The organism is Edaphocola flava (assembly GCF_004118155.1).
GTDB classification, from domain to species: domain Bacteria; phylum Bacteroidota; class Bacteroidia; order Chitinophagales; family Chitinophagaceae; genus Edaphocola; species Edaphocola flava.
Map to the genome: position 1 here is coordinate 287,586 of NZ_SAIQ01000001.1, position 57,671 is coordinate 345,256.

Sequence of the window (57,671 nt, forward strand, 5' to 3'; positions counted from 1 at the left end):
GATAGAGAAAGAACGGCTACCGAATGCATGGATTTCATCAAAGTCACCATCACCATCTGTATCTCCGGAAGCAGTAGTCACATTCAAGCGACCAAGGTTTGCTTTCAGGAAGGCAGCATTAGGGAATACTACAGGATCCAGTGTATAAGTAGCTGCACCTAAACGTACCACTTCTGCGTAAGCATTGTACTCACGGGCATCACCTTCATTGGCCGTAACCAGGTATGTTTGTCCGTTAACGGAATAAGAGGCAATCGCATCCGGCATATACAAACCTTTGATCGGCCAGTTAGCCAGGGCAATACTGTCGCTCTGGTCATTCACATCCAGTGCATTCTTGACCAAGCTATGGTCTTTCGTTCCTAAAGGCAATACATCGGTAATCGTGCTGGTAGCCAGGTCTATTACCGCAATAGCATTATTTTCCTGGCAGGTAACCCATGCCTTAGAATTGTCGGCCGCAATGGTAATGTACTCCGGCTCCATATCCTGTGCTACAGTAGCATTAGGTCCGAAGATGCGCACTCCGGAAGCTTTCAGTGTGGCCGCCTGTGCATTGAAGGCCTGGAAGTCAGCTGTAGATACATTGCTCTGTGTCAGATTCGCTACACCACCGCTGATATCAATGATCGATACAGAACCCTCCGGATCGATAGTATAGTCAGACTTAGGTTGTCCCTCATTTGCCGTCAGTACTTTATTACCATCGTGTGTGAAAGTAATCATATCCGGCATAGCGCCTACAGTTACCGATTTAATGAATACCCCGTTAGTATCGAAGAATACAGCCTTACCCGGATTTTCCGGTACCAGGTCTTCTACTGCCGCTACTACAATACCATTCTTTGTGGCTACAGAATTGATGTTGCCATAAGTCGGGTTGATCACGATAGAATTAACCGCTACAGGGTTTGCCGGATTATGAAAATCTACGATATCAATTTTACCACCGATAGAGTTTGCAATGAACAGGCGTTTAGATTGCTTGTCATAGGCAACGATCTCAGCAGAGTTATTGCCTGCTGTATGATTCTGATAAGAAGTAACATGGTTCAGGAAGTCAGATTTTGTCGCTATCGGTGCCTGCTTATCATCATCCAGGATAAAGGCAGTGAAGAGATTGGCACTTGCAACCGGTAAGGTTACATTTACCGGGTTGGCAAAACGCACAGCAAAGTATTCAGCATTTTCAGGAATATTATCATTGGCAATGGTGACCGTAATAGTATCATTTACATTATTGGCACCAGCCGGCCAGTTAAAGGTCAGGTTAGCAGGCATCGTAAAGTCTGTGCCGCTGGTAGCGGTACCACCAGGAACCAGTTCGATATCTACCGAAGCAGGATTGGCAATGCCCCCTACTATATTCGCTACAATTTTCAGTTCCAGTTGCTGTTCATTTACCGCAACGGCGCTACCTGCAAAACTGATGATACCGCTTACAGGTGTAACTGCAGGAGCAGGATATACACCTGGTGTGGCTCTTACAGTTCCACCAGCCGGAGCCGGATTCACTTCATTTACCGGAACGATCCAGTTTGCACCCACATTATTGTCAAGCGTAGCAGCAGTCAGTTCGTAAGAGAAACCGTACAGACCAGCAGGACTCGCAGGCCAGCCGTTTGTACCGGCATAATAGTGTACAGAGTCTACTGTCTGGTTCAATGAATTGCGGATCACAAGGATATCGTCAGAAGAGCTTAAACCCGCGCCCAGCATATAGATAACCGGTACATTCAGGATTGTATCTGCGGTATTAGGACTGGTAGAGAAAACTACATTAGCCCCCGCAGGCAGGTTCATTACCGGGAAGTTACCACTGGTACCCTCGGCCCATTTCAGGCCACCCAATGCAGCTGTTGTAGTACCGGCATTATATACCTCTATCATCTCCATATTATTCGGAGAGTGGATGATTTCTGTAATCACAAGGTTAGGCGAAGACTGGTTCCATATAAGGTCTGCAGTATCAGCCACATTCGCAATACCATTGGCGTTCACTACACCATTAATAGCCAGGGTATAAGCCGTACCATCTACCAGCGGAGCATGGGTCAGCACTACAGAATCGGTACCCGACAGTGTAGCCGCTGTTACCGCCAGGGCTGGGTTCAGTACATAATGACTGGTATTGGTTGCAGAAGCTGCAGTCACCGCCTGGTTGAACTTTACAGAGGTACTGGTTGCACTGTTTTGTCTGAATGAGGTTACAACAGGTGCCGGATTTGGTGCCGGTGGCGGGTATACACCCGGCGTAGCCCAGATAGGACCGGAAGCAGAGGAAACAATATTTTGTGTGGTTGCGGTCCAGTTGGTCCCTACATTATTATCCAGAGATGCATTATTCAGCTCTATAGAATAGCCGTAATAAGTACCGGCCGGTGCGGCAGGCCAGCCTGCTGTACCCACCTGATAGGCAACGGAATCGATAATAGCACCGCTGGCATTTTTGATCACCAGGATGTCGGAGGAAGAACCTAAACCCGCACCCAGCAGGCTATACGTACCACCGCCCAAAAGGCTGGCCGCTGAAGTTGTATTGGTTGCAAACATTACCTTACCTCCTGCCGGCAGCATCTGCGCGGGGAAGTTGCCGGTTGTACCATTGGTAAAGTACAGCCCTGTAAGGTCTGCTGCGGTTGTACCTGCATTATAGACTTCGATCATCTCAATATCATTCGGAGAGTGAATGATCTCGGTGATCACCAGGTTTGGTAATGGGCTGGTCGTAACCGGGTCACCTTTAACAGTAACCATATCAAAACGCCAGGTACCGCCTGTACCATAGGTACCGGTTGAGGAGCTGGCATTATATGCAGTGGAAGAAGGTGCAAAAGCCGCTACTACCCTGAATCCTGCAGTAGCATTATTATTCAGGCCGGTGATGGCTGAAAGGTTAAAAGAACGGCTGTTCCATACATCGCCCGATTGTGCAGAAGCCGTATCCACATCTACCCATACCGGATTGGCTACGCTGGCATTCAGTGTATACTGCAGCTGCATATGTGCCGGACCGGTATTGCTGTGTCGCTGATCGAACGTAAGGCGTATATTCTGATAACCTGCGGTAGAGGCAGAAAATGCGATACCGGCAGTTTTATTGGCTGTGCCCTGTGTCGGGAAGGTGGTCAGGCCCAAACCAGAATTATCGGCAGTAGCCGGATCTGATGAGCCTCCGTTAGACGCTCCGCTGGCAAAGGAGGCTGCAGTGCCCCCTGTGGCGGCCATTGTGCCTGTACCCAGCGAAGGACTCATGGTTCCCGTACTGGTATTATTGTCCGGCGTCGGAGAGTTAAAGTTCCATTGGGTAATGTTGGTCTGTGCAAACAGTGATACTCCGCTCATACAGCTCACTGCCGCCAGCACTACTGATCTGGTCAAAATCTTATTCATGGTTACAAAATTGATAATCCGCAAATATGCCAGTGCAGTGTTACATCAATATGTACTCAGAATTATGTTATTATGAATATTCTGAAAACAAATTGGAATGAAAGGAAGGAGAACAAAAAAATCCCCGGAAATGATCCGGGGATTTTTTATTGTATGTTTAAGATAAAGATTACAGGTTACCTCTTTTCGCCTGCTCTCTTTCGATGCTTTCAAATAATGCTTTGAAGTTACCAGCACCGAAGCTTTGCGCTCCGTGACGCTCGATAATTTCGAAGAACAGTGTAGGACGGTCTTCTACCGGTTTGGTGAAGATCTGCAACAGGTAACCTTCTTCATCGCGGTCTACCAGGATGCCTAAAGACTGTAATTTTTTGATATCCTCGTCGATTGATCCTACGCGCTCAGGCAGCATTTCATAATATGCTTCCGGCGGTGCACTCAGGAATTCTACACCTCTTGCTTTCAGATCTGTAACCGTTTTTACGATGTCTTTAGTTGCAACAGCAATGTGTTGTACACCTTCTCCTTCGTAATAATCCAGGTACTCTTCGATCTGAGATTTTTTCTTACCTTCTGCAGGCTCGTTGATCGGGAATTTTGCAAAACCGTTACCATTGCTCATTACTTTACTCATCAGCGCAGAGTATTCGGTATTGATTTGCTTATCATCAAAAGACAGGATGTTTACAAATCCCATTACTTCTTCATACCATTTTACGGTAGGCAGCATTCTGTTCCAGTCTACATTACCTACGCAGTGGTCTACGTATAATAAACCAGCATCTTCCGGTTTATAAGCGCTTTCCCATGCTTCGTAACCCGGCATGAATGTACCTTTATAATTTTTACGCTCGATGAACATGTGTACGGTCTCACCATAAGTATAGATACCGCTCATGCGTACTTCGCCATGCTCATCGGTCAGTGTAATCGGCTCCTGATAAGGGCGAGCACCTCTTTTTGTAGTTTCTTCAAATGCACTGTATGCATCATCTACCCACAGGGCCAGCACTTTTACACCATCTCCGTGTTTTTTTACATGCTCAGAGATCGGGTGATCCGATTTCAGGGCAGTAGTCAGCACCAGGCGTATTTTACCCTGCTGTAATACATAAGAAGCTCTGTCGCGTACACCGGTTTCAGGACCAGCATAGGCTACGGACTGAAAACCGAAAGCTGTTTTATAATAGTGGGCAGCCTGCTTGGCATTACCTACATAAAACTCGATATAATCTGTACCGTTGATCGGTAAGAAATCCTGCGCTTTGGCAATTTTCTGTGCAAATGTTTCTGTGGACATGATATATGTATATAATTTATTATCTAATCTGATTTTATGCTCCAAATGTAGCATTTTTTTACAAATGCTTAGGCAAGAAGCTGCTGCATCTTCTGTATTTCCGGCATCAGTTGTGGTTGTACTTTAAGGCCTTTCATCCGTTGCAGGTAACTACGGGCCTGCTCTTTATTACCATTGATCACTGCCATATCTGCCAGGGCCAGTAAGGATACAGCCTTATCATGCTCTACACTTAAGCCCAGGTCCAGCGCCATTTCGAATAGATTTCTGGCTGTGCCGAAATCATCCTTCTCTCTTGCCAGGTAGGCTTGTATATAATAATAGTATGCCTTTCTGCTTTTCAGGAGGCGTTCCGGCTTTTTGGTCATGGCCAGGATCTGTTCTGCCTCTTCCAGCTGTCCCTTACGCATACGGTTCAGTGCGAGGAATACGGTACCCATCATATAATACCCCCAAAGTAAGGCAAGGGAAATTAACGTGGCCAGCACCAGCAGGAGCTTGATATTAAAAACAGACGCTATGATGGCAACAATCACGCAAAGCAGCAGCAATGCAAACCGGACAACGGGTGTAAACACAGTAAAATAAAATTTGGGCTACAAAGATAATGATATTTATAAAGTTTGTCATTAAAATGACAACAGTCTAAGGTTCGTAATCCAGCGGTAATTGTTTATCCAGTTTTTCGTAAGACCAGTACCCTTCCAGAAATAAGGCATAAGGCGGGTAATAGTTGCCATTGTCCTGAACCAGCACCTCATCGGTATCGCGCAGGGTAATGATACTCTTCTGCTCTTTCGGAATAGGGGAAGCAAAAGGAGACTTCCGTTTCAGGTATGGCCACTCCTCTTTTTCCAGCAGGTAAGTCACCTGCAAGTATTTTTTGAAAGCTAGTGCTACCTCCGGGCTATCTGTGGCCACACGGAAAGAATCTGTAGGCAAGGGTGCGCTATATACAATATCAATCAGGTTAGGTGGGCTTTTAACCAGCGGTTTTTTAGGCCCCAGCTCGCCGCTGACCAGCTGTATCTCTGCCATTGTCGCCTGCCTCATACTATCCTGTGGAGACAAGCGGCTATAATCATAGTACTTAACCATATACAGTTCTCGCTGGGCGGTTCGCTCTATAAAATAATGATGGTTTGTTGCCTTCACTGTATCTTTCAGGGGCAGGGGAAAATGTATGGCGTTTTGCTGTGTATCCTTATCCATCCATTCTTTTAAGGCCATGAAGAATGGTACAATGCGCTGTGTATCTACCCCGGGGTGAGACAGCATTTTGGTAGCCAGCTTCTTAATGTCATTAGCATTTCGGGTATTGAGGCTATCTGACCACAGGGAAACGTAACGCCCGTAATCTTTTCCGTCTATCCGCTCCATTACATTCACCACAAAACCCTCTTCTGTACATTTGTTACGGTACACAGCACGCATAAAATGATTAATCGATCCACGATAGGCATCCTGACGGTTTTGAGCCACTCTGGCCTGTCGTTTTTTGCTCTTTATATCCATTGGGGTGTAGCGGGCCGATCCAGAAAAGAATACCGTGCGGTCTTTATAACTCCTGGAGAAATCCATCAGGTCATAATTAATAATATAGCCCAGCTGCTTGTGTTTAATGATCAGGGGTGCAGAGGCCTGTACATACAAGGTCTGTAGTTCTTTGTCGTAGCGAAATGTAAGCACCTCTTTATTGACCAGCACACATTGTTCACTCCATTCTGAATAACCGAGAAATGCATCAAGAAAGTCTTCCCCGAAACGGGCCCATCCTTTTTCTATAGGGGCCAGCACTTTTACCTCCTGCAGTTCATTATCCCTGACTGCCAAAGAAATATTGATCTCCTCCGGACCGGTGGAGGTAATATTTACTATCCTGGATTCGTAACCTACAGACTGAAAAGCCAGATCTGCGGGCAAGGTCCCGTTATATTGAAGTGTAAAGCGCCCGTCTTTACCGGTTGTAGTGCCGATAGTGGAGTAATTGATGTAGACGGCACAGCCGGCAACCGGTGCCCCATCCTTCGCATCCACCACTCTGCCGTATAATTGTTTGGCCCAGATATGATTACTAAATAGAAAACATAAAATAATGATTGGTAAAAACTTAAATTGTTTTTTCATAAAGAAAAGCATCTTTTTTCAGGCAAATTCAAATATACAATATTATATCACTAATTAATGAGTACGTCTTCCGGATTAGTTAGCAAAAAGTAGGATCAATTTAATTACCTTTGGCATTCTTATTACACACACGATCTATTGAGTATAATGAAAAAAAACATTGCCCTTGTAGCCGGCGGCTATAGTGAAGAACATATCATTTCTATCGGCTCTGCCGCAACAATTGAAAAACACCTGAATGCAGATAAATACGCTGTATACAAAATAATCATTACCAAAGAAAGCTGGTATCATGAATATAATGGTCAGCAGGTTTCTGTAGACAAGAACGATTTTTCACTGAACCTGGATGGTCAGAAGATCAACTTTGATGCGGTTTTTATCGCTATTCACGGTACGCCTGGTGAGGATGGTAAGCTGCAGGGCTACTTCGATATGATCGGCCTGCCTTATACAACCTGCAATGCGATTGTGTCTGCGGTAACCTTTAATAAGAGCTTCTGTAATAAGGTAGTTAATGATTTCGATGTCGTAAAGATTGCCAAATCGGTACACTTATTTAAAGAAGATTCTTATTCGCTCGGTTCTATCCTGGAGAAGGTACAATTACCGGTATTCGTAAAACCTAATGAAGGTGGTTCCAGCATTGCCACGACCAAAGTGTCTAAAGTGGAAGACTTACAAGGTGCTATAGAAGCCGTATTTAAAGTAGACACACAGGCACTGATCGAAGAATATATTGAAGGTCGTGAGCTGACTATGGGTGTATACCGCATAGGCAACGATATCTATACCCTGCCTCCTACCGAGATCATTTCCAAAAACGAGTTCTTTGACTATGCGGCAAAGTATAATAATGAAAGTGATGAGATCACACCGGCACAGATTACGGATGATATACTGACTACACTGCAGGATAAGGCTAAAGTGATTTTCCTGCGACTGAACTGTAAAGGTTTTGTACGCATGGACTTTATCCTGAACAAGCACAACCAGGAATTATATTTCCTGGAGGTTAATACTATGCCGGGACAAAGTGAGCGCAGCCTGATTCCGCAACAGGTGCGTGCTGCCGGAATGGAGCTCAGCGACTTCTATGAACAAATGCTGGAGGAGTGCCTGCGCAATAAAAAATAATTTACCTTAGCACTCGCATTATAAGATCAAAAATATAATTGATGAAAAAACTGTTTCGTTCGTTCTGGTTCAATCTGCTGGTGATCATCGGTATCTGCTTCGCGCTGTACTTTGCATTTTTTGCATCGCTCAGCCTGATGACCAAACACGGAGACGCCACTACTGTACCGAACCTGAAAGGAAAAAATGCTGCAGAGGCAATAAAAGTGCTGGAACAGCAGGGCTTTAAAATAAATATTGACTCTATCTTCGATCCTACAAAAAAAGCACTGGAGATACTGGATGTGCAACCGGTGCAGGGCTCTACTGTAAAACCGGGCCGTACTATATTCCTGCTGGTGAATAAAACGTATGCACCGGAAGTGGAGATGCCTAACCTGGTCAACCTTTCTTTCCGTAGTGCGGTGCTGATCCTGGAAAGCAATAAACTGGTGCTGGGTGATACACTCTTTAAACCGGATATGGCTAAGGATGCCGTATTACAGCAACTGATCAATGGTGTTGCCATCAAACCAGGGCAAAAAGTGCGCCAGGGTTCCCGTATTGACCTGGTGGTAGGCTCGGGCCTCAGCAATGTCAGTGTCAATGTACCGAACCTGATCAATGTTCCGTACCGCGATGCAATCAAAATACTGCAGGAAAATAATATTTTCATTACTGAAGTATGGGATGGTGCCATTTCCGATTCCAATACAGCTGTTGTATACTTCCAGATGCCTACTGCACGCAACGAGCAGGGCTACCCTAACACGATCCTGGAAGGAGAAAATATGGATATACGTATCCGTCAGCAACCACTGGAAATAGAGGCGCAAAACGAAAATCCTGAATAAGTTAGGATTGCTCAGAATTATCATTATATTTACACTGTTAATTATTTTTTTAAGAGATATGAAAAAGATTTTACTTGCTACAATAGGTGCAGCTTTGTTTCTGACTTCCTGTGAAGATGAGCCAAAGATTAACATTTCTTACGAAAAGGCATTGATGGACAAGCACTGGATCCTTACTGACGTCAAAGTAAACTCTAATGTAAAAGTTCCTACTAATACCTGGACCAGCACTTTCGGCAGTATTCCTCCATGTGTAAAGGATAATAAGTGGTATTTCCCTTCTACATCAGATCTCTCTGTTTTCGAGCACTGGACCAAATGTTCTCCTTCAGATCCGGACCTGAGAAGCCTGTTCTATAACATTCAGAATGAGAATTATATCAAGATATATTCCAACAAAGCTAATGTAGATGGTTCTATCGTAGTAAAGGGAGATTTCAAACTGGTTGATATCAAAACCTTCACTATTGATGAGCGTAAAGACGTAAGCTCTACAGTTACAACAAGTACGATCTACACTTATTCTAAAGAAGAGTAAGCTGGTAATGGTTTAAAATATTTATATTTGAATAAGGGTTTGTCTGTAATAAGATAAACCCTTATTCAATAGTGCGAATTCCAAGATTTCCAGACATGCAACAGAGCTCTGCCAGGTTTTACCCCTACACCGTACACTACTGCCCTATCCTGTTCAATTCAGTTACCATTGCCTATTGCGATGAAGGTCCTGCAGATGCCCCTGTACTCCTGTTCATTCACGGACTGGGACATAATTTTTCAGCATGGCAGCGCAATATTTCTTATCTGAAACAGTATTATCGCTGTATCGCGATAGACCTTCCCGGCAACGGAAGCTCATCCCGCGCGATGGACTACCCTTACAGTATGCACTTTTTTGCCTCCTGTATCAAAGAGCTCATCCATGAACTGGGACTGGAGCGGGTATACCTTTGCGGCCATTCTATGGGCGGACAGATCGCTTTTACGCTGGCCGCACAGAACATGCCACAGGTCAAAGGCCTGGTGCAATGTGCACCGGCCGGTATAGAAACCTTTAATGACTGGGAACGGTCTTTGTACAAAAGCACTATGGCGCTGGTAGATATGCTGAGCTCGGAAGAGAATAGCTTACGCAAGGCGATTCAGAATAGTTTTTACATTCTTTCTACAGATATTCAACCGTTTATTCATAACCTCCTGGAGCAGTTGCAACTGCATCCGAAAGAGCATTACCGTAAAATGATGGAAGCCTGTATAGGCGCTATGCTGGACGAACCGGTCAGTGATCGGTTTGCTGATATAGCAGTACCGGTATATATTTTATTCGGAGAGAAAGACGGGCTCATTCCCAACCGGTTTATTCATCCGGTCTCGGTACGGCAGCTGGTGTTGTCGGCACAGCCTTCTTTCCGTGCTTTGCAGTATGAAATTATACCCCGCTGCGGGCATTTCGTTCAATGGGAGAAAGCCGCAGATGTCAATCATTATATCCACAGCTTTATTAAAGAACAGGAGCAGAAAAACTAAATAAACTATATTTGCCCATTCTAAATTGCTATCAATACCCGCCCCCCGAAGGTTTATGGAGTACGCTATAAATATTGCAGACCTGTTTAAAAGATATCCGCATGCAGAGTTTAACTCTCTGGATGGCTTAACCCTGCGTTTTCCCAAAGGCAAAATATCAGGTTTACTCGGTCCGAACGGTGCCGGTAAAACCACTACTATATCTATTATGTGCGGTTTGGTGATGCCGGATGCCGGTACTGTAGAAGTTATGGGCCTCAATGCCCGTACCCAGATGCACCAGATCCTACAGAAAACGGGTATTGTTACACAACAAATTGCACTATATCCCCTGCTTACTGCATGGGAAAACCTCTCCTACATAGGCGGACTATACAACATTCCCCAGCCGCAGTTGCAGGATAAGATTGCCTTCCTGCTGGAGCGCTTCGGTCTGCAAAACAGTGCCCATAAGAAAGTAAAGCATTACAGTGGCGGTATGAAAAGACGCTGCAATATTATTGCTTCCCTGCTGCATGACCCGGAGCTGCTGATCCTGGACGAACCTACAGCCGGGGTAGATATCCACTCCCGGGCTATGATCCTGGATTTCCTGCAGGCCTATAATGAAGAAGGACATACCATACTCTATACCTCCCATCTGCTGGAAGAAGCAGAAAGACTCTGCCACGAAATTGCCATCGTAGACAATGGCCGATTAGTCGTACAGGGTACTATCGATGAGCTGAAGCACCAGGTAGCCGATGTGCATACGCTGGAAGAATTATTCCTTCACTACACCGGCCGTTCCTTAAGAGAATAAATGACGATCCGCGAATCCATACTGCATATTTATCCCTTACCGGAAGCCAGCCTCCGGCTCCTGATGGAGCTGCTCGAACCCGTACAGCTGCGTAAAGGATATATACTCCTGCAGGCCGATAAGGTAGAAAAAGAAGTGTACTTTATAGAAAAAGGTATTGTACGCGCCTATGCCGAAAGGGAGGATAGTGATATTACTTTCTGGTTCGGACAGGAAGGCGATATTGTGATCTCTATGCGCAGCTATGTAGATCAGCAGGCCGGCTATGAATCTATCGAACTGCTGGAAGACTGCAACCTGTACCGGGTACACAGTCATACATTGCAACAATTATTCGAAACCGATATTGCTATAGCAAACTGGGGACGCCGCTTTGCAGAAAAAGAACTGATCAAAACAGAAGAACGCCTGATCTCCCGCCAGTTTCGCACCGCTACAGAACGATACCAGGAACTGATGCAGCACCAACCGGGTTTGCTGCAACGTGTATCTCTGGGGCATATTGCTTCCTATTTAGGCATTACCCAGGTAAGCCTAAGCCGTATCCGGGCCGACATCCGCTAACCGCATTTTTTATCATTTGTAAAATGATATCTCGCAGTGCTTCACGAACTTTGCCGCAAACAATCAAGATAAAATGAACTGGATCATATTGATTATTGCCGGATTTTTTGAAGTTGCCTTTACCTCCTGCCTGGGCAAAGCACAGCAGAGCACAGGTACCACTGCCTACCTCTGGTATACTGCATTTGTCATCACCTGCTCTATCAGCATGCTATTGCTGATCAAAGCCACACAGACCCTTCCATTAGGTACCGCTTATGCTGTATGGACCGGAATCGGTGCCGTAGGTACGGTGCTGATCGGGATATTTGTATTTAAAGATCCTACTAATTTCTGGCGCTTATTTTTCATCTTTACCCTGATCGGTTCTATTGTGGGACTGAAAATGGTCAGCCATTAAGCTGAAAGGGAAAGCCCATTAACCGTAATGAAACGATTAATGGGCCGGTTTGATGGTGATAGAAGTATGAAACGTATAGGGGTTTACAGGGCTTGGTTTCCGCTGAAAAAGTTGCCCAACCTGATAGATGTATCAGGAAGGTTCCTCTTTCCTGCTTGGTATAATAATAGACGAGGTATTGTTGGAAAAGGTTGGGACAAACCAGAGAAAAAATTTATTATAAGGTATTATACTTCAAAAGGCAGCGCAGGCATAATGTCAAAAATGTCCTATTTTTGATCCCTTAACCTGATTGGACAGACCTATATGCAGCGACCGAAAACGAAACTACCTTCTATGACTTTATCTGAAAAACCGGCTGGTAAATGGAAAACCTTTACGCTGCCCGGCTTCGAAGGCTTTCCGGTATCGCTGATCATTAATGATATTATTAAGAGTAACCGGGATCTCCGCCTGTTTGAGCGGGCCGCCGCCATCTCCTTCAATATGTTGATGGCGATACCCCCGACACTGATATTCCTGGCCTCGCTGGTGCCTTTTCTGCCGCTGAACGATGCTGAGCCAGGCATACTGGAAGCGCTCAAATTACTATCTCCCAATCAGGGTATTTATGATAATGTATCGGGTATTGTGCTCGACTTCCTGCATACCAAACGCAGGGATTTATTGTCTATAGGTATCTTATTTACCATATTTTATTCTTCCAACGGGCTTATGGGACTGATGCGGGCATTTGACCGCGTATCGGAAGCGACCAAGTTCAGGACCGGCATCAACCGCCGGCTGAATGCCATATGGCTCACCGTCATACTGATGATCTTATCGCTCCTGATCGGTGCTTTTCTGATCTTTCAGAGTAATATGCTTAGTTATTTTCTGCAGTCTTTTGAGAATGACTGGGGGCTGATCCGTATGACCAGCCGGGTAAGTATGCTCTTAATTATGTTCCTGATGATGTGCCTGATCTATAAATTCTGCCCTTCGTTACATGAACGCAGCAAATTTTTCTCTCCGGGTGCCTGGTTTGCAACCATCATGACTACCCTGGTATCCTATGTATTTGTATTTATTGCCACCAATATTATCCATTACAGCAAGGTATACGGTTCATTAGGCTCCCTGCTCATGTTCCTGGCCTGGCTGTCGATCAGCAGTGTTATCATTATCCTGGGCTTTGAGCTTAATATTGCCATCTATCTGCGCAAAAAACAGCTGGTTAAGCAGCCGTAACTTCCTGCTTATCCCATACCGCTTCATTCATTTTCTTATCATCCAGCTCGCCTTCCCAGCGGGCTACTACCGCGCTGGCCAGGCAATTTCCGATCACATTTACGGAAGTACGGGCCATATCCATCAATTCATCTATTCCTAAAATCGCCATAACCGGCAGCATAGGCAGGTCAAATGAGGTGACAACACCCATAAGGATCACCAGTGAGGCACGTGGCACGCCAGCCACCCCTTTACTCGTTAGCATCAGCGTCAGACCGATCAGTAATTGCTCGCCAATAGGCAGATCCTTACCGGCTACCTGGGCTACAAATATGCTCGCCAGCGAGAGATACAGTGTGGTTCCATCCAGGTTAAAAGTATAACCCGTAGGCAGAACAAAAGCCACTACTTTACGTGGCACTCCAATTTTCTCCATGTTCTCCATAGCCAGCGGAAGAGCTGATTCTGAGCTCGTCGTCGCAAAGGCAATCGATACCGGCTCGGCTACTGCACGTATAAACTGGCGGATGTTGATGCGGGCAATAAGCGCGATCGGTACCAATACCACCAGTATAAATATCACTAAAGTTACATATAAAGTAATCAGCAATTTCAGCAAGGAAATGAGCATATCTACCCCCATATGGGCGGTAGTATAGGCAATGGCACCACCCACTCCGAGGGGGGCGAACTTCATAATAATGTTAGTAAACCGGAACATCGTCTCTGCCAAACTTTCAGTAAAGTTCAACAGGGGTTCTTTCTTATGAATAGGCAAATGTGCCAGGGCGATCCCGAAAATGATACTGAACACCACGATCGGCAACACCTCTCCGTGATAGATAGATTTAATAAAATTCTCAGGGAATATATTAATAATATGATCCTGCCAGGTCATCGGGTCAGCCTTAGGCAACTCTTCATGTAATCCAGGAGGAATGATGACCCCATGACCCGCCTGAGAGATGTTGATCGCAATAAGTCCGATGAATAAAGCAAGTGTCGTTACCACCTCAAAGTACAAAAGAGACTTCCATCCCATCCTGCCCAACTGCTTCATATTGGAGTGAGAAGCGATCCCGACCACCAGGGTCGCGAAGAGAATCGGGGCGATAATGGTTTTGATAAGTCTCAAAAATATCTTACTCAGAAATTGCAATTTAAAGGCGATTTCCGGGAAGATCAGTCCGATCTGGATCCCAACTATCATCGCAAAAATAATCCAGCTTGTGAGGGATTTTTTCTGGATTGAGTAAAATAAATATATGACCGTAAAAATGCCCCAAATTGCTTCAAGAATTTTCACGTCAAAAGAGATAATATTTTTTACATATAAAAAAGATACAATACTAAAAAGAACAAAAGATGTAAGCGTAATTAGTTTAAGATTATTTTTCATGTATAATTTATATATATTATAAATATTTTAAAGAAGAGATTATGTAAATATACGAAATATTAGCCTTTTAACAAATAATATTATGACACTTTCAGTTATATATATTTAAATAAAATAATATTATGGCAAAAAATGAAATATAGAACTGTATAATCTATATTTAATTTCATTTATGCTACATAATTAATTATAATTCAGCATTATAATAAATAGTTTAAATACAAAAATACATGAAATTGACATAATGTCATAAAGTGATATAAATACATAAGTAAAAAGCTCATAATTAATCTTATACATAAACTGTATAAACTAAATTATAGAGTGCATATATCATATTATATAAAACAATAATTAAAAAAATGACAAAATAAATTACAAAATATTATTATATATAAGTTGAAATAAGAAATCACTGCTCCGAGGGAGGAGATATTTAAACAGCGATAAAATTAGCTGCTTCAAAAAATTAATAATTTTACATGACAATAATTTTATATAATATAATAATATAATAACTATGAGTCATTCAAAAAGGTGACACCCTACCCGCTCACGCTTGATCGGGATAAATCTCATTTTTTCAAAAAATTTGCATGCAGAAATTACTAATATTACAATTATTTATAATTATAATATATTTTAATATAATTGGGGCACACCCCTCATTTTTACCCTGTCTTCATTGAGGAGCTGGAGAGTTACATTAAACTATTTAATTATTATTTTAATAATTAATATAAAGCAAAAAAAACACTTTATATAATTTTCAAATATGGTTGGCAAAAAAAATGGCTGCTCTTTGAGCAGCCATTTCGGGAATCAAAATATATTAATTATATTACATTTAAATAAATAACAAATTAAATTATTATCGAATTAAATATAGACTATATACTTACCTCTAAAATTCTTTCTATAAATTTTGAACCATGACTTGGATCAAGAATAATCACATATAAAAATCCGTATACAGATCCCCAGAAGTGTGCCGTATGATTTACGGTCTGCCGATCCTGCCGGCTCATGTATGCAGAGTAAATGAGGTATCCTACCGCCAGTAAAATAGAGGGGATGGGAATGATGTAGAAGAGGTAAATTTTATCCCAGGGGAAAAAGTAGATTACTGCAAAAATGACAGCCGCTACTCCACCCGATGCGCCCAGGCTTGCAAAGGAGGGGTTGTGCATATGCTTGTAAAAAGAGGGCAGGTTGGCCACCAGGATACCACTCAGATAGAGCAATATAAAATGTTCTGCACCGATCACCCTTTCCAGTAATGGACCGAAAAAGTACAGAGAAATCATATTAAAAATAAGGTGCATGGTATCGACATGCACAAAGCCGGAGGTGATCAGGCGATAGCTCTGCAAGGGATGTCTCATGACCACAGGATAAAGCAAAAGCTTGTGGCGGACCGATTCATGATTAAAAGCATACCAGGAGACCAGAACGGTAATTCCTATAATAAAATAGGTAACGGGCATAATACTGCAATATTTTGGATGAACTGTAAACTTACAGAAAAGCCCTAAGAAGCCGAAGGCAGGAATAATTAAATTATGTATAATATTATGGCATACCCGCTGTTTCATTTAATTGTCATATTCTGAAACATATCGAGATATGACAATTACACGACATTTATTTGCCGGGAGGCTAATACTTTTGCATCCTACTCAAAACACATTTTAAAATATTTGAACGAAATATGAGAAAACAGCTATTACTTTCTGCCGGGGCTTTGGCCTTATTATTGGCTTCTTGTAAAAAAGACACCAAAAACGATGACCTGAAAGTACCCTACAGCAGTCTGACTACTACCACTAACTACTTCACTACATTTAAAGATAATGCTGGTACAACTACCGTTAATTTCGACGGACAGACTACCCGCATCAAAATGCTGACGGAACTGGATGCTTACCTGAAAAAAGGTACTACCATGACCCTGGATCTGACGAAGATCGAGAACATGTACCGTAACACTAATGCACCCTTTGCTGATGCAGCATTAAATACCGCTACTGATAAAACGATCATTTCTAAAACGGCTCAGTCTTTTACTACTGCCAATGCTGAAATTGAACGCCAACGCTTCCTGGGTTATTTTGCCAAAATCAAAACGGCCAGTGAAAACTTCTCGCAAACTGCAGCAAGCGGTACTGCAGGTTTATTAGACAGCAAATACCTGGTAGATGCTAAAGGTATCGAATATGCTCAACTGGTACAGAAAGGTTTAATGGGCGCAATGCTTTTAGATCAGATCGCTAACATCTACCTGGGCGAAGAGAAAATGAATGCCGATAACATTGCAATCGTTGATGGCAAAAACTATACTGCCCTGGCACACCACTGGGATGAGGCATATGGCTACCTGACTGCTAACGAGTTCTACCCTAAACAAAACCCTGCTGATCCGACCAAATGGCTGGAAGTATTCCTAGGTAGTTATGTGCGCCAGGTAGGTACCAGCGTTGGTGGTGATCCTTCTGCCCTGTACCTGTCTTTCCTGAAAGGTAGAGCTGCTATCGTAAATAATGACCTGACTACCCGCAATCAGCAAATCGCAAGCATCCGTACGGCTATGGAGAAAGCAATCGCTACGATCGCGATCAGCTACCTGAATAAAACCAAAACGGCTACAAGCGATGGTGCAAGAATGCACGCTCTGGCGGAAGGTGTAGGATTTGTATACTCGCTGCGTTATGCACACAACGCTAAAGTAAATGCTGCTAAATCTCAGGAGCTGCTGGATAACCTGATGAACAAACCAAACGGTTTCTGGGACCTGACTAACGCTGATATTGATGCAGTAAGAGACCAGATTGCTACCCTGACCGGTGTAGACAAAAATGTTGTGGTTAACCACTAATACCAGTAGTACCTCATTTTAATCATACCAACCGGTACCGTATCTGCGGCTATCGGTTGGTATTCACATAAAGGATATGTTATACCGTAAAACAATAACTTATTTAAGTCTGCTGCTTTTATGCCTCTGTGGTGTATTTGCTTGTACTAAAGGTAACGGAACAGACAACCAGGCAGACAAGCTGGACCGCAAGCCCATGCTGACCCACTATGCGGATGAGTATGTGCTGCCGGGCTATGATGCTTTACTGCAGGATCTCAATGCTTTAAAAGACAAAGCAACGGCCTTTACCGCAAATCCTTCTGCAACTACCCTTGCTGCAACCAAAAGCGCCTGGCAGGAGGCTTACCTGACCTGGCAGACGGTAGATATGCTGGAATTCGGACCAGCTGAAGACATCAGCCTGCGTTCTTATATGAATACTTACCCGGCTACAGAAAGCAAAATCGAAGGCAATATCGCTTTGGGAAGTTATAACCTGGAGACGTTTGGCAATAAAGATGCACAAGGCTTCCCGGCACTGGACTACCTGTTGAACAGCCAGAGCAGTACAGGCACTATTGATCTGTACACAACAAATGCACAGTCAGCAGCTTACAAAACCTACCTTAATAACGTCATTAATAAAATGATCGAAAAGGTAAGTGCTGTAAAAACAGCCTGGGGCACAAACCGAGATGCCTTTATCGGAGCTACGGGTACTGATGCTGCCGGCAGTTTGTCTAAAATGACGAATGCGGTGGTATTATATTATGAGCGCTTTCTGCGCTCCGGCAAGATCGGTTACCCTGTGGGTGCTATGACGGGTACTCCATTACCGGGACATGTCGAGGCTGCTTACAGCCCGGAACTGTCTAAGGCTTTAGCCGTTAAAGCACTGGAAAGCTATATTGCTTTTTATGAAGGCAAACAGTATAATGGTACTGCCGGTACCAATGGTATGAAAGGCTATCTGGCCGGTATCGGTACCAAAGACAATGGCGTATTGATGGCTGATATCATCAGCCAGTCCCTGAACGAAGGACTGACGGCGCTTAACGGATTAAGTGGCACACTGAAAGACGGTGTGAGCAATAATCGTGTAGCCGTACTGAATGTATATGATAAGTTGCAGGGCTCTGTGGCTTTATTAAAAGTAGATATGGTTTCTGCATTCGGCATTTCCATCACTTATGTAGATAATGACGGAGACTAAGCTTCTATAGCCTTTTCTGTATAATTTTTTGATCCTATGTCGCATCGGTTTACATACCATGCCCTGACCCAAATGCTAAGGAAGCCGGTATACTCGGCTTCCTTAGCCACTTTCAGGATACTCTTCGGGCTCATGATCCTCGCCAGTATGATCCGCTTTTTCACAAAGGGCTGGATCGAAGAGTTGTATATCAAACCGGTTTTCTTTTTCAAATACTATGGCTTTGAATGGGTGCACAACTGGGGGCCTTATACTTACCTGCTCTTTATCATCTGCGCGGTCAGTGCCCTTACCTTTGCACTGGGTTACCGGTACCGGCTATCAGCGATAGTACTCTTTTGCAGCTTTACCTATATTGAACTGCTGGACAAGACCAATTACCTGAACCATTACTACTTCGTAAGCCTGGCCCTGTTCCTGATGATATGGCTGCCGGCACATTGCACCTGCTCGGTCGATTGCCGGCGCAATCCTGCTCTCAAGCGACGTATGGTCCCTCTATGGACAGTCACCTCTATACGATTATTGTTAGGCATTGTATATGTCTATGCCGGCCTGGCCAAGCTCAATTCAGACTGGCTGCTGGAGGCTATGCCGCTGCGGTTGTGGTTGCCCGCCCAAAATGATCTGCCGCTGGTGGGTTCATTACTCAGCCAAACCTGGGTAGCCTATGTGTTCAGCTGGTTTGGTGCAGTATATGATCTTAGCATTCCCTTTTTCCTGCTATTCAGAACTACCCGCCCCTGGGCTTATGCTACGGTCATTATCTTCCATGTGGCTACATCGATCCTGTTTCCCATAGGTATGTTCCCTTATGTGATGATCCTGGCGACGCTGATCTTCTTCCCTTCGGCAACTACTGATGCGGTATGTATGAGGATACAAAGGTGGATACCAGGTATACCGCTGGCCGCCGATCAATCGGTATATACATTTAAAAGAACGCATTCCCGGCTGCTGGCTGGCTTGTTTATACCGTTCTTCCTGTTCCAGCTACTATTTCCATGGAGGTACCTCTTGTATCGCGATGAGCTGTTCTGGACCGAGGAGGGTTTCCGATTCTCCTGGAGGGTGATGCTGATGGAAAAACTGGGCTATGCACAGTTTATAGTAGAAGATAGTAAAACGGGAAAGCGTACCGTAGTCAACAATGATCTCTTCCTGACCGACAACCAGGAAAAAATGATGAGCACACAGCCCGACTTTATCCTGCAATATGCTCATATGCTGGCACAGCATTATAAAGCGGAGGGATGGCACGAACCAAAGGTATTTGCCACCATATATGTAAACCTGAACGGCAGACGAAGTACCTTATATATAAATCCGTCTACCGATTTAAGCCAGGAAAAAGATAAATTTGCACACAAAAAATGGATCATTCCATTTAAAGATAAAATATATGGTCTCTAAATTTACCCTGCTTTCCGGACTGCTGTGCAGCATTACTGCACCGGTATGGGCACAACAGGATAGTACCCGCATCAAACAGCTGCGCGAAGTGGAGGTACTGGACAGGACAAACAGTGATTTCGACCACCTGCGTAAAGTAGATGGTATGAAGGTTACCGTGGGTAAGAAGACGGAGGTGATCAACGTTGAACAACTGACGATCAATAAATCGAATAATAATACCCGCCAGCTCTATGCAAAAGTTACGGGTTTGAATATTTTTGAAAATGACGGCTCCGGTCTGCAACTCAGCATCGGTGGCCGTGGCCTGGACCCTAACCGTACGGCCAACTTCAATGTGCGGCAGAATGGTTATGACATCAGTGCCGATGCCCTGGGCTACCCGGAAAGCTACTATACCCCACCCGCTGATGCCCTGCAAAGGATTGAGGTGATTAAAGGGGCGGCCAGCTTACAGTTCGGTACGCAATTCGGTGGCCTGGTCAACTTCAAGATGAAACCGGCAGGAGGGGAAAAACCTTTTTCTTTCTATTCCAAACAGACGGTCGGCTCCTGGAATTTTCTGGGATCGTTCAACAGCATTAACGGCCATATCGGCAAAGTGGATTACCGGGCATATGTACATTACAAACGGGGTGATGGCTGGAGACCCAATAGTGGATTTAACTCCCTCAATGCCTATGCTGACATTGGATACCATATCAACGAAAATCATAAACTGAACCTGCAGATCACGCACCTGCACTACCTGGCACAGCAGCCGGGAGGACTGGATGACCGCATGTTTGAAACCGATGCCCGCCAGAGCAACCGGGACCGTAACTGGTTTTATGTAAACTGGAACCTCCTGAGCCTGGAATGGATGGCCCGCTTCAGCGATCAGACGTATCTGCAAACGATTCTCTATGGCCTGATGGCGGACCGTAAAGCCATTGGCTTTCGCCCCAACCGTCCGGGACAACCGGATAACGGGGGGAAAAGAGACTTACTGCTCGGCAATTTCCAGAATTATGCACTGGAGTCACGGTTGATGCACCATTATAACATAGGCAACCGCAGACAAAGCGCGCTGATCGGCATCAGGGCATATCGCGGCAACACTTATAGCAAACAGGGTAATGTGAACAATGGCAGCGGCGCTGATTTTACCTTTGCCCATGAAGCAGATGAACTGACGAGTGATTACCACTTTCCTAACCTGAACCTTGCCGCTTTTGCCGAACATATTTTTCGCTTATCGGACAAGTGGAGTGTAACTCCGGGCCTGCGCTATGAATGGATACGCACCGCATCTGAGGGCATGTTTAACGATATTGTATATGATCTGCGCGATAGCATCATCAGTAAAAAAACGATAAATGAATCCCGTTCTCTGAATCGTAGTTTTCTTCTTGCCGGTATCGGCAGCAGCTACCAGGCTGGTATCAATACAGAACTGTATGGCAACATCTCACAAAACTACCGCTCTGTGACGTTCAGTGATATTCAATTAGTGAATGCCTCGCTGGAGATCGATCCTGCGATACAGGATGAAAAAGGCTGGAGTGCCGACCTGGGCATAAGAGGTATGCTTAAGGAATACCTGCGCTACGACATCAGCGGCTTTCACCTGTATTATGGCAACAAAATCGGTGAGTACTTCTTTGCCCGTCCCAACGGGCAGGTAATCCGTAAGAGAGGTAATATAGGGGTGGCACAGATCTCCGGACTGGAAACCCTGCTGGAACTGGATCTGCTGAAAGCTTTAGGGCAAAATTCTAAACAGTTTAACCTGAGTATTTATTCTAACCTGGCCTATACGCACTCCCGCATTACCGATAGTAAGATTGCCAATGTTGTGGGCAAAAGAGTTGAGTATGTACCGGTTTGGAACTGGAAAGCCGGCCTGCAGGCTAAGTACCGTAACCTTAAAGCAACCCTGCAGATGAGCCACCTGAGCGATCAGTATACCGATGCGACAAATGCCCCTTCGGGCAATTACAGTGGTGTCATAGGCTTGCTGCCGGACTATACTTTATGGGATTTCTCTGCTGCATGGCAAAGAAAATGGCTGATGGTAGAGCTTTCTGTCAATAACCTTAGCAATACAACCTATACTACCCGCCGGGCTACCGGTTATCCCGGACCGGGCATCATTCCCGGAGAAGGACGCGCCGTATACCTGACGCTGGGGGTGCAATTATAAAACAATATACCTATCTATATGCAGGCAACAATTTTGCACTGTTATACGCTTTGATCATTACCCCTTTGAGCACCTCAGGGTACGAAACGCTTGGTTGCTTAGGCTCCCTGTAGAACACATCGCTTGGCTGGCCTTATAAATCCGGCGTTAAGAAAATCATTGGCTCGGTCGATCAAGTCGCAAACCATTGTCTGAGCGCAGTGAGTCTGGTTTGCGACCGACCGACACATTGATTTTTAGCCAGGGATTTATACAGCCTTGATTTTTTAGCGCTACCTTTTGCATCAAGGCAAAAGGTAGCAGTATTGAAAAAGAATAAGCTTTATATAAAAAAGAGGGCTGCCATGCGAGAACGCAGGCAGCCTATTTTGTCCGTAAACAAAACTATAGACCGAATTTAGGGTACCGAAACGATACTACCATTTTCTTCTACTTTATAGACAGTATTTGGACTCCATCTAGGATGTTGTTTGATATTGATGGTATAACCGCCACCGGTTTTCAGGTGCCATTGCTGTGAGAATGATTTAGGAATGGCCCCCATACGGAATGCTTTACCCTTCGGCACCTGTATCTCAGCAGTCAGCAACTGCCCGCGGAATACTTTGGTCCCACCCAGGCTCAGGTATCTCGGAAAACGAACCGTATTACTATCCTGTCTGAAGGTGAACGGCAATGCTGCTGCATAGCGTTGTGCAGTGCGTATATCCCGGCCATTACTTTTACGGATCAGGTTCAGATGATACATACTGTCCGGGCTGGCCACTACATTTACACTCATCACCTCAAATTCATATCCGCCTTTTACAGTTTCTCTTACAAAGCTGAATTGGCCCAGACCTCCGGTTACGACAGAGTCGGTCATTGGTTCTATCAACAGCGTATCGGTTGGTTGTGCCATAGGAATAGATTCTGTAACACTGTATTCTCGCTTGATGTCTGACAATACATCTGTAATGATATAGAACATCATGAATACGCTCACCAAAAACCCGATGCCCAGGCTATACCCCACCCATTTATTGGTACGCTGTGGTTTTCTGGCGATGTGTACCAGCCAGCGCACAATAAAGATAATCGGGATCAGTACCGCCAGCGTAGCAGAGATGTATAGTACTACCGGCTGCCAGGATTGTTCAAATATAATATCTGCAAAAGGCATAACTACCGCTCCGGCAGTAGAGAAGCCGAACAATAAGCCCAGTAAACCCGCCAGGATACTTAAGAGTACGATAGCGAAAATGCCCAGTACAAAAAACAGGATACCATACGCAATAATCTTCAGTAATATGGTTGCAATATTGTCCTGTCTAGGCTTTACAGCCGTATTACTGTTTTCTGTTTTCAGTGCAGCACTCAGGTTTTGCACATCTATTTTCTCTCCGCGCAGCTCCATTTTTTCGGTCAGCGTAGAGGCCTTAGGCAATATCGCCCATAGCACAATGTATAATATAATGAGCGTTGGGAACATAGCTGCACAGAAGGAAGCCAGGTCATCTTCATTAATAATATTGAAGAATATAATGCCCATCAGAGGGAAAACAAAAAACAGGCGTACCCAGTTAACTGATACATTTACATAAGAGGACAACCCTTTACACACCCCACCCAGCAACTTGCCGTCAAGATCGCGGTACAGCCTACGTTTCAGCTGTGTTGTCGGTATGGCGTATTGTGGCAGAGCAATCCATAACAACAGGTATAATAAGATACTGCTACCATAGAAAAGTGTGAACAGCAGGAATACTATACGAACGACGGTTACATCCAGGTTCAGGTAAGATGCAGCACCGCTACATACACCACCCAGTAACTTATCATTGGTATTGCGTACAAAACGCTTGCCAGAAGGGCTGGTTAAGTTAGTAATCGCTTCAGCAGGACCATTACCGGTTTGCTGCTGTGCAGTTGTGCCGGCCTCTTCAGCCATGATGTATTCATCAGAAGTCTCCATTACAATCTGCTCCGGGCTGCCCATAATTTTGATTACAGACTGCACATCGTTGGCAGAGATGGAAATGTTATCCTTCTTTAGTTTATCATGAAAAAGTTCTGCTATACGATCTTCCATATCACTGTAGATCTCCATCCCCCCCTTTTCTTTTCCAAAATATTGTTTCAGCCAGTTCAGATAGTTCGTCAGCTGGCTATATGCTTCTTCATCAATCGGGAGTAACCTCCCGGCTAAGCTGATGTTGATTACCTTGTTCATAATTCGGGTTCGTTAGCGTTAATAATATTGTTTACGGCAGTACTTAACTGGTTCCAGGTAGTGGCCAGCTCCTGGTAGAATACCTCCCCTTCATCTGTAAGGGAGAAATATTTACGAGGAGGCCCGGACAGACTTTCTTCCCAGCGATAGTTAAGCAAAGATGCATTTTTGAGTCGCGTAAGAAGCGGGTATAAAGTACCCTCCAGGATATTAAGGCCGGCCAGTTTCATCTTATCTGATATCTCGGACGGATATACTTCTCCGTTTCGGATGATGGACAAGATACAAAATTCCAGGACCCCTTTTCGCATCTGCGACTGTGTGTTATCTACATTCATGGCACTGAATTAGTGTGAACAATTTGATGATATATGCTGCGCCACTGGTATACCAGTGAGGCAATGAGTATGGGTATGATAAAGAACAGCAGCGGATTGTACTGCCAGGCCTCCTGTACATTTCCCTGAAACAATGCGCCGATCGCTCTGGTAATACCACAACCGGGACAACTGATTCCGAACAATGTTTTAAACAGGCAGGGAATATGGAAACTATTGTTTATCCCGAGATCTGCGACTATTGTCAGCAGGTACAGCCCACCCAATATGATATACCATTTATGCCGTTTCAGCATCCGGACAAAAACCTGTCCGTTAGCCTTTATTGGTGACATAGTTACCGTCGTTGTCTTTAAAGCTGCCGGTCAGGATCATGATCAGATCTACCAATGCCCAGATACCACAACCACCCAGGGTAAGGATCTGCAATACCCCAATCGTGATCTTACGGTTGTAAAAGCTATGCAACCCGATCGTACCACCGAAGAAGCACAATAACAGAGTTATCAGCCAGCGGTTATCTTCGCTCTGAGCTGACATTGGCGGTGCCATTTGTCTTACACCACATTTAGGACAGATTTCGGCATTAACATTGATCACTGCTCCGCAGTCATTACAATATTTCTCTTTAACGTTGGTCATATAGTTTGTTTTTAGAGGATTAACTATTTTACAATACAAAGATATGTAGTTTAGTAGGTACTATGCAATACATAATACTATATTTTGCATTTATTTAACAAATAAAGGAGACATAAAAAAAGAGCGACATTCAATGAATGTCGCTCTGGTATTGCATTTCGGTTAAAATATTAGATTGCTCTGTTGCTATCGAATGCTTCTAATTCATTCGCTACAGCAGTCAGGAAGCTGGCACCCAGTGAACCGTCAACGATTCTGTGGTCATAGCTCAGCGATAAATACATCATCTGGCGGATTGCAATTACATCACCATGCTCTGTTTCCATAACCATAGGACGCTTTTTGATGCTGCCTACAGCCAGGATGGCCACTTGTGGCTGGTTGATGATTGGTGTACCCATCAGGCTTCCGAAAGTACCTACGTTAGTCAGGGTGAATGTACCACCTTGTGTATCGTCTGCTTTCAGTTTACCGTTACGTGCTGCATTAGCCAGACCGTTTACATCTTTAGCGATGCCGAACAGGTTCTTGGTTTCTGCATTCTTGATTACCGGAACGATCAGGTTACCGCTTGGTAATGCAGTAGCCATACCGATGTTGATATCTTTTTTAATGATGATTCTGTCGCCGTCAATGCTGCTGTTGATCATCGGGAATTTCTTGATACAGTTTACAATCGCTTCGATGAAGATCGGAGTAAAGGTGATCTTCTCACCGTATTGTTTCTGGAATGCATTTTTATTTTTATCTCTCCATTGTACCAGGTTAGTTACATCACACTCGGTGAAACTGGTTACGTGCGGAGAAGTAGACTTACTGCGTACCATATGATCAGCGATCAGTTTACGCATTCTGTCCATTTCGATGATCTCTACATTACCACCAGGGTTACTTACTGCAGCAGGTGCAGCAGCAGCCGGAGCCGCAACAGGAGCAGCTTGTGGCGCAGCGGCAGGAGCCGGAGCAGCAGCAACAGGGGCAGCGCCTCTGTTGGCAACATAAGTCAGGATATCTTTTTTGGTTACACGACCTTCATTACCGGTACCTGGAATATTTTCCAGTTCAGCCATACCGATACCTTCTTTGGCAGCGATATTCAGTACTAAAGGAGAGTAGAAACGATTACCACCGGTTACACCTGCAGGAGCAGCGCTTACCTGAGGAGCCGGAGCAGCTTGTACAGCAACCGGGGCCGGAGCGGCAGCAGGAGCAGAGGCTGCCTGTGGTGCAGCTGCAGCAGTTCCGTTGCCGGTATCGATGCGGGCAATAACCGTACCGATAGGTACTACATCATTCTCTTTAAATAAAATTTCAACGATTGTTCCCGCTGCAGTAGAAGGAACCTCACTGTCCACCTTATCAGTGGCAATTTCCAGTACGGTTTCGTCCATCTTAACGGAATCTCCCGGATTTTTGTGCCATTTCAGTACAGTGGCTTCCATAATACTTTCGCCCATTTTAGGCATAATCAAATCTACTACAGACATGTTTTCGGATTTTATTTAAAAAATTCTCGGCAAATGTAACGCATTGCTGCATAGTTTCAAAAAAATTATGCGATACAGCCTTTACATGTTCCTATAATTTATATGCCTCAGACCCTGAATCCGAAGTGCAGATCATCATTCCGTTGAGCCTCAAAGCCTTGAAAATACTACATCGCCAAACCTGTGCCGGCATTGGCATTTCCCCGGAAATGACATGAAGAGATTGCGGAATGAAACCCGGCAAGCAAATGGTATAATTGATTTTATAGTAGACCGTATTTCCCAATAGTAGACAGTGCGAAGACCGAAAAGCCAGTATGTGTACACATACTGGCTTTTCGGTCTGTTAAATAAAGTAAAGAGATTATACCTGTTTGTTGATGACTACATGCGTTGGCGTAGGACCGGCAATACCATTGGCTTCAAATGCCTTTTTCACCAGCTCGGTAACCCCGAAATACACATCCCAGTAATCGCCCTGAGTGGTATACGGACGTATAGCGATCTTGGTCATAAAATCGGACACGCTACTCACCACAAATTCCGGAGCCGGTGTGCTGAGTACTTTTGGATGTGAGGCAATCGCCTTCATCGCAATATCTCTGGCCTTATCTACATCCTGGTCATTGGCAATAGCCATATTGATATCAACCCTAAGGCTGCCATGTGTATTGAAGTTAGTGATCACACCGGTAGACAGTGGTCCGTTAGGAAGGATAACCGTTTTATTTTCAGGGGTCAGGATGATCGTACTGAAAATACCCAGCTCCTGTACTACACCTGCACTACCCTGCGCTTCTATAATATCACCTACCTTAAACGGACGGAAGATCATGAGCATTACGCCACCGGCCAGGTTACCCAAAGAGCCGTTCAGTGCGGCACCAATCCCTACAGCTGCACCGGCCAGTATCGCAGAGAAGCCCATAATATTCACACCCAGTATACCTGCGATAGACAGGAATAAGACCAGCAGTAAACTTACCTTAGCCAGCGACAAGAGGAAGGTAGACAGAGAGGCATCGAATTTCCGATGTGCAATGGCTCTGCGGAACAGGGAGATCAAACGGTTGATGATCCACTGGCCGATAATATACACCAGTATGGCCCCTACTACCTTTGGCCCGTAATCAAATAAGAAATCTTTGGCCTTGGAAGCCCATGTTTCGCCGATCTTTAATGCTTCATCGGCCTGCGCAGGAATAACCTGTAAGAAAATGCTCATAGTACAGTTTTTTAGATTTAGGCCAAATGTAGGGAATCATACTATAAAAAAATCATCTATAAAGAGGGTTTACAATTCATTAAAAAATGGCATTTACCGCACTGACAGCAGATCCATAATACTATACTATTTAGCCTACTCAGACTGAACCAGTTGCCGGCAAACTTTTGTAGCGCTATCAAAAAAAGAACAGTATGTTAATAACAATTGAATGATTTCACCTATTACCATCCGATAAATATTCCTTACACTATTGCATTGTAGCCGGTACTATTGAACGTGCTTTGGTCAGGCATCAGAGAGATGCAGGACATTGCGTTACACAATCAATGCATACAATGCTGATAAGCAAGCAATTCATATTATATCTCTACTTATGAAGCTTTATATTATTTAACATAACAAAGACAAATTTTTCAAATAAGAAGATTAAATTTACTTACCCTTAACCAGTTATTAACCAACTCTTAAAACGACAATCTAATGAAAGTTCTTCTTATTTCCGATGACCGGGCTTATAGCAGCTATTTAAAACGCAATCTTACTGCAGAGCAAATTGAGACTGAAGAGACATTTGCTTTACAAAGTGCTGTGCCCCTTATCAAGAAACATCATTATGATGCTGTTGTGTGCTGTGTTCCTATTCTAAATGCCCGCTGCCCACATGAGATCCTGGCGACCCTGAAGGAGGCTGCGCCGGATACAGGCGTGATTTTTATTACAGAGAATGTACAGATTTATAAGGCAATCGAACTGGTGCGTCAGGGACTGTTTACCTGCCTGAACAGACCAGTGTTTATAGAAGAGCTGATCACTAATCTTACCCAATTGAAATCCCATCAGCAAGAGAAAGCTTCTATGCGGCAGAAAGAGCAGATTGCAGTACCCTTACATACAAGGGAGCGCAAAGGCATTCAAAAGTATGTTTCAGGAATCAGTAAGATAGCGACCAGGATGTATGAACAGATAGACCTGGTTGCCCCTACTTCTTTCAGTGTGATTATTTATGGTGAAACCGGTACCGGCAAAGAATCTGTCGCGCATCGTCTGGCCAAAACCAACGATAGCAAAAATCCATACATTGCGGTAGACTGCGGTTGCCTCTCTAAAGAACTTGCCCTAAGCGAACTGTTCGGACATGAAAAAGGCAGTTTTACAGGAGCACACAGTGCCAAAGCCGGCGCTTTTGAGCTGGCTCATAATGGCACCATATTCCTGGACGAGATTGCCAACTTGGACTATGATGTGCAAAGCTATCTGCTGCGCGCCTTACAGGAACGCAAGATCCGCAGAGTTGGCGGAACGGAAGATATTCCTGTCGAAGTACGGGTTATTGCTGCATCAAACGAAGACCTGGCCCTGGCCGTAAAAGCCGGTAAATTCCGTGAAGATCTGTTCCACAGGTTGAATGAATTTGAGATTGCTATACCCCCGCTCAGAGAGCGAAAAGAAGACCTGAACATATTCATTGAGCATTTTATGCAGGAGACAAACATAGAGCTGCATAAAATGGTGATGGGCATAAATGCCGAAACCGAACAGCTGTTGCGACAGTATGAATGGCCGGGAAATATCAGGGAATTGAAAAATGTGATCAGGAGAGCCTGTCTGCTTACAGATGACGGGTGCCTAGTGACCCGTCAGGTATTGCCCCGCGAAATTCTGTACCCTATATCTGCGCTGTCAGGAGATATTCATGAGCTGCAGCCAATAGAAAGCCCTGCAAAAAAGGCTTCCCGCAGGATAGGTATTAAAGAAATTGAAGAAGCTTTAAAATGTGCCAATTATAATAAATCCAAAGCGGCCAGCCTGCTGAGGATAGACCGTAAGACTTTGTACAATAAGCTTAAAAGCTTTGCCCTGGTTGGAACTATCTGATAGTGCAAAACATTTTGCGGCGCTGTAAGCAATAACAGTTTACCCTTGCCGTTGCAGCATATAGGTAACGGCAGGTGTTTTTGGGGAATGTAATACTCCCTGAGCAAGCCTTTTTTCCTGGAGGCACTATTCGTACTGCTATGCCCGAAAGGCCCTCCAATACACCTATTACCTGCATACGCCGGATTATTTGATGAAATGTAGCAGGATATTGTGCTCCAAAGCCCGCTACTGATCAGTGTTTTATTTTGTCCATCAGTTTTAAACGAAAGACTATGAAAAATAAAAAGGATGTAAGCGAAACTATTCCCCCTCAGACGCAGAACCATCAGCCCGGCGTAGAGACCGAAATGGTGCCCCAGCCGGTATCTCAACCCAAACTGGATGCCCGGACGGGCCGCCTGCAGCATAAGGTAGCCATCATTACCGGTGGTGACAGTGGTATCGGTAAGGCCGTAGCCCTTGATTTTGCCAAAGAAGGAGCCACAGTGGCTATTGTATACCTCGAAGAAGAACGGATGCTGCAGATACCGAAAAAGAGATTCTTGCCATTGGCGGCAAAGTCCGGCTATTCAAAGGAGATGTGCGCGAAGAATCTTTTTGTAAACAGGTGGCTGTAAGCACCCTGGAACAGTTTGGTGCTATAGATATCGTGGTCAATAATGCTGCAGTGCAGTTTGAGCAAACTGAACCTACTGATATTACGGCGGCACAATTACGCCTTACCTTTGAAACCAATGTATTTGCGGCATTTTACCTGAGTCTGGCCTGTCTGCCGCATATGAAGAAAGGCAGCAGCATCATTAATACAACCTCCGTAACCGCCTACAGAGGCAGTGATCACCTTATCGACTATGCCTCGACCAAAGCAGCGCTGGTAGGCTTTACCCGCTCCTTATCCAGTGCCCTTGCAGAAAAGGGCATTCGGGTTAATGCTGTTGCACCTGGTCCGATCTGGACACCCCTGATCCCGGCCAGCTTTTCAGAAAAAGAAGTGGCTGAATTCGGAAAAAATACGCCGATGAAGCGCCCGGGGCAGCCCAATGAAGTGGCCCCCTGCTATACCTTCCTGGCTTCGGAAGAAGCTTCCTACATCACCGGACAGGTGCTGCACCCTAATGGTGGTGAAATTATTAACGGGTAATAATGATAGCAGTTAGCAGCAAAATAAAAAAGAGACCCGCTTAAGGGAAACAAAGACTAGCATTATGAAAAGACTAGCATTATGATTTAAATAGTCTATTTATATCTATTGGTACCTTTTGTTCTGTACGGATCGCTTATTGTTTTCATCACAGCGATAGTCATTTTGGTTGGAGATGCGATCGTTGAGCACCGAACGCATCACACGTTAAGCTCAGACGATCAATGCACGCAACGGTACAAAATGGCGGTGCCCTGCAATCGCCTTGATGAAAACAAAGGCATTTTTGGTCCTTTTGTTGCCGGACAAAAGGACGAATAAAATAGTTGAACAAATGCGGATAGTCAGTTAATAAAAAAAAGAGACCCGTTGCGGGTCTCTTTTTCCATTCAGTGCGGCAGAGGAGATTCGAACTCCCAAGTCCTTGCGGACACAACGACCTCAACGTTGCGCGTCTACCAATTTCGCCACCGCCGCTGATTTTTTGAAGTTCGCAAATATATATACAATTTCGGAGATAATCTGCGTTTCTATCATAAATTAATATCTTTAATAAAAAAATCGTACTTTTGCACACGACTATGCGTAAACTGCTGCTGCTTGCTTCCCTGTCCGGTCTACTCTTATCCTCCTGTGGGGGTGTGGATACTTATTTAAAAAATAAGGATGCCAATGTGAGACTGACTAAAGCGAATGAATACTACGAAAAGAGAACCTGGTATAAAGCTAATGAACTATATGCTTCTTTAATTCCTGTGGTGCGTGGCACCAAGAACCATGAAGAGCTGCAATACCGTTATGCTTATTCATTTTACAACATGAAGGACTATCTCAGTTCTTCTTACCAGTTCCGGACTTTTGTAGATAATTTCCCATCCAGCAAGCGTGCAGAGGAATGTGAGTTTATGTATGCAGTAAGCCTGTTCAAAGATGCGCCGAAGTTTACCCTGGACCAGTCCAGCACGGTAAAAGCTATGGCAGCACTGTACACGTTTACCTCTCTGTACAAAGATTCAAAATACACCGCAGAGGCGAATAAGTACCTGGACATCTGCCGCGAGAAATTAGAGCAGAAAGAGGCCGGTGCAGCTAAACTGTATTTCGACATGGATCAGTACAAAGCGGCGATTGTGGCATACAAATCTGCCCTGGATGAGTATCCTGATTCTGAAAATGCAGATTACTACCAGTATATGATTATCCGCTCCAGCTATCACTATGCGACACACAGCAGACCAGATAAGCAGGAAGAGCGTTTTGCAGAGGTTGTTTCCGCATTCAACATGCTTAAAGAGCAATACCCGCAATCGACATTTATAAAAAATGCAGAAGGCTTACAGGCTGATGCAACTGTAAAAATTAATAAATTACGTAAAAATAATGAGCACAACTAAAAAACTCGTTTCGTCTTTGAATCCCCTGATCGAAACACGCGATGTAGCCGCAATGAAGGAAAAAACGGGCAATATTTATGAGACCATTTCTGTCATTGCCAAACGTGCCAACCAGATCAATGTTACGATGAAAGAAGAACTGCATCGTAAGCTGGAAGATTTTGCGAACCATACCGATACGCTGGAAGAAGTTCACGAGAACAAAGAGCAGATCGAAATTTCCCGTTTTTACGAGCGTATGGCTAACCCTGTACTGCAATCGATCAACGAATTCAACAACGATAAGATCTATTATCGCAAAAAAGATTAATTCATTTCTGAATATTGTATAAATATAAAGCCTGATCAAATGATCAGGCTTTATATTTATACAATATTATTATGCTTTATTTTGTGCCGAAATGGAAGAAACAATAGCATACCAGTAAGAGCAGCAGTATGAGTACGGTAATGAGTATATTATGCTGCTGATGGCGCTGCATGCTCTTTTTCCTATCCTTACTGCCCGCGGTTTTATGCGCCTGTTGCTTCAGCTGTGCCGTCACCTTACGGATCTTCTGGCTGTCGCCCAGTTGCTGTAATCCTTCTACGGCATCATTCCAGAAAGGATCATCTACCTTATCTGCTTCCAGTAAATGCGCTTTCTCCGGAGGCAGACCACCGGACACATACTGCCACAGCGCCTCCTCATCATTAGGCTTGGGTTGCTGATATGGTTGTTTCCGGTTAGACATATTTAGCGTCCTTTTTTATTTGTTCTATCAGTATTTTCAGATTTCGCTTGCCGTTCTGAATATTACTTTTTACTTCTTTAAGTGTATAATCGGTACTGTCCGCGATCTCCTGGTAGCTCTTTTTATGCAGGTAAAACAGCTCTACACACACCTTCTGATCCTCCTTTAAAGCGGCCAGCGCCTGTTGCAGGTATTCATAGTGCTGCTCCACCTTCCAGTGTTCGGCTTCGTTCAGCGACTCATCGGCCGGTGTACACTTCAGCGCCATATCTTCTACAAAATGCTTCTTAGCCCTTATGTAAGAGATACAGGCATTCTGAGCTATACGATACAGCCATCCGCCAAAATTATCGATTTTATACTTTCCTATTTCCTGCAGGGCTTTTACAAATACCTGCTGTACCATATCCTGTGCTTCATCTTCATCCTTCAGGTACTTCATGCTTACCCCTAAAAGGCGCATGGTATACCGGCTCAACAATTCTCCTACATACCGACTGTCGCCTTCTTTGTAATACAAAGATAGCAGGTACTCTTCAGAAATATGTGCTAATGGACCAGTCAAAGTGTAAATGATTAAGGTGCTGTACAGTTATGACGCACAATGGATATTATTTCCATAAAATTAAGAATGCTTCTGTCGCAGATGGGCAAGATAATAATAAAGATGCTTAAGTACACTTTATGATGCCAATTATATCTTCTACAGGAAGCCTCCTGGAGCTAAATTAAGTAAATACTACCCTTCTTCATATTGACTTTGCTGCATAAAAAGATGCCCCCAATCATGAAATAGTACATACCTTTATAGAAATATTTTAATATGTATCGTCTAACATATACTATTGACTATTCGGGACAATACAAGGGTAAGGTCGAACATGCAGATATATACAATCGGCTATGCCGCCTCTTAGACAGTATTCCTCATAAAATAACAAAGTACCATACTAAGTTTAATGATACGGATAAAAAAAAGCCTCATTCGGATGCCCTGTTTAAAATGTGCTTATACTTACCAGATGTAGATAAGCTTCAAGCAGCAATAATATTTTTTAATCAGTATTGTACCTTAAATCACCTTCCTTTGGATGAGCATCCCGACATCATAACCATGACAGAAGATGACCGGTATTAGTTTTGTAATTACCAGATCAACTGAAGAAACGGTAACTATGCCTTATAGAAAAAGACAGAACCTTACGGGCTCTGTCTTTTTTATATATGTTTAAGTTTTCAGTTTAATTCAATTTTATTGGGCCTTACCCTGTTCCGGCTGCCCTTTTTTGATGATATTAATCACCTCTTCTCTACCTTTTTTCAGGCGATCCTGCACTCTGGTAAGCATTTCACTTTCCTTGCCTTGTTCAATTTTAAGGTCAGCCATAGTTAACTGCGGAAATTTTTCTTTCAATGCATTGGATTGCTTATCCCAGTTTCCAATAATTTTAAAATCTTCTCTGGCACTATTTTTATTATTTTCCATTTTACTAGCATTAAGATTGTGAAATCATTTTCACTTAGTAAAGGTGGCACATAATGCGCATTTAATCGTTACATAAATGTGTTTAAATCTTACACAAATCACACAATCGGCCCATTGGCTTGCTCATTTTTCTATCTAAATTCTCTTTATAAATTATTTCTACAAGAGTATTCTGGTTATCAATGAAACGAACAAAAAAATGACACACGATTTGTGTGCCATTTCTATATTTCCTCTACTAAGATGTGGTTTTAGATGTCCATCAAATATTGAAAAATAAGAGTGCTAATGAAGAAAAAAAAAGAAGTCCGAATATGATCATATTGAATATAACGGTATCTTCTTTTGCGTAATGGCTATATTTAAGTTTACTTCTATATTGTTGTTTATCCATGCTTGTTGTTTGACTATTAATTGAATTCATGGAATAGATAATACTATATGGTACGTTTAAAGTACATATTAATAAAATGAGATAAATCTCAGATAAATAAACCGCAAAAAATTGTAGTGATCAAGTTTATACAGTATTCCTTAGATACAAGTAAAGAGAAGGTTATTACTAAGGACAATTTTCCTATTCCGGGAAGTGATATATGCAAATATAGGCTTTTTTTTATTAAAACAATAATTAATATCACAGACAATAAATTAGCCCCTCAAAAAAAGGGGCCTATGTACAATTTAAATAAAATTTGTTCCGGTTTTGACTGTTGTCTTTCAGTACCGTCGTAAGATAAGCTTATTATTCTCAGGAACAACGATTTATTTTTAATGTATTGCCTTAATACAACCCCGAACGATATTATGCTTATATGGCGTACACCCATCATAACATACAAAAAACAGTACAAAAGTTAGTTATTCTGATTTTCAACAAACAGGAAATTACATGAACTTTACATCATGATAACAGTAATAATTGTTGAGGATCAACCTGAACATCAATACAACTTTAAAACCATTATAAACAACAGCCCCTTATTTGACTGCATTGGTATTTATGGCAATGGAAAAGACGCTATTGAAGGTATTCTTCAACACAAACCCGATGCTGTTATAATGGATATCGGACTACCTGATATATCAGGTGTAGAGTGCATTCGCGAGTTAAAGCCATTAGTGGAAAATGTCAAATTTATGGTATGCACGGTTTTTGAAGATGATGAAAATATATTTGAAGCGTTAAAAGCAGGCGCCAGTTCATATATTCTTAAAAGAGGCAAACCATATCAATTAACCGATGCCCTTTTAGAAATGCACAATGGTGAAATGCCGGTCAGCAGCTGTATTGCAACGAAATTGCTGAATTATTTACCCCAGGCAGAGGAGAAGCCATTAGAAGAAAAGAAAGATTATACAATTACAAAGCAAGAAGCTACTATTCTTGAGCTCCTTTCAAAAGGTTGTAGTTATCAGGAAATTGCAGATAAGCTAATGATAAAAATTGCCACGCTCAAATGGCATATCTATAATATATTCTTTAAAATGAAGGTAAAGAATAGAACAAGTGCCATCAATAAATATTTCTCAAATGGAAAGTAAATAAGGTGAGTATCGTTTTAATGGATCGCATGATGCGATCCATTTTCATTACTACCCTATATATTAGTGGATTAGATTCCATACTAAATCTATAAATCCTTCATCATATAGTGTTGCATCAATTACCATGCCATTGTATTATAAAAAAAGCATAACAGTACTAAAGTTTGTTTGTCATACTTATAACACCATTCTTCATATAACTGACTATCAATATAGTGATGAGGTAATTGTTACTAAGATGTTTTCATCTTTTCGCGAGTAGCAGCCTCTGTAACAAACGGTTATCAATAAACCGTACATAAGTTAGGCTGTGCGCAACCGAATCACGTCAAGTTTTATATAATTTTGAACAAAATCAATAACCGGATTTTATGAGCAAGTTATTACTTGCACTTATGTGATCAGGAGCTTAATTGTAGATAAGTATTCTTTCGTAAATATACCTGATTCCTACGCCTATTTAAGAGCTTTCAAGTTTCTACTTGAGAGCTCTCTTTATGTACAGTCATTACTGCAAACCGGAAAAACGGCTACAAGCAAAGGTGATGAAATAACAAAAAGCATCAGATATGATGCTTTTTGTTCTCGCAATGCGCATGATTATTTGTATTTCTTAACTGTTCTGCGGTACAGACAGATCTTGATTAACCCAGCAATGCTGCGATTTCTTCCTGCGGTTCTTTTCCTTTATGGTGGTTATACCACTGATGCATCTCCAGTTCAAAGGCTTCAAAATCTCTGCCATTAGGATTGGATTTCCAGTCCAGCATCAGCGCCTGTGCCCCGGCCGGTCTTGGTCCCCAACGGAACAACTGATTATCTTCTTCATCAAAAGCCACCAGGATCGGAATACTTCTGGTCCCGTTAGTCAGATAAGCATCAATAATAGCCTCATTTTCGTCACGAAGCACGATACGCAACTCAATACCTGCTGCTGCAGCTACAGCCGCAATTACGGGCAGATTCTGCGCACTATCCCCACACCAGGCTTCGGTGATCACCCACCAGCTTTGCTGTGGCTGCGCTTTCAGTTTTGTAATCAATGCTGCGTCCGGAGTAAATGTTTTATTCCAGCGTTTCATACGCTGAAAATTCAATTTGGTATAAAATGCATATTTATCATTCGCAACCAGTTCCGGATTTGCTTCATTTTTTGCAATCACCCCCTCTGCATATTGCAGGAATGAGGCATAATCGTATGATTGTACGGCTGTCTTAAAGATATTCATATATCTATTTTAATATCAATGTTTTGAGAGGCCAAAGATAGTACTAATTACCAAAACAGACAGAGGCCGCAGCATATCATGCTGCGGCCTCTGTATAAAGATTTGTATGCTTAGTAAGGATAATTACCGCTGATGGACGGCACTACGCTACCGGAGATAGTATCCAGGATCATAGATGCGTTCATGGTTGCATTGGTATTATAGCTCCATTTCTGGCTGCCATCTTCACTATTCAGCGCATATACATTCTTATCAAAAGAGTTGAAGTATAAAGTATTGTTATACGCAAACGGAGAACTGCTGATAACACTGAAGGTCAGGAACTTCCATTTCAAAGTACCATCAATGATGTTGATCGCATACAGGTTGTAATCGTTAGATCCGAAGTATACATTCTGATTGTATACAAAAGGAGAAGAAGCGATACGATCTGAAGCTGTATATTTCCAGCGCAGCAGACCTGTTGCCGAATCTACGGAGTAGAGGTTACGGTCATCACTGCCTACGATAATATTACCGCCTACAGAGATAGGAGAACTCTTGATTGCAGAACCGGTAGGATAAGACCAGTAGGTACTGCCGTCATTTGAATTCAGGGCATATAAACTACCGTTATCATTTCCTACATACAGGTAGTTGCGATTTGCCGCACTTACCGAAGATGCGAAATTACCCGCACCGGAAACGGAAGTCTGCCACATCTGCGCACCATTATCGGCCTGCAGCGCGTATACTTTAGTTCCTGCAGCAAAGAAGACTACTTTTTTGTTGGTATCTGTTTTACTAACATTGAGCGCTGGAGAGGTCCTCACCTGGTCTGTTGCAGTATAGCTCCAAACAGTAGTAAAGTTGCCCGTTGGGTCAATCATTTTAACGGTATTGCCAACCGGGATAATCAGTTTACGATCGTAAGAAAGTGGCGTGCCATAAACCGCTCCTCCCAGTGAAGAAGAGGCCTCGATTTTACCGTTTTTCGGTTCTATTCTGTAGATCTTCCCCGTAATATCAACCACGTACAATTTACGGGAGATCACTACAGGAGTAGCATATACATCACTACCTACCTTTGTTTCCCATCGTTTTGCACCTGTTGCAGGGTCTAATGCCAGTACACTTCTATTACTATTTACAGCATATACAGAAGACACATAAGGAGAAGTCTCCGGACCGTCAACACTATAGGATTTCTTACACGATGTAACGCTGAACGCTAAAGAAAGCACTGCTGCTGATCCTAGAACTATTTGCTTCAATGTTGTCATTAATTGTCGTTTTTCAATTGTTTATTTACATGTAAACCAGATATTGTTGCGCGCCTGTGGCGCGCAACAATATCTGGCACTCTATTTTATCTGATTAAGGTTACATTACCCTGATAACGCTCTTCAGTACCATCTTTAAACTTGACACTGATATCGTAGATGTAGACACCGGCAGGTTGTACTTTGCCGCTGTACAGACCATCCCAGCCACGGCCGTCGATCTTCTGAGTCAGGAATACTTTCTCGCCCCAACGGTTGTATACAGACATCTCGAAGCTGCTTACACCTCTTGATAACAGGCTTCTTGGGAAGAAGTAATCACTAACACCATCTCCGTTCGGAGAGAATGCATTCGGAATATCTACATAACAATCTTTACGGATCGTTACACTATCAGTAGTCGAACAATCTGCACTGTTGGTTGCGGTCAGGCTGTATACGCCAGGACCGGTTGCCTGAATGCTTGAGGTTGTTGCTCCAGTATTCCAGTGATACAGTACACCCGTATTCACAACCTGGTTAGCCAGTGTGATAGGTGCACCACGGTAACATAATGCAGTATCATTACCCAGGTCTACCAGAGGATAGCCGCTGATCGTAATGTTCTTAGTATAAGTAATATCTGGACAGCTTCTGTAAGATACAGTCATCGCTACCGGATAAGTACCAGGCGTAGTATAAGCATAAGTCATACCAGTAACCGCTCCGGTTTGCAGCGTACCGCCATCACCGAAATCCCATGATACACCAGTAGGGTTCAGACCATAGTCAGGGGTAACATGAACTTGCTCACCGGCACAAAGTGTATTGCGATCCAGTACAAACTCAGGTGTCATTACAGAATCTACAGTTACCCATTGCTGGAAAGAATCAATACAACCCAAAGAGGTAACACCAACCATTTTGATCAGGTAATGACCGCTGTAAGGGTACTGATGAGTAGGTGTCTGCATATTAGAGGTAACACCGTTACCGAAATCCCAGCTCCAGCTTACAAAATCATTGTTAGGGAAGTTAGGGTTGAAGGTCAGGTTAGTGTTCACACAGACGATGCTGTCTACTTCAAATTTAGCTTTATAAGTAGGCGTATCTACGATCACATCGAATTTACGTTTACAACCACGATAGTTTTCTACTTCTACCACATAGTTACCTGAAGCAATATTTTTGAAGGTATCACCCTGGTCAGTGAAGTTTACGGCACGCAGTACATTGAACGCAGGATCCATCCAGGTAATTTTATACTTAGCGGTATCTGTTGCTGATTGTGTGATCCAGGCTTTACCATTGATCATGTCGCGGCACGGAGGCTGAGAACCGGTCTGGAAATCTCCGTTGAACGGCAGTACATAAACAGTATAGGTCACCGTCTTGATACTCGACAGCGGACAACCATCATCTTTATAAGTAATAAAGAACTGATATGTACCCGCAGCTACGGTATTCAGAATCCAGGAGAAGTGTGCTGTAGGATTGGGCGTACCATTGTTGGTTACATTGAACACTGCACCGGAAGGAATATTTGTTGCTGTAATGGTTACATTATCTCCCTGAGCATCTGTTACCGGTACATCAAAGGCAAATGTTGATGTTTGTGCCTCACAGGTTTCAAACTGAACACTGCTTGGTGTGCTTGGCAGCAAGTCGCCGTTCTGTGCACCGGATACCGGTGTAGATGGCGAGGTATTCGCACAGTTCTGTAACATTACGAATAACATCTCACGACAACAGCTACCTACTTCTACCCCATTGCGGGTCTCGGTTACTTTATTTACAACCACACAATTTACGAGTGCATTAGGCGTAAAGTCTGTCTGACCGGTAGTACCGGAAAACAGGAAAGTACCCGGCGCTGCAGGTAATGGAGTCGTAGCAGTATAACCAGCTACATAAGTCATATTAGTCGTACCAACAGCATTGGTATTGGCACCAACAAGGCTGTAAGACAAACCATCACCTTCTGTTTCTACCGCACCCAGGCTATAGCTCTGAGGAATGTTCAGACAGAAAAACGGTGAAGGATCGGATGTAAAGGTAGGGGTCGTATTCGGACCGTTTACATTATTCAGTGTAGCGCCGATGTACATAGTTGTACCACTTGCACCTACAGTATTTTGAATCAGGGCACTTCTACCCGCAGTAGAACTTACCAGGTCTCCGTTAAACGCAAAGCGCCAGTCGTTGGACGTACCGGCAATTACAATATTACCACGGAAAGTAAATTTTTTCACCCCTACGATCGTTCCACCGGGAGAACAGGTTGTACTGCTTAGCTGAGTCGCACATACGGGAGAAATCAGGATGTCACTTTCAGCATTAATGCGCGGCAGGTTGACCGCAGCACCTTGCTGTACACCAGCTTTGTATATATTAAGACCTGCAGAGGTAGAGCCCGTAAAGGACGGGAAAGAGCCACCGCTACAATCACCATAAATGATAACCTGTACCTGGTAGGTATGATTGGTCCCTGTAGTAGAAATAAATTTATAGGTGATCTCACCTCCTACAATGTGAGATGCAAATGCATTTATACCTCCAAAGAGACATAGTATCGTGCATAGTAATTGAGCGTATGCTTTTCTCATAAAATGGATTTATATTGATAGAATTGGTAAGCATGGTGAAGCACAAACCAATGAATGCAATGAGTAAAAGTAAAAAAAATGTTGCGCAAATCATAATATCAGGCATTTTTTTTTAACATCTAACCGGATCATACTTCTCCCTTTTATTAAGACAAGGTTAAAATGCCTTTGGTTGGTATATAAAAAACAAGAGCGCGGGATATTAAATCCCGCGCTCTTGTTTTTTATATTAAAATTGCCATTATCTGATTAAGGTTACATTACCCTGATAACGCTCTTCAGTACCATCTTTAAACTTGACACTGATATCGTAGATGTAGACTCCGGCAGGTTGTACTTTACCGCTGTACAGACCATCCCAGCCACGACCATCGATCTTCTGAGTCAGGAATACTTTCTCGCCCCAACGGTTGTATACAGACATCTCGAAGCTGCTTACACCTCTTGATAACAGGCTTCTCGGGAAGAAGTAATCACTAACACCATCTCCGTTCGGAGAGAACGCATTCGGAATATCTACATAACAATCTTTACGGATCGTTACACTATCAGTTGTAGAACAATCTGCGCTGTTGGTTGCGGTCAGGCTGTATACGCCAGGACCGGTTGCCTGGATGCTTGAGGTTGTTGCTCCAGTATTCCAGTGATACAGTACACCGGTATTCACAACCTGGTTAGCCAGTGTGATAGGTGCACCACGGTAACATAATGCAGTATCATTACCCAGATCTACCAGAGGATAGCCGCTGATCGTAATGTTCTTAGTATAAGTAATATCAGGACAGCTTCTGTAAGATACAGTCATTGCTACAGGATAAGTACCAGGCGTAGTATAAGCGTAAGTCATACCAGTAACCGCTCCGGTTTGCAGTGTACCTCCATCTCCGAAATCCCAGGATACACCAGTAGGATTCAGACCATAATCAGGGGTAACATGAACTTGCTCACCGGCACAAAGTGTATTACGATCCAATACAAACTCAGGTGTCATTACAGAATCTACTGTTACCCATTGCTTGAAGGAATCAATACAACCCAAAGAGGTAACACCAACCATTTTGATCAGGTAATGACCGCTGTAAGGGTACTGATGAGTAGGTGTCTGCATATTAGAAGTAACACCGTTACCGAAATCCCAGCTCCAGCTTACAAAATCATTGTTAGGATAGTTAGGGTTGAAGGTCAGGTTAGTGTTCACACAGATGATGCTGTCTACTTCAAATTTAGCTTTATAAGTAGGCGTATCTACGATCACATCGAATTTACGTTTACAACCACGATAGTTTTCTACTTCTACCACATAGTTACCTGAAGCAATATTTTTGAAGGTATCGCCCTGGTTTGTGAAGTTCACGGCACGCAGTACATTGAACGCAGGATCCATCCAGGTAATTTTGTACTTAGCCGTATCGGATGCCGGCTGTGTGATCCAGGCCTTACCATTGATCATGTCGCGGCACGGTGGCTGAGAACCGGTCTGGAAGTTTCCGTTGAACGGCAGTACATAAACAGTATAAGTCACTGTTTTGATGCTGGAAATCGGACAACCATCATCTTTATAAGTAATAAAGAACTGGTATGTACCCGCAGCTACGGTATTCAGAATCCAGGAGAAGTGTGCTGTAGGGTTTGGTGTACCATTGTTGGTTACATTAAATACTGCACCTGCAGGAATGTTTGTTGCTGTAATGGTTACATTATCTCCCTGAGCATCTGTTACCGGTACATCAAAGGCAAATGTTGCCGTTTGTGCCTCACAGGTTTCAAACTGAACACTGCTTGGTGTGCTTGGCAGCAGGTCGCCGTTCTGTGCACCGGATACCGGTGTAGACGGAGCTGTATTGCTACAGTTCGTTAATAATACGAACATCATTTCACGATAAGTAGTACCTACTTCTACCCCATTGCGGGTTTCGGTTACTTTATTTACAACCGTACACTCGCGGATGTTAGCACCGCTGGTGCTTGAGGTCATCGCTGCAGGCGTAAAGTCCAGCTGACCGGTAGTACCGGAAAACAGGAAAGTACCCGGTACAGCAGGTAACGGATTCGTAATAGTGAACGGACCTGTTCCACCGGTAGGCGTTACATTATACGTTACAGTAGTGTTACCTAAAGGATCATTGATTGCCGGTGCCAGGCTGTAAGTCAGCACATCACCTTCTGTTTCTACCGCACCCAGGCCATAAGAGCTCGCAATACCAATACAGAAGAACGGTGTAGGGTCGGCAGTAAATGTAGGGGAGTTATTCTGTCCTCCAACATTGTTCAGTGTAGCACCGATATACATGGTACCGATATTGGTCACATTATCGATGATAGACGTTCTACCTGCAGAAGAACCGTTTACCAGGTTACCGTTGAAGGCAAATCTCCAGTTAGCAGAAGTACCTGCAATGACAACATTGCCACGGAAGGTATATTTTTTTACCCCTACGATTGTTCCACCAGGAGAACAGGTTGTACTGGTCAGCTGGGTAGCACATACAGGGGAGATCAGGATATCACTTTCTGAATTGATACGTGGCAGGTCGATAGTAGCACCCTGCTGTACACCATTATTGTAGATATTAATACCTGCTGCTGTAGTTGAGGCAAATGAGCTGTAGGCAGCTCCGCTACAGTCGCCATACACGATGAACTGCAGCTGATAAGTGTGATTGGTTCCGGAAGAAGATATGTACTTATACGTAAGTTCTCCTCCCACAACGTGAGATGCAAATGCATTTATGCCTGCTATACAACATAAGACAGCACATAATAATAGGGAATAAATTTTGTTCATAATCAAAATTTATGTTTTTAAGTTATCAATGGTTTTCACGTGACAGTAATCCGGCATACAATTCGCCGAAAGCGTAAAAATAGTAAAGAGATTACACAAAAAAGACTTATTGCCGTAATATTTAATATATATACCCGATCGGGATTATGCACCCCATTCTTTTGTAGACAGGTTTATGAATCAATTCGTTGGCAAAAAGCAACACTATTTTTCATTGCTTGATATCTCGTACGAAAAGTCTTATTTTTGTAATATCATGAAAAAATATATAAGCCTTTTTTCACTCCTGTTGGGTATTTCCTTCAGTAATACAGTACTGGCGCAGGATTACGAGCAGAAGGAAGAAGACCATACGCATAACTTTTCCATTCCGGAATCGACTATTTACAATACTAAAAACTGGGTAAATACAAATGTGCTTAACCAGCAGAAGGTAGAGTTATGGAATATGCTGGACAGCGGCTATGTAATTATACATGAGTATTTCATGATCGACTGCCGCCCCTGCATTACCGCAGGCAAGGGCCTGGAAAAGGTGGTTGCCTCATTGAAAGCCAAATATCCCGGTAAGATCAAGTACTACCAGACGGTGTACGAAAATGAGTCTACAGAGAAAATGGCGAAGAAATGGGTAAAGGAAAACAAATTCAACCCCGATGCGCTTTTTATCAATGGAGCAGATGAGGTAGCCTTTTACGGTGGCATGGGCATGCCTACTATCGTAGTTGTAGGCGATGGCAGAAGACATAAAGGATTTTATAAAAAACAAGGCTATACCCCTTTAGAAAACGGTAAGATCATTAAAGCGGTACGACATGCTGTAGAGGTATCGAAAAGTAAATTTGAGGCGGAATGAAACGGCATAAATTAACCATTGCGGTCCTGTTCCTGACAGGGCTGACCATTTTACTGAGTGCAACGCAGAAAGAGAAAGCTACTCCTTACAAACCCACGCCCTTTCAACCGGCATTACCGGAGTTTGTAACGGACTACTTCGAACCTATGCCCATGCCTAAGGAAAACCCAATGACCAGGGAGGGTGTAGAGCTGGGTCGTTACCTTTTTTATGATGGTATCCTCAGCGAAAACCGTACTATGAGTTGTGCGGCCTGCCATCAGCAGGCATACGCATTTTCCGATCCCAGACAATTCAGCTTTGGGGTGCGCGGCGACCTGGGTGTAAAGCAATCCATGTCTGTGGTAAACCTGGCCTGGAGCAATTTCCTGTTCTGGGATGGCCGTGCCAAAACACTGGAGGCACAGGCCAATGATCCTATTACCAATCCTATAGAAATGGCGAGCAGCTGGGCCATCATACTGCCCCGCCTGCAATCACATGCAGATTATCCCAAACGCTTTTACAAAGCCTTTGGCACTACTAAAATCGACAGCAGCCTGGTGCTGAAAGCACTGGCACAATTCGAACGCAGTATCGTCTCTTTCAATTCCCGCTTTGACCGCTACTTCTTCGGTGGCGATGCCAGTGTGTTTACCAAAGAGGAAGAACGGGGCCTGGACCTATTCTTCAGCGATGGAGCATCCTGCAATCACTGCCATAGTGATGTATTACTGACCGATAACTTTTTCCGTAATAACGGGCTGGATATGAAGCCGGACTCCGGCATTGCCAAGACGACAAAGCTGTCTAAAGATGTAGGCAAAATGAGGGTCCCTACCCTGCGTAATATTGCCCTGACGGCACCATATATGCATGACGGACGCTTCAAAACACTGGAAGAGGTAGTTAATTTCTATTTTGACAAAGTGAATGGCGGTTCTCCCAACCTGGATGATCATATGATGATGCTGACCAACAGGGTTTATTTCGGGGAGAGTGACCGTAAAGCTCTTGTAGCCTTTCTCAAAACCATGACTGACTCTACCCTCATCAGGAACAAGGCCTACAGCGATCCTTATCCGTTTGAGGCTGACTGATCCACCATTTTTTCTCCGCATATTTTACAATAACGGGCATCACCATCATTATCACGGTTACCACAGCGGCTACAGGGCTTACCCACTCGCGGCTTCCTGCGCAGCTCCTGGGTTACAATACCGGTTGGTACCGCTATAATACTGTAGCCGCAGAGCATGAGTACAATGGCAAAAAACTTACCCACCGGGGTCACCGGAGAGATATCTCCGTAGCCGACAGTAGTAATAGTCACTATTGCCCAGTAAATGCTTTCGGGTATACTCTTAAAGCCGTTCTCCCCCTGCTCTACCACATACATCAGCGCCCCGACAATAACAGAGATGATGCTTATGAAAAACAGGAAAATAAAGATTTTACGATAGCTGTTGCGCAGGGCTTCGAGAATGTAAGAAGCATCTTTAAGATACTCCATCAGCCGGAAGATGCGGAATACCCGCAGTAAACGCAATAACCGTATGAGCAGCAGAAAGTGTGCCCCGGGAAAAAGAAGGCTCAGGTAAAAGGGAATCAGCGCCAGCAGGTCTATAACACCCAGCGGGCTGAGCACATAGGCACGGTTGTTTTTAATACACATCAGGCGCAGCATATACTCCAGTGTGAAGAATATAGTCAGTACCCACTCAGCGGTATAGAATACATTGAAATGCCGGCTGTAATTGCCCGGTAGTGATTCCAGGATAATGAGCACAGCACTCAGCAGGATAGCACATAATAAAACAATATCGAATAATTTACCAGCCGGGGTGTCCGAGTAGTAAATTATCCGATATACTTTTTTACGCCAACCTTCTTCAGGTATCAGTCTTTCTCTTGTAAACACAAGACAAATATAAAATATTTATCTGCTATGCGTGTCTGAAATTCTTAACCGTATCTACAAATGCCTTAGCATGATCTACCGGCACATTTGGTAATATACCATGACCCAGGTTGGCAATATGCCTGCCCGGACCGAATGCTTTCAGCATCGCAGTAACTTCTTTTTCAATTACCGGGATCGGTGATAATAATTTAGCCGGGTCAAAATTGCCTTGCAGGGTAATGTCTGCACCTGCAAACTGGCGGGCCATATGCGGCTCTATGCACCAGTCGATACCCAGACCATGCGCTCCGGTATCAGCCATTTCTTTCAGAGAACCCCATGCACCTTTCGCGAATACAATCGTAGGCACCTCATCTTTCAGTGCTGCAACGATCTGGCGGATGTATTGTAAAGAAAAGGTTTCAAAATCCTGTTTGCTCAGCAGACCACCCCAGCTGTCAAATATCTGTAAGGTATCTGCACCCGCAGCCACCTGGCCTTTCAGGTACGCGATCGTGGTATCGGTGATCATTTGTAATAACTGATGTGCCAGTTCCGGTTGCTGATAACAGAATGCTTTAGCCTCATCAAATGTCTTGCTGCCCTTGCCCTGTACCATATAGCACAATAAAGTCCATGGTGCTCCGGCAAAACCGATCAGTGGCACACGACCATTCAGCTCTTGCTTGATCAGCTTAATCGCATCAAACACATAAGAAAGCGTCTCATCTACATCCGCTACACGCACACGTTCCAGGTCTTTGGCCGTCTTGATCGGGTCTGGCAACAGCGGTCCTTGCTTTTCGATCAGCTGCACCTCCATGCCCATAGCCTGTGGCACCACCAGGATGTCAGAAAACAGGATAGCGGCATCAACACCTACTATATCTACCGGTTGTAAGGTAATCTCACAAGCCAGCTCAGGATTCTGGCAACGCTCGAAGAAAGAGTATTTATTACGCAGGGCAATATACTCCGGCAGGTAACGTCCGGCCTGACGCATCATCCATACCGGTGTGCGCTCTACAGCTTCTCCCATCAGGGTACGGATAATCAGGTCGTTCTTTATGTTTTGATCTCTTTTCATTTATTAATGATTATATAAAATAATTTATGTTTTTATCTCTTTACAGTATTCAATAGCATAAGCGACCAATACTTCTTCGTCAGGTTGCGGCGCAGTGGCTATACGATTGGTATATTGCTGCAGTGCCCCCGCTGTGGTATGTCCGATGGCAAAGGCTATTGTCTGCTCCGGCAGCGCATTAAGGCTGAAGAAGCTATGTACGGCACTGGGACTGAAAAACAGTATTCCCTCATAAACCGTATCAATCTTTTCCGGGCAGGCGATGGTATGGTATACCACCTGCTCTGCAAAAGGAATACCCGCCTGTGCCAAGCCCTCAGGTATAGTCGGCATACGCTGGTCTCCGCAATAGAAATGCAGGGAAGACCATGAAGCATTATACTGTTGTGCAATATCCCTGACCAGTTCTGCCGCATAAGGCCTCGAGGCCAGTACAGGCACATGTGGCAATACACTGTGCACTTCCCGTTCCGTAGCACCTGCAATACAGCATACCGCCTTTATCTCCGGCCGGGTAGCCGCATCCATGCCCATATAAGCCTTTACTGCATGTACGCTGGTAAAGATGGCAGTGATACTACTCTTTGGCGCAGCAAAGAGTTCAGGCACATCGCTATACTCAATACGGATAAAAGGCAGCATCTCCAGTCTGATGCCCTCCTGTGCAGCCCTGTCCTGCGATGCAGTACGCAGGGCTTTTGTACTAAGTATGTGTATAGAACGATGCATCGGTCAAATTGCCTGCGAATTTACAATAATTTTAAGTGGAGCCATCGAAAAAGAATGCGTATTTTAGTAGAAATAAAACAGATCAGCTCATGGCACAGAAGAAAACACTGGTTTTAGGCGCCTCCGAAAACCTGGGAAGATATAGCAACAAAGCCATCCGCATGCTGCGCGAATTCGGGCATGAAGTCGTAGCCATCGGCAAGGAAACCGGCCAGGTGCTGGATGTGCCTTTCAGTAAAGAAAGACCTGATTTTACGGATATAGATACCGTAACCCTCTACCTGAATCCGGCTAATCAGCAATCTTATTACGACTATATTTTATCACTCCATCCTAAACGTATTGTGTTCAATCCGGGCACGGAAAACCCTCAACTGGAGGAGATGGCTCGTGCAGCAGGCATTATACCACAGGAAGCCTGTACACTGGTACTGCTCAGTACCGGTCAATATTAATATATCATCAAAGGCAGAGATAAATCTCTGCCTTTGATGATTATTGGGAATCCTATCAATTTTATTCAAACCGACTATCCGCATGTAGTAACCTTTTTTCTTCATCCTTTTGTCCGGCAACAAAAGGACCAAAAATGCCTTTGTTTTCATCAAGGCGATTGCATAGCACCGCCATTTTGTACCGTTGCGTGCATTGATCGTCTGAGCTTAACGTGTAATGCGTTCGGCGCTCAACGATCGCATCTCCACTCCAAAATGGCTATCGCTGTGATGAAAACAATAAGCGATCCGTACAAGTACAGATCGTTCAAATGGCCTTATAAATCCGGCGTCAAGAAAATCATTGGCTCGGTCGATAAAGTCGGAAACCACTGTCTGAGCGTAGCGAGTCTGGTTTGCGACCGACCGACACATTGATTTTTAGCCAGGGATTTATACAGCCTTGATTTTTTGGCGGTACCTTTTGCATCAAGGCAAAAGGTAACAATAGATATAAAAAGAATTTCTAAGCATAATGCTAGACTTTGTTTCCTTTAAGCGGATACTCTTTATTCAAAAATACGGTAGTAAATACCTCCGAAGATAATACCTCTTGTCCCTAAAGCTACTTCGGTATACCCTCCGAACCGCTTGCCCCAGCTGGCACCGAATACGGTTAACTGGGCTACCGGGTAAAAGTAATTACTGCGGTCATATTCCTGGCCGGATACCGGACCTGAAGCCTGATAAAAAGAGCCTCCTCCGCCTACAAGAAAACCACTGTATAAGGCTATTGAATTGCGCAAAAACCAACGATAATTAGCCCCAAGTGCCAGGCTGGCAAAGCTGCGGTGGTGGTCAATCTCGCCATTACCCTGCTCATACGCCATTTGTTCAAATGAGCCATGGAACAGGAACTGCAGGCGCTTGCTTGCACCATAGGTATATCCGATCTGCATAGGTGGCAGTACAGGATTACCCGCATTCAATGGCAATGGTTTGCTATACCAGAGATCGTTCCTGGCTGCTACACTGTTCGGCACGCCTATGCCGATATGCAACTGGTGATACCGCTCCAATTCCCTTGGCTGGCGGGCATTACGTATAGACACTTTACTGTAGCGCTGTGCTGATAGAGACAGCGAGCCGCATAAGAATAGAAAAATTAAAGTCAATCGGGTTATAAACATCGGTATAACAGGGTTTGATACTGCAAGATAAGACGATAAAACATAGGATACAAGTAGATTTCAGACTGCCCTGCGCGTCACCTCGAGGGAAAACGGTAATTGACCCCAGCTTTGACAACAAACATGGTTCCATAGCCCAATTCTCCTACAAAGCGAAAATTAGCTAAACCTCCGATCATGCCCAGCACAACAACCTGATATTGAAAGTTGCTTTTATATTTCCAATCCTGAAAATCCTCAGCAAGCGGATCATAACGGGCACCCCTGATGATCGTTTGAGTAGTAGATGCACCAACCCCGGCACCAGAATACAGCCAATAATTTTCATCACCGGGATCACCTGGCTTATACCAATAATAACGAACCTGCAGTAAAGCACTCAACATATCTTTATGTACAGATTGAAGCCTATTATTTTGATCAATTTCAGCCCGTTTATTTACATCATAATACAGCTCCATGCCAAAGGAATATTTGCTGCCGGGTGAGGCATAATAAGCCAAGTTAGCACCCGTAAAATAGGTAGTAAAATCTTCCAGATTGGCCTTTGAAAACCAGGGAGAATGGCTTACACCGCGGGCACTCGGAAATTTTACCGCAACCTGTACTTCATGCGTCCAGTGTGCGGGATCTTTATGCTGCTTTGTCTTTCCATTCCGGATACTCACACCCTGGTAGCGTTGTGCGGTGACAGGAATTGCGCCCATGCAAAGGAACAGCAAACAAGGCAAAACCGGATTCTTCATGGGATAAGCTCTTTTTTTAATTAACTTTGTTCCCGATTCATTTATTATCTATAGTCACAAGAATGCGTAAAAATTTTTCTGATATTCCCTTTGTTCCTGCCGGCAAAGTAACATCTGCCCCTAAAGCCTCCTTTACAACGGCCGAGGGCATTCCGGTACAGAACAATTACTCCTTATCGGATATAAAGAATAAAAAACAACTGCATTTTGCAGCCGGAATTGCTCCGTTTTTAAGAGGACCATATACCAGCATGTACGTGCAGAAACCATGGACCATACGCCAGTATGCAGGTTTCAGTACTGCGGAAGAAAGTAATGCCTTCTATCGCCGAAACCTTGCTGCAGGTCAGAAAGGGCTTTCTGTAGCCTTCGACCTGGCTACGCACCGCGGCTACGACAGTGATCACGACCGTGTGGTAGGCGATGTGGGTAAAGCCGGTGTGGCCATCGATTCTATCCTGGATATGAAGATCCTGTTTGATCAGATTCCGCTGGATGAAATGAGTGTATCCATGACCATGAATGGTGCGGTGCTGCCGATCCTGGCATTCTATATTGTTGCGGCCGAAGAACAGGGCGTAGCCATGGAGAAACTGAGCGGTACCATACAGAACGATATCCTGAAAGAGTTCATGGTGCGTAATACCTATGTATACCCACCGGAACACTCTATGAAGATCATTGCAGACATATTTGAGTTTACCTCTCAGAATATGCCCAAATTCAACTCTATTTCCATCAGCGGCTACCACATGCAGGAAGCCGGTGCTACAGCCGATATTGAACTGGCCTACACCCTGGCTGATGGTCTGGAATATATTCGTACAGGTATCAGTGCCGGTCTGAAAATTGATGACTTCGCACCACGCCTGTCCTTCTTCTGGGCGATAGGTATGAACCACTTTATGGAGATTGCCAAAATGCGTGCAGCACGCATGCTCTGGGCCAAAATCGTAAAACAGTTCAACCCGCTTAAAGAAAAGAGTATGGCTTTGCGCACGCACTGTCAGACCAGCGGATGGAGCCTTACCGAACAGGACCCGTTCAACAATGTGGCCCGTACCGCTATTGAAGCGCTGGCAGCAGCGATGGGACATACCCAGAGCCTGCACACCAATGCCCTGGATGAGGCGATTGCCTTACCTACAGACTTCAGTGCGCGTATTGCCCGTAATACACAGATCATTTTACAACAGGAAACCGACATCTGCCGCACGGTAGACCCCTGGGGCGGTTCGCATTATATAGAATACCTGACCGAGCAGATTGCAGAAAAAGCATGGACCCTGATCGAAGAGGTAGAAGCACTGGGTGGTATGGCTAAAGCCATCGAAACCGGTGTACCTAAGATGCGTATTGAAGAAGCTGCAGCCAAGAAACAGGCCCGTATTGATGGTGGACTGGATATCATTGTAGGGGTAAATAACTACACTACCGATGAGCAGTCTGATATTGAAATCCTGGAGGTAGATAATACCAAAGTACGCATCCAGCAGCTGGCGCGTTTAAAAGAACTGAAAGAAAACCGTGATAATACTAAAGTACAGGCGGCCCTGGAAGCCCTTACCGAAGCGGCTGCTTCCGGAAAAGGTAACCTGCTGGCACTGGCTATTGAAGCGGCACGCTTAAGAGCGACTTTAGGGGAGATTTCCTTTGCCCTGGAGAAAGTATTCGGTCGTTACCAGGCAAGAATCAGAAGTATTTCCGGTGTATATTCTAAAGAGATTGCTATGGATGAAAGTTTCCAGCAGGCCCGTAAACTGGCCGATGAATTTGCTGTCCTGGAGGGTCGTCGTCCCCGTATTATGGTGGCGAAGATGGGACAGGACGGTCACGATCGCGGAGCCAAGGTAATTGCGACCAGCTTTGCCGATCTGGGTTTTGATGTGGATATCGGACCTTTATTCCAAACACCTGCCGAGGCGGCCAAACAAGCCGTTGAGAATGATGTGCATGTACTGGGTGTATCCAGCCTGGCTGCCGGTCACAAAACACTGGTACCGCAGGTAATCGAGGAATTGAAGAAATATGGCCGTGAAGACATTATGGTGGTAGCGGGCGGAGTAATTCCGCAGCAGGACTATGATTTCCTGTTTGCTGCCGGTGTAAGTTTTGTATTCGGACCGGGTACGATTATTGCCAAGAGTGCCATTGATATCCTGAAAAAGCTAATGGCTGCAGAAGCTTAAGCAAAACGGATTATGTATAAAATCAGATCGGGTCAGATGATATCATCTGACCCGATCTGATTTTATAATACAATATGACTATATCGTTTTACAATCATTACGGTTACTCTTATTGACCCGCACCCCGCCTTTGAGCCGGCCAAAATACAGGTGCAACCCGGCAGCAAAGTTAGCGTACCGTACACGGCTGTTGAATCCATACTCCCGGCTCACTGCAACAGCACTATTTCCATACATAACCGTAGCCTGTGCTGGCGTATTGGAGATCAGGTTCTGAATGTACATAAAGCTTATAGATAAGCGCTGGTCCTGCCCTAATGGAAAAATTTCCATGCCCAGCTCCACTGCGGGCATAATGGTGGCCGAACGCAAGAAGCGTCTGCTGTTTTCTGCATTATGGGTAACACTTACCGAAGATGTAGTGCCGGAACCGCTTATCCTATACATGTAGCCATCTTGTACGCCAACAGAGAAACCCGCAGTAAATGCGGTTGACAAATAATAAGTCCAATCTACTCTATGCCCATACCTGGCCACCAGAGACCAGGTACCCCAGCCATACTCCAGCTCTTCTTTTCCCGTTTGGTTAAATGAAGCAATGGGCTCGGGGGTAACAGAGCGGATGCTATGCTGCACCAGATAACGGCCTCCCAGGTATACAAACTGCTTCGTACTCAACCAGGGATAAGTCTTCACACCCAGATCAATCCCTAAATTGGAGGAGCCATTATCAGCTTTCCAATCTCCGATTTTACGGGCATACATATCATTACCCCAGCTAGAGTTATACAGTACCCCTACCGTAAACCGGTAATCCTGTGCGTGTAACGGGTTAGCTGTACACAACAGGATCAGCAGACCGATACTCCATTTCTTCAGACAAATATTCAAATGCATATATATGATATATTGCCGCGCAAGATAATAACAATATACGGCTATTAAAAATTCTCAATACATTCGGCTAGCTATTACCTAAAACAGTGGCAATTATTTATATTTGCAGTCTTATGGAATTTTTGAAGCAAAAAGTTGAGGCACTCCAGCAGGAAATTGCCAATATACAGCCCGGTAATGCAGACGAACTGGAAGCGTTTCGTATTAAATTTTTAGGCACTAAAGGTTTGGTAAAAGACGTTTTCGGCGCAATGAAAGATGTAGCCCCTGCCGATAAAAAGGATGCGGGTCAGTTATTGAATGCGTTCAAACAGTTTGCAGAAGGGCATTACGAAAAATTCAAGCATTTACAGGGCGGCTCCGGCCAGGCTAAGCAGGCGGGTATAGATTTATCCCTGCCGGGCACACATATGCCGGTAGGCACCCGTCACCCGCTGAGGGTAACTGAAAATGAGATTGTAAGTATCTTTAACAAAATCGGATTTACCGTAGCGGAAGGACCGGAAATCGAAGATGACTGGCATAACTTCACCTCGCTGAATATGCCGGCAGACCATACGGCAAGGGATATGCAGGACACATTCTATGTAGCCCAAAACCCAGACTGGATCTTACGTACCCATACTTCCTCTGTACAAGCCCGTGTGCTGGAAGAAGGTAACCTTCCGGTAAGAGTGATCTGCCCGGGAAGAGTGTACCGCAATGAAACGATCAGCGCCCGTGCACACTGTTTCTTCCATCAGACAGAAGGTCTTTACATTGATAAAAATGTGTCTTTTGCAGACCTGAAACAAGTACTCTATTACTTCGTGACTGAAATGTTCGGCAGCAATACTAAAGTACGTTTCCGTCCGTCATACTTCCCATTCACCGAGCCGAGTGCTGAGATGGATATCAGCTGTACCGTATGTGGCGGTGATGGCTGTAACCTGTGTAAACATACCGGCTGGGTAGAGATCCTGGGTTGTGGTATGGTACATCCAGACCTGCTGCGCAACTTCGGCATTGACCCTGAAGAATATTCCGGCTTTGCTTTCGGTATGGGTGTAGAGCGTATTACACAGATCAAGTACCAGGTAAACGATTTACGTTTATATTCTCAGAATGACGTACGCTTCTTGAAGCAGTTTACCCCAATTCAATAAAATGTTACAGATGCAGTAAGCCCTTGGGCTTACTGCCTTTTAGTATATACAATACTCTAAACGATTTACTCTTGATATTAGTTACCGGCGCAAGCGGCTTTTTGGGCAATCATTTACTGGCAGAACTAACAGGACTGTCTGTTCCGATACGCGCATTGTATCACAAGCGCCGTCCGGAATGGGAGCATCCGCTGGTAGAATGGTGTGCGTGTGACCTGCTGGACACTTATGCCGTAGCTGAGGTGATGAAAGGAGTAGATACCGTATTTCACTGTGCCGCCATCGTATCGTTCGAGGCAAAAGACCAGCACCGCGTGGTAGAGCATAACCGTATGGCTACGGCTCATGTCGTAGACGAAGCGATGGATGCAGGTGTTCGAAGACTGGTGCATGTCAGCAGTATTGCAGCACTGGGTCGTGCTGCCGCACAAACCAACCTGGTCAATGAAGAAACACACTGGCAGGATAGTTCAACCAACTCGGCCTACGCCATAGGTAAGTACTATGCCGAAATGGAAGTCTGGCGCGGCATGGCAGAAGGCCTGAATGCTGTGATCATAAACCCCGGTATTATACTGGGGGAAACCCATGACTGGAACGAGGGTTCTGCGGCATTGATCAAGACAGCTTATAATGAGCTGTCCTGGTATACCGAAGGGGTTAACGGCTGGGTAGATGTGAAAGATGTGGCCCGTGCCATGATCTCCCTGATGCATAGTGATATACAGGAGGAGCGTTTTATCCTTACAGAAGGCAATCATTCTTATCGTGAAATTTTCACCCTCATGGCGCAGGCTTTAGGGAAGAAAGCACCTTACCGGAAAGCGGGCAAATTAGCTTCCGGTTTATTATGGAGGCTGATGGCCCTCAAAAAAATATTTACCGGTAAGCGTTCCAGCATTACCCGTGAAACCGCACGTACCGCACAATCTCAGTGCTTTTACGACAATACTAAATGGTTGCAGGCTATGCCTGACTTCCATTTTACCCCTATATCTGAAACGATTCAACGTATGGCAGGTGCCTTTCTGCAGGTGCAGACATCAACTGCCCGTGCCTAGTCGCAACACGGCACACGTATTATTATTTTTTTGCTATTCGGTATTTTTTTTGTAATCTTGCATAACAAGTCGGGCGAAATATTCAATTCGCTCCGGTCTCTCTTCCTAAATTTTATTTCAACAATTTCACACAAATCCCCCCACGTGTACATTCTATCAAAGAATCACTAAACTTAATCAAACTTATTCAATGCCATACGATATCAATCAACTTCAAGAGATGATTGTTCCAGAGCTAAACGATATAGCGGAACAACTTGGAGTGACTAATTTCAAAAAATTAGAGAAGCAGGAATTAATATATAAAATCATTGACAAACAGGCTTCAACAAGTGCCCTTGAACCGGACAAACCGAAAAGAGCACGCAAGCCGAGAATAGAAAAAAAGACTGCTGAAGAAAGAGAAGAACAAGGCACTCCGGCACCTGAAGTAGCTGCAGCAATTGAGGAAGCACCTGTCCTGGAAAACAAATTAAAAAAAGAAGCCAGACCGAAGAAACAGGTTAAAAAGACCAAAACAGAAATTCAGGCAATCAACGAAGCTGCTGATCTGGAGTTTGACGCACCGGAAGAAACCACTGTCCCTGCTACTATAAGCAATGAATCCAGTGCAGCCCCTACTATTCCTACCAAAGAAGTTATCGTAACCGAATCTGGCGAAGCAATCGAATTACAGGAGCCTAATCCTGTATCTGAACCACAAACAGAGCGTTACACACATAAAAATAAACAACAACATAACAATAAACAGCAACAACCGCAGCACCGCAACCAACAGGAGCAAAGCAATTTCAATATTGAATTTGACGGCGTGATTGAAAGTGAAGGTGTACTGGAGATGATGCCTGACGGTTATGGTTTTCTGCGCAGCAGTGACTATAACTACCTCAGCTCTCCGGATGATATTTATGTTTCCCCTTCTCAGATCAAACTGTTTGGCCTGAAAACCGGCGATACCGTAAAAGGTAATGTACGTCCACCAAAAGAAGGTGAGAAATATTTTGCATTGCTTAAAGTATCTACCATCAATGGTCGCCTTCCGGAAGAGATCCGTGACCGTGTACCATTTGATTACCTTACCCCACTCTTCCCGAACGAAAAACTAAACCTGGATATGGGTGCAAGCAACCTGAGCACACGTATC

The 57,671-nt window shown here is 44.1% G+C and carries 50 protein-coding genes and 1 tRNA gene (2 of these 51 cut by a window edge); 25 read left to right on the forward strand and 26 right to left on the reverse strand.

From position 1 onward, the window contains the following. The 4 genes from EMP01_RS01365 to EMP01_RS01380 all read right to left on the reverse strand — a co-directional run. Positions 1–3,393 carry the 5' portion of a choice-of-anchor I family protein gene (locus EMP01_RS01365; RefSeq protein ID WP_129019704.1) on the reverse strand. The gene continues 690 nt to the left of window position 1, outside the view, so the window shows 3,393 of its 4,083 coding nt (coding positions 1–3,393); its start codon is at positions 3,391–3,393; the stop codon falls past the left edge of the window. Between the two features lie 169 nt (positions 3,394–3,562). After that, complete coding sequence (gene hppD, locus EMP01_RS01370) at positions 3,563–4,693, reverse strand: 4-hydroxyphenylpyruvate dioxygenase (protein WP_129019705.1); 1,131 nt, start codon at positions 4,691–4,693, stop codon at positions 3,563–3,565. A gap of 68 nt (positions 4,694–4,761) precedes the next feature. Continuing rightward, positions 4,762–5,271 carry a tetratricopeptide repeat protein gene (locus EMP01_RS01375; RefSeq protein WP_129019706.1) on the reverse strand — a complete coding sequence of 170 codons (510 nt, stop codon included), beginning with the start codon at positions 5,269–5,271 and terminating at the stop codon, positions 4,762–4,764. 67 nt (positions 5,272–5,338) lie between these two features. Next, on the reverse strand, positions 5,339–6,820 hold the full coding sequence (locus EMP01_RS01380) for a carboxypeptidase-like regulatory domain-containing protein (protein ID WP_161971185.1): 1,482 nt from the start codon (positions 6,818–6,820) through the stop codon (positions 5,339–5,341). 147 nt (positions 6,821–6,967) lie between these two features. On the opposite strand from EMP01_RS01380, the gene EMP01_RS01385 reads away from it, so the two are divergent. The 8 genes from EMP01_RS01385 to EMP01_RS01420 all read left to right on the forward strand — a co-directional run bounded on the left by EMP01_RS01385 (position 6,968) and on the right by EMP01_RS01420 (position 13,313). Beyond that, complete coding sequence (locus tag EMP01_RS01385) at positions 6,968–7,957, forward strand: D-alanine--D-alanine ligase (protein WP_129019708.1); 990 nt, start codon at positions 6,968–6,970, stop codon at positions 7,955–7,957. 41 nt (positions 7,958–7,998) lie between these two features. Continuing rightward, positions 7,999–8,790 (forward strand): PASTA domain-containing protein, encoded by a 792-nt coding sequence (locus EMP01_RS01390; protein WP_129019709.1) that lies wholly within the window; start codon positions 7,999–8,001, stop codon positions 8,788–8,790. A 58-nt stretch (positions 8,791–8,848) separates the two neighbouring features. Continuing rightward, positions 8,849–9,328: a hypothetical protein gene (locus EMP01_RS01395; RefSeq protein WP_129019710.1), complete on the forward strand. Its 480-nt coding sequence runs from the start codon at positions 8,849–8,851 to the stop codon at positions 9,326–9,328. Between the two features lie 95 nt (positions 9,329–9,423). Continuing rightward, positions 9,424–10,317, forward strand: a complete 894-nt coding sequence (locus EMP01_RS01400) for an alpha/beta fold hydrolase (RefSeq protein WP_129019711.1) — start codon at positions 9,424–9,426, stop codon at positions 10,315–10,317. 55 nt (positions 10,318–10,372) lie between these two features. Then, positions 10,373–11,119 carry an ABC transporter ATP-binding protein gene (locus EMP01_RS01405; protein WP_129019712.1) on the forward strand — a complete coding sequence of 249 codons (747 nt, stop codon included), beginning with the start codon at positions 10,373–10,375 and terminating at the stop codon, positions 11,117–11,119. Beyond that, the gene (locus EMP01_RS01410) at positions 11,120–11,683 is read left to right on the forward strand and encodes a Crp/Fnr family transcriptional regulator (protein WP_129019713.1); all 564 of its coding nucleotides are present in this window, start codon (positions 11,120–11,122) and stop codon (positions 11,681–11,683) included. A gap of 73 nt (positions 11,684–11,756) precedes the next feature. After that, the gene (locus tag EMP01_RS01415; protein WP_129019714.1) at positions 11,757–12,083 is read left to right on the forward strand and encodes a DMT family transporter; all 327 of its coding nucleotides are present in this window, start codon (positions 11,757–11,759) and stop codon (positions 12,081–12,083) included. 336 nt (positions 12,084–12,419) lie between these two features. Then, a complete protein-coding gene (locus tag EMP01_RS01420) occupies positions 12,420–13,313 on the forward strand; it encodes a YihY/virulence factor BrkB family protein (RefSeq protein ID WP_161971186.1) in 894 nt (297 codons plus the stop codon). Here the strand turns inward: EMP01_RS01420 and EMP01_RS01425 are convergent. After that, on the reverse strand, positions 13,300–14,694 hold the full coding sequence (locus tag EMP01_RS01425) for a dicarboxylate/amino acid:cation symporter (protein WP_129019716.1): 1,395 nt from the start codon (positions 14,692–14,694) through the stop codon (positions 13,300–13,302). The genes EMP01_RS01420 and EMP01_RS01425 overlap by 14 nt on opposite strands. A gap of 890 nt (positions 14,695–15,584) precedes the next feature. Beyond that, complete coding sequence (locus EMP01_RS01430; RefSeq protein ID WP_161971187.1) at positions 15,585–16,079, reverse strand: rhomboid family intramembrane serine protease; 495 nt, start codon at positions 16,077–16,079, stop codon at positions 15,585–15,587. Between the two features lie 326 nt (positions 16,080–16,405). Between EMP01_RS01430 and EMP01_RS01435 the strand changes: the two genes are divergently transcribed. The 4 genes from EMP01_RS01435 (at position 16,406) to EMP01_RS01450 (ending at position 22,362) form a co-directional block, all read left to right on the forward strand. Continuing rightward, on the forward strand, positions 16,406–17,569 hold the full coding sequence (locus EMP01_RS01435; RefSeq protein ID WP_129019718.1) for a DUF4856 domain-containing protein: 1,164 nt from the start codon (positions 16,406–16,408) through the stop codon (positions 17,567–17,569). Positions 17,570–17,645: 76 nt separating this feature from the next. Beyond that, positions 17,646–18,764, forward strand: a complete 1,119-nt coding sequence (locus EMP01_RS01440; RefSeq protein ID WP_129019719.1) for an imelysin family protein — start codon at positions 17,646–17,648, stop codon at positions 18,762–18,764. A gap of 36 nt (positions 18,765–18,800) precedes the next feature. After that, positions 18,801–20,177, forward strand: a complete 1,377-nt coding sequence (locus tag EMP01_RS01445) for an HTTM domain-containing protein (protein WP_202615969.1) — start codon at positions 18,801–18,803, stop codon at positions 20,175–20,177. Beyond that, positions 20,167–22,362, forward strand: coding sequence for a TonB-dependent receptor family protein (locus tag EMP01_RS01450; protein WP_129019720.1), 2,196 nt, complete (start codon positions 20,167–20,169; stop codon positions 22,360–22,362). Before EMP01_RS01445 ends, EMP01_RS01450 begins: the two co-directional genes overlap by 11 nt. A 397-nt stretch (positions 22,363–22,759) precedes the next feature. Here the strand turns inward: EMP01_RS01450 and EMP01_RS01455 are convergent, their stop codons facing one another. From EMP01_RS01455 to EMP01_RS01480, 6 genes are all read right to left on the reverse strand, one after another. Next, a complete protein-coding gene (locus EMP01_RS01455; RefSeq protein ID WP_129019721.1) occupies positions 22,760–24,574 on the reverse strand; it encodes a PspC domain-containing protein in 1,815 nt (604 codons plus the stop codon). Further along, positions 24,571–24,912 carry a PadR family transcriptional regulator gene (locus tag EMP01_RS01460; RefSeq protein WP_129019722.1) on the reverse strand — a complete coding sequence of 114 codons (342 nt, stop codon included), beginning with the start codon at positions 24,910–24,912 and terminating at the stop codon, positions 24,571–24,573. The genes EMP01_RS01455 and EMP01_RS01460 overlap by 4 nt, the downstream gene beginning before the upstream one ends. Beyond that, positions 24,909–25,247 carry a DUF2752 domain-containing protein gene (locus EMP01_RS01465; protein ID WP_129019723.1) on the reverse strand — a complete coding sequence of 113 codons (339 nt, stop codon included), beginning with the start codon at positions 25,245–25,247 and terminating at the stop codon, positions 24,909–24,911. The genes EMP01_RS01460 and EMP01_RS01465 overlap by 4 nt, the downstream gene beginning before the upstream one ends. Continuing rightward, positions 25,228–25,554, reverse strand: coding sequence for a TM2 domain-containing protein (locus EMP01_RS01470; protein WP_129019724.1), 327 nt, complete (start codon positions 25,552–25,554; stop codon positions 25,228–25,230). The genes EMP01_RS01465 and EMP01_RS01470 overlap by 20 nt, the downstream gene beginning before the upstream one ends. Before the next feature lie 170 nt (positions 25,555–25,724). Then, positions 25,725–27,041, reverse strand: a complete 1,317-nt coding sequence (locus tag EMP01_RS01475) for a dihydrolipoamide acetyltransferase family protein (RefSeq protein WP_129019725.1) — start codon at positions 27,039–27,041, stop codon at positions 25,725–25,727. A gap of 364 nt (positions 27,042–27,405) precedes the next feature. Next, on the reverse strand, positions 27,406–28,266 hold the full coding sequence (locus EMP01_RS01480; RefSeq protein ID WP_129019726.1) for a mechanosensitive ion channel family protein: 861 nt from the start codon (positions 28,264–28,266) through the stop codon (positions 27,406–27,408). Between the two features lie 483 nt (positions 28,267–28,749). Here EMP01_RS01480 and EMP01_RS01485 point away from each other — a divergent pair, with 483 nt between their 5' ends. The 3 genes from EMP01_RS01485 to EMP01_RS01490 all read left to right on the forward strand — a co-directional run bounded on the left by EMP01_RS01485 (position 28,750) and on the right by EMP01_RS01490 (position 31,288). Then, the gene (locus EMP01_RS01485; protein WP_129019727.1) at positions 28,750–30,144 is read left to right on the forward strand and encodes a sigma-54-dependent transcriptional regulator; all 1,395 of its coding nucleotides are present in this window, start codon (positions 28,750–28,752) and stop codon (positions 30,142–30,144) included. 275 nt (positions 30,145–30,419) lie between these two features. Further along, a complete protein-coding gene (locus EMP01_RS15750; protein WP_262707769.1) occupies positions 30,420–30,764 on the forward strand; it encodes an SDR family NAD(P)-dependent oxidoreductase in 345 nt (114 codons plus the stop codon). Then, positions 30,695–31,288, forward strand: coding sequence for an SDR family oxidoreductase (locus EMP01_RS01490; protein ID WP_262707772.1), 594 nt, complete (start codon positions 30,695–30,697; stop codon positions 31,286–31,288). The genes EMP01_RS15750 and EMP01_RS01490 overlap by 70 nt, the downstream gene beginning before the upstream one ends. A 393-nt stretch (positions 31,289–31,681) precedes the next feature. On the opposite strand, the gene EMP01_RS01495 is transcribed toward EMP01_RS01490, so the two are convergent. Continuing rightward, positions 31,682–31,765 (reverse strand) — tRNA-Leu (locus EMP01_RS01495). Positions 31,766–31,857: 92 nt separating this feature from the next. Here EMP01_RS01495 and EMP01_RS01500 point away from each other — a divergent pair. Together EMP01_RS01500 and EMP01_RS01505 are read left to right on the forward strand one after the other, a co-directional pair. Further along, positions 31,858–32,682, forward strand: a complete 825-nt coding sequence (locus EMP01_RS01500) for an outer membrane protein assembly factor BamD (RefSeq protein ID WP_129019728.1) — start codon at positions 31,858–31,860, stop codon at positions 32,680–32,682. Continuing rightward, positions 32,669–32,992 carry a DNA-directed RNA polymerase subunit omega gene (locus EMP01_RS01505; RefSeq protein ID WP_129019729.1) on the forward strand — a complete coding sequence of 108 codons (324 nt, stop codon included), beginning with the start codon at positions 32,669–32,671 and terminating at the stop codon, positions 32,990–32,992. The genes EMP01_RS01500 and EMP01_RS01505 overlap by 14 nt, the downstream gene beginning before the upstream one ends. 76 nt (positions 32,993–33,068) lie before the next feature. On the opposite strand, the gene EMP01_RS01510 is transcribed toward EMP01_RS01505, so the two are convergent. The 3 genes from EMP01_RS01510 to EMP01_RS01520 all read right to left on the reverse strand — a co-directional run bounded on the left by EMP01_RS01510 (position 33,069) and on the right by EMP01_RS01520 (position 34,902). Continuing rightward, entirely contained in the window at positions 33,069–33,416 is a 348-nt protein-coding gene (locus tag EMP01_RS01510; protein WP_129019730.1) for a hypothetical protein, read from the reverse strand. Then, the gene (locus tag EMP01_RS01515; protein ID WP_129019731.1) at positions 33,409–33,981 is read right to left on the reverse strand and encodes an RNA polymerase sigma factor; all 573 of its coding nucleotides are present in this window, start codon (positions 33,979–33,981) and stop codon (positions 33,409–33,411) included. The genes EMP01_RS01510 and EMP01_RS01515 overlap by 8 nt, the downstream gene beginning before the upstream one ends. A 687-nt stretch (positions 33,982–34,668) precedes the next feature. Continuing rightward, on the reverse strand, positions 34,669–34,902 hold the full coding sequence (locus EMP01_RS01520) for a hypothetical protein (RefSeq protein ID WP_129019732.1): 234 nt from the start codon (positions 34,900–34,902) through the stop codon (positions 34,669–34,671). A gap of 906 nt (positions 34,903–35,808) precedes the next feature. Between EMP01_RS01520 and EMP01_RS01525 the strand changes: the two genes are divergently transcribed. Further along, positions 35,809–36,447, forward strand: coding sequence for a response regulator (locus EMP01_RS01525; RefSeq protein ID WP_129019733.1), 639 nt, complete (start codon positions 35,809–35,811; stop codon positions 36,445–36,447). Positions 36,448–37,094: 647 nt separating this feature from the next. On the opposite strand, the gene EMP01_RS01530 is transcribed toward EMP01_RS01525, so the two are convergent. The 4 genes from EMP01_RS01530 to EMP01_RS01545 all read right to left on the reverse strand — a co-directional run bounded on the left by EMP01_RS01530 (position 37,095) and on the right by EMP01_RS01545 (position 44,311). Continuing rightward, positions 37,095–37,679 (reverse strand): thioredoxin family protein, encoded by a 585-nt coding sequence (locus EMP01_RS01530; RefSeq protein ID WP_129019734.1) that lies wholly within the window; start codon positions 37,677–37,679, stop codon positions 37,095–37,097. Positions 37,680–37,789: 110 nt separating this feature from the next. Beyond that, a complete protein-coding gene (locus EMP01_RS01535) occupies positions 37,790–38,941 on the reverse strand; it encodes a PQQ-binding-like beta-propeller repeat protein (protein ID WP_129019735.1) in 1,152 nt (383 codons plus the stop codon). An 86-nt stretch (positions 38,942–39,027) separates the two neighbouring features. Continuing rightward, entirely contained in the window at positions 39,028–41,526 is a 2,499-nt protein-coding gene (locus tag EMP01_RS01540; RefSeq protein WP_129019736.1) for a PKD domain-containing protein, read from the reverse strand. Between the two features lie 241 nt (positions 41,527–41,767). Then, complete coding sequence (locus tag EMP01_RS01545) at positions 41,768–44,311, reverse strand: T9SS type B sorting domain-containing protein (RefSeq protein ID WP_129019737.1); 2,544 nt, start codon at positions 44,309–44,311, stop codon at positions 41,768–41,770. A 256-nt stretch (positions 44,312–44,567) separates the two neighbouring features. On the opposite strand from EMP01_RS01545, the gene EMP01_RS01550 reads away from it, so the two are divergent. Both EMP01_RS01550 and EMP01_RS01555 read left to right on the forward strand, forming a co-directional pair. Beyond that, positions 44,568–45,167, forward strand: coding sequence for a hypothetical protein (locus EMP01_RS01550; RefSeq protein ID WP_129019738.1), 600 nt, complete (start codon positions 44,568–44,570; stop codon positions 45,165–45,167). After that, the gene (locus tag EMP01_RS01555) at positions 45,164–46,246 is read left to right on the forward strand and encodes a cytochrome-c peroxidase (protein ID WP_129019739.1); all 1,083 of its coding nucleotides are present in this window, start codon (positions 45,164–45,166) and stop codon (positions 46,244–46,246) included. The genes EMP01_RS01550 and EMP01_RS01555 overlap by 4 nt, the downstream gene beginning before the upstream one ends. Here EMP01_RS01555 and EMP01_RS01560 read toward each other — a convergent pair. The 3 genes from EMP01_RS01560 to EMP01_RS01570 are packed head-to-tail and all read right to left on the reverse strand — an operon-like array spanning position 46,225 to position 48,865. After that, positions 46,225–47,067, reverse strand: a complete 843-nt coding sequence (locus tag EMP01_RS01560; protein WP_129019740.1) for an ion transporter — start codon at positions 47,065–47,067, stop codon at positions 46,225–46,227. The two genes, EMP01_RS01555 and EMP01_RS01560, sit on opposite strands and share 22 nt — an antisense overlap. A 25-nt stretch (positions 47,068–47,092) precedes the next feature. Continuing rightward, on the reverse strand, positions 47,093–48,136 hold the full coding sequence (gene hemE / locus EMP01_RS01565; protein ID WP_129019741.1) for a uroporphyrinogen decarboxylase: 1,044 nt from the start codon (positions 48,134–48,136) through the stop codon (positions 47,093–47,095). Between the two features lie 24 nt (positions 48,137–48,160). Then, on the reverse strand, positions 48,161–48,865 hold the full coding sequence (locus EMP01_RS01570; RefSeq protein ID WP_129019742.1) for a uroporphyrinogen-III synthase: 705 nt from the start codon (positions 48,863–48,865) through the stop codon (positions 48,161–48,163). A gap of 89 nt (positions 48,866–48,954) precedes the next feature. On the opposite strand from EMP01_RS01570, the gene EMP01_RS01575 reads away from it, so the two are divergent. After that, complete coding sequence (locus EMP01_RS01575) at positions 48,955–49,320, forward strand: CoA-binding protein (RefSeq protein ID WP_129019743.1); 366 nt, start codon at positions 48,955–48,957, stop codon at positions 49,318–49,320. A 548-nt stretch (positions 49,321–49,868) separates the two neighbouring features. Here the strand turns inward: EMP01_RS01575 and EMP01_RS01580 are convergent. Both EMP01_RS01580 and EMP01_RS01585 read right to left on the reverse strand, forming a co-directional pair. Further along, a complete protein-coding gene (locus tag EMP01_RS01580) occupies positions 49,869–50,474 on the reverse strand; it encodes a hypothetical protein (protein WP_129019744.1) in 606 nt (201 codons plus the stop codon). 92 nt (positions 50,475–50,566) lie between these two features. Continuing rightward, positions 50,567–51,235 carry a hypothetical protein gene (locus tag EMP01_RS01585; protein ID WP_129019745.1) on the reverse strand — a complete coding sequence of 223 codons (669 nt, stop codon included), beginning with the start codon at positions 51,233–51,235 and terminating at the stop codon, positions 50,567–50,569. A gap of 62 nt (positions 51,236–51,297) precedes the next feature. Between EMP01_RS01585 and scpA the strand changes: the two genes are divergently transcribed. Continuing rightward, the gene (scpA, locus tag EMP01_RS01590) at positions 51,298–53,424 is read left to right on the forward strand and encodes a methylmalonyl-CoA mutase (protein WP_129019746.1); all 2,127 of its coding nucleotides are present in this window, start codon (positions 51,298–51,300) and stop codon (positions 53,422–53,424) included. A 78-nt stretch (positions 53,425–53,502) separates the two neighbouring features. Here the strand turns inward: scpA and EMP01_RS01595 are convergent, their stop codons facing one another. Then, complete coding sequence (locus EMP01_RS01595; protein WP_129019747.1) at positions 53,503–54,321, reverse strand: hypothetical protein; 819 nt, start codon at positions 54,319–54,321, stop codon at positions 53,503–53,505. A gap of 113 nt (positions 54,322–54,434) precedes the next feature. Here EMP01_RS01595 and pheS point away from each other — a divergent pair, with 113 nt between their 5' ends. The 3 genes from pheS to rho form a co-directional block, all read left to right on the forward strand. Continuing rightward, positions 54,435–55,466: a phenylalanine--tRNA ligase subunit alpha gene (gene pheS, locus EMP01_RS01600; protein ID WP_129019748.1), complete on the forward strand. Its 1,032-nt coding sequence runs from the start codon at positions 54,435–54,437 to the stop codon at positions 55,464–55,466. A gap of 71 nt (positions 55,467–55,537) precedes the next feature. Further along, complete coding sequence (locus EMP01_RS01605) at positions 55,538–56,527, forward strand: NAD-dependent epimerase/dehydratase family protein (protein WP_129019749.1); 990 nt, start codon at positions 55,538–55,540, stop codon at positions 56,525–56,527. A gap of 220 nt (positions 56,528–56,747) precedes the next feature. After that, a protein-coding gene (rho, locus tag EMP01_RS01610; RefSeq protein WP_237559442.1) for a transcription termination factor Rho crosses the window boundary here: on the forward strand, positions 56,748–57,671 show its 5' portion. Its footprint extends 774 nt past the window's final position; only the first 924 of its 1,698 coding nucleotides appear in the window; its start codon is at positions 56,748–56,750; its stop codon lies off the right edge, out of view.

Bases quoted from the DNA above. Each gene is read 5' to 3' on its own strand.
- hppD (WP_129019705.1), bottom strand. From the start codon at position 4,693: ATGTCCACAGAAACATTTGCACAGAAAATTGCCAAAGCGCAGGATTTC.
- EMP01_RS01380 (WP_161971185.1), bottom strand. From the start codon at position 6,820: ATGAAAAAACAATTTAAGTTTTTACCAATCATTATTTTATGTTTTCTA.
- EMP01_RS01385 (WP_129019708.1), top strand. From the start codon at position 6,968: ATGAAAAAAAACATTGCCCTTGTAGCCGGCGGCTATAGTGAAGAACAT.
- EMP01_RS01390 (WP_129019709.1), top strand. From the start codon at position 7,999: ATGAAAAAACTGTTTCGTTCGTTCTGGTTCAATCTGCTGGTGATCATC.
- EMP01_RS01395 (WP_129019710.1), top strand. From the start codon at position 8,849: ATGAAAAAGATTTTACTTGCTACAATAGGTGCAGCTTTGTTTCTGACT.
- EMP01_RS01400 (WP_129019711.1), top strand. From the start codon at position 9,424: ATGCAACAGAGCTCTGCCAGGTTTTACCCCTACACCGTACACTACTGC.
- EMP01_RS01405 (WP_129019712.1), top strand. From the start codon at position 10,373: ATGGAGTACGCTATAAATATTGCAGACCTGTTTAAAAGATATCCGCAT.
- EMP01_RS01410 (WP_129019713.1), top strand. From the start codon at position 11,120: ATGACGATCCGCGAATCCATACTGCATATTTATCCCTTACCGGAAGCC.
- EMP01_RS01415 (WP_129019714.1), top strand. From the start codon at position 11,757: ATGAACTGGATCATATTGATTATTGCCGGATTTTTTGAAGTTGCCTTT.
- EMP01_RS01420 (WP_161971186.1), top strand. From the start codon at position 12,420: ATGACTTTATCTGAAAAACCGGCTGGTAAATGGAAAACCTTTACGCTG.
- EMP01_RS01425 (WP_129019716.1), bottom strand. From the start codon at position 14,694: ATGAAAAATAATCTTAAACTAATTACGCTTACATCTTTTGTTCTTTTT.
- EMP01_RS01430 (WP_161971187.1), bottom strand. From the start codon at position 16,079: ATGAGACATCCCTTGCAGAGCTATCGCCTGATCACCTCCGGCTTTGTG.
- EMP01_RS01435 (WP_129019718.1), top strand. From the start codon at position 16,406: ATGAGAAAACAGCTATTACTTTCTGCCGGGGCTTTGGCCTTATTATTG.
- EMP01_RS01440 (WP_129019719.1), top strand. From the start codon at position 17,646: ATGTTATACCGTAAAACAATAACTTATTTAAGTCTGCTGCTTTTATGC.
- EMP01_RS01445 (WP_202615969.1), top strand. From the start codon at position 18,801: ATGTCGCATCGGTTTACATACCATGCCCTGACCCAAATGCTAAGGAAG.
- EMP01_RS01450 (WP_129019720.1), top strand. From the start codon at position 20,167: ATGGTCTCTAAATTTACCCTGCTTTCCGGACTGCTGTGCAGCATTACT.
- EMP01_RS01455 (WP_129019721.1), bottom strand. From the start codon at position 24,574: ATGAACAAGGTAATCAACATCAGCTTAGCCGGGAGGTTACTCCCGATT.
- EMP01_RS01460 (WP_129019722.1), bottom strand. From the start codon at position 24,912: ATGAATGTAGATAACACACAGTCGCAGATGCGAAAAGGGGTCCTGGAA.
- EMP01_RS01465 (WP_129019723.1), bottom strand. From the start codon at position 25,247: ATGTCACCAATAAAGGCTAACGGACAGGTTTTTGTCCGGATGCTGAAA.
- EMP01_RS01470 (WP_129019724.1), bottom strand. From the start codon at position 25,554: ATGACCAACGTTAAAGAGAAATATTGTAATGACTGCGGAGCAGTGATC.
- EMP01_RS01475 (WP_129019725.1), bottom strand. From the start codon at position 27,041: ATGTCTGTAGTAGATTTGATTATGCCTAAAATGGGCGAAAGTATTATG.
- EMP01_RS01480 (WP_129019726.1), bottom strand. From the start codon at position 28,266: ATGAGCATTTTCTTACAGGTTATTCCTGCGCAGGCCGATGAAGCATTA.
- EMP01_RS01485 (WP_129019727.1), top strand. From the start codon at position 28,750: ATGAAAGTTCTTCTTATTTCCGATGACCGGGCTTATAGCAGCTATTTA.
- EMP01_RS15750 (WP_262707769.1), top strand. From the start codon at position 30,420: ATGAAAAATAAAAAGGATGTAAGCGAAACTATTCCCCCTCAGACGCAG.
- EMP01_RS01505 (WP_129019729.1), top strand. From the start codon at position 32,669: ATGAGCACAACTAAAAAACTCGTTTCGTCTTTGAATCCCCTGATCGAA.
- EMP01_RS01510 (WP_129019730.1), bottom strand. From the start codon at position 33,416: ATGTCTAACCGGAAACAACCATATCAGCAACCCAAGCCTAATGATGAG.
- EMP01_RS01520 (WP_129019732.1), bottom strand. From the start codon at position 34,902: ATGGAAAATAATAAAAATAGTGCCAGAGAAGATTTTAAAATTATTGGA.
- EMP01_RS01525 (WP_129019733.1), top strand. From the start codon at position 35,809: ATGATAACAGTAATAATTGTTGAGGATCAACCTGAACATCAATACAAC.
- EMP01_RS01530 (WP_129019734.1), bottom strand. From the start codon at position 37,679: ATGAATATCTTTAAGACAGCCGTACAATCATACGATTATGCCTCATTC.
- EMP01_RS01535 (WP_129019735.1), bottom strand. From the start codon at position 38,941: ATGACAACATTGAAGCAAATAGTTCTAGGATCAGCAGCAGTGCTTTCT.
- EMP01_RS01540 (WP_129019736.1), bottom strand. From the start codon at position 41,526: ATGAGAAAAGCATACGCTCAATTACTATGCACGATACTATGTCTCTTT.
- EMP01_RS01545 (WP_129019737.1), bottom strand. From the start codon at position 44,311: ATGAACAAAATTTATTCCCTATTATTATGTGCTGTCTTATGTTGTATA.
- EMP01_RS01550 (WP_129019738.1), top strand. From the start codon at position 44,568: ATGAAAAAATATATAAGCCTTTTTTCACTCCTGTTGGGTATTTCCTTC.
- EMP01_RS01555 (WP_129019739.1), top strand. From the start codon at position 45,164: ATGAAACGGCATAAATTAACCATTGCGGTCCTGTTCCTGACAGGGCTG.
- hemE (WP_129019741.1), bottom strand. From the start codon at position 48,136: ATGAAAAGAGATCAAAACATAAAGAACGACCTGATTATCCGTACCCTG.
- EMP01_RS01570 (WP_129019742.1), bottom strand. From the start codon at position 48,865: ATGCATCGTTCTATACACATACTTAGTACAAAAGCCCTGCGTACTGCA.
- EMP01_RS01575 (WP_129019743.1), top strand. From the start codon at position 48,955: ATGGCACAGAAGAAAACACTGGTTTTAGGCGCCTCCGAAAACCTGGGA.
- EMP01_RS01585 (WP_129019745.1), bottom strand. From the start codon at position 51,235: ATGAAGAATCCGGTTTTGCCTTGTTTGCTGTTCCTTTGCATGGGCGCA.
- scpA (WP_129019746.1), top strand. From the start codon at position 51,298: ATGCGTAAAAATTTTTCTGATATTCCCTTTGTTCCTGCCGGCAAAGTA.
- EMP01_RS01595 (WP_129019747.1), bottom strand. From the start codon at position 54,321: ATGCATTTGAATATTTGTCTGAAGAAATGGAGTATCGGTCTGCTGATC.
- pheS (WP_129019748.1), top strand. From the start codon at position 54,435: ATGGAATTTTTGAAGCAAAAAGTTGAGGCACTCCAGCAGGAAATTGCC.